Raw genomic sequence first — 56,250 nt, 5'->3', positions numbered from 1 at the left:
GCGCCGGCCCGCTGCCGGTCGCGCTGCCGGAGCAGGGCGCCGGCCTGGACGAAGCGCAGCGGCAGGCCCTCGGACTCGAACCAGAGGTCGCCCGCCCAGTTCGACTCCTCCTCCGTCAGCACCCGGCCGACGGCACGCTCCAGCAGCTCCACACCGTCCGCGCGCTCCAGGCCGCTGAGGAGGACCTCCTCGACGGCGGCGTCGGCGGACGGTGCGGGCACCTCGGGCGTGGCGCCGATCACGAACGCGCACTCGGGGGTGGCGTCGAGGAGTTCGTCGAGCGCGGCCCCGCCGAACTCGATGTCGTCGAGGACGACGACCGCGCCGATCTCGCGGACCAACGAGAGCAGCTCGTCCCGGTCGGGGCGGTGCAGGGGCGAGTCGTAGACGGAGTAGTAGAGGTCGTACAGCAGCTCGGTCGCCGTGCGGTGGAAGCCGGTGAGCCGGATCACGCCGTCGGGGGCGAGGTCCGAGCAGTCCTCGGCGACGACGTCGAGGAGGCTGGTGCGGCCGGAGCCGGCGGGGCCGGTCAGCCGGACCGAGCGGCCGCGGGCGAGCATGCGTACGAGCTGCTCGCGCTCGTCCTGGCGGGCCAGGAGCGGCAGCACGGTGCGGGTGGGTCCCGGCGGGACGGGCGGGCGGGCCGCGCGGTCCACCTCGGCGCGTTCGGCGGCACCGAACTTGGCGGGCCGCCCGGGTCGCTCACCGGGCGGGCAGGCCTCTATCTCGCTGCCGTCAACGGGGTTGACGGTGAGCAGGAAGTCACCGGCGACGAGCTGCACGGTGCGGGCGAGCGCCGGTGAGTGCTGGCCGAAGTCGGATGTCAGGGAGTCCCTGGGAGGCCGCTGACGCGGCGAACCGCCGTCATCGTCATGGCCGTACTCCTCGGGTCCCTGGTTGTTAGGGTCCATAGGTTCAAGCCCCCCAAAAGCGTCTCGTGTGCCGTCAGTGGCCCCTCCCGGCCGGCAGCACACTGCGCTGTCGCTTCTGGTCCGGGCCCGCTGGAAGGGATGCAGGCAGCGGGCGACCGAACCCTAAACCTTCGCACAGTATCTACGACAGCCCGGGGTACCGCGCCGTCCGAGACGTCACAGTCTCGTGAGGATTGGGCGTGACAGGCGTTTCGCGACGCGTGCCAGGTGTTCCGCCCCCGTGGACCGGTCAGACCCGGGGCAGCGACTCCACGCCGATGCCGCCCTCGATGGCCAGGATCCGGTGCAGTCGGGTGGCGACCAGGAGGCGCTGCATCTGCGGCGGTACGTCGCGCAGCACCAGGCGGCGGCCGCAGCGGCCGGCCCTGCGGTGCGCCCCCATGATCACCCCGAGGCCGGTGGCGTCCCAGGAATCCAGCTCGGACAGGTCGAGCACCAGGTCGCCGGCTCCGTCGTCGACGGCCGAGTGCAGGACCGTACGGGCGTCCGCCGCGCTGCGGACGTCGAGGCGGCCCCCGACGACCAGCCCGGCGTGGTCGCCCCTGATGTACATATGCGCTCCCCGTGAGTGCGTGTAGTACTCCACGAATGTGATGTCCAGTGATGACACCTCTGACTGCGTTGAGCGGCCAGAGGTTGCCGTCCGTAAGCGAACCGATACCGAATTCACCCCGAGGTGTGAAACCAGAGGGGCTTGTGCGGTTTCGGAGGATGTTCCGGCAGCTGCCTCAGCAGCTCAGCTGCCTCAGTAGCTGTAGAAGCCCTGCCCGCTCTTGCGTCCGATGTCACCGGCGTCCACCATCCGGCGCATCAGCTCCGGCGGGGCGAACTTCTCGTCCTGGGACTCGGTGTAGATGTTGCTCGTGGCGTGCAGCAGGATGTCGACGCCGGTGAGGTCCGCCGTGGCGAGCGGGCCCATGGCGTGGCCGAAGCCCAGCTTGCAGGCGAGGTCGATGTCCTCGGCGGTCGCGACGCCCGACTCGTAGAGCTTGGTCGCCTCGACGACGAGGGCGGAGATGAGACGGGTGGTCACGAACCCCGCCACGTCCCGGTTGACGACGATGCAGGTCTTGCCGACCGACTCGGCGAACTCCCGCGCGGTGGCGAGGGTTTCGTCGCTGGTCTTGTAGCCGCGGACCAGCTCGACGAGCTGCATCATCGGCACCGGCGAGAAGAAGTGCACGCCGACGACCCGCTCGGGGTGTTCCGTCGCCGCCGCGATCTTGGTGATCGGGATCGCGGAGGTGTTCGAGGCCAGCACGGTGTCCTCGCGCACGATCTTGTCGAGCGCGCGGAAGATCTCGTGCTTGACCTCCAGCTTCTCGAAGACGGCCTCGACGACGACGTCGGCGTCGGCGGCCGCGTCCAGATCGGTGGTCGCGGTGATCCGGGCGAGGGCCGCGTCGGCGTCGTGCGCCTCCAGCTTGCCCTTGCTCACGAACTTGTCGTACGAAGCCTTGATGCCGTCGGTGCCGCGCTTGAGCGCCTCGTCGGTGACGTCCCTCAGGACCACGTCCCAGCCCGCCTGGGCAGAGACCTGGGCGATGCCGGAACCCATCAAGCCGGCGCCGATGACGGCAAGCTTCCGTGCCACTGTTGCGACTCCCCTTTGAAACGCCTTACGCCCTGTTTACGTTGCCTCTGCGGCGGACACTAGCGCTCGTGAAGGGCTGTGTGACCGGTTAGTAATGCGCGTCACGTCTCATCTGACGGACATCACACCGGTAGCTGTCACGAGTGGTCTCGTACGGCGTAGTTGAGCACCTTATCGCTCAACAACTCCTCCCCGTCGCAGAGAAGCACGAGTGTCTCTCGTGACACTTCGTCCGGTTCGCGCCCGGACGCAGTAAGCGGTCGCACAGAGCTCCCGTGACGGTCGGCACACGCGGGTTCCGGACGGCCGGGACGAAACTACGCTGAGGTCATGGTCAATCTGACGCGCATCTACACCAGGACCGGCGACCGGGGCACCACCGCCCTCGGGGACATGAGCCGGGTCGCCAAGACCGATCTGCGGATCTCCGCGTACGCGGACGCCAACGAGGCGAACGCGGTGATCGGCACGGCGATCGCCCTGGGCGGTCTGGAGGAGGAGGTCGTCAAGGTCCTCACCCGCGTCCAGAACGACCTGTTCGACGTCGGTGCCGACCTGTCCACGCCGGTGGTCGAGAACCCCGAGTTCCCGCCGCTGCGCGTGGAGCAGTTCTACGTCGACAAGCTGGAGGCGGACTGCGACCGCTTCAACGAGCGGCTGGAGAAGCTCCGCTCCTTCATCCTCCCAGGCGGCACCCCGGGCGCGGCCCTGCTCCACCAGGCCTGCACGGTCGTACGCCGGGCCGAGCGCTCGACCTGGGCGGCCCTGGAGGTCCACGCCGAGCACATGAACCCGCTCACCGCGACCTACCTCAACCGCCTCTCCGACCTGCTGTTCATCCTGGCGCGCACGGCGAACAAGGACGTCGGGGACGTGCTGTGGGTGCCGGGCGGCGAGCGCTAGCGCTTCTCCTTCGGGAAGAGCGTGTAGCTGCCCGCGATGATCACGTTGATGCCGATCACCCACAGCATGCGCTGCTGCCAGGCGCGCAGGGACTCGATCCGACCGTCGCCGACGTACCAGACCGCGGCCTGGAGCAGGACCATGGCGACCACCGCGGCGAGGATCCAGCGGCCCGCGACCTTCCACTCGTGGACGGCGCGGGCCGTGCCGTACTTCGGCGGCCGCACCGGCGGCGGGCCGCCCGCGAACCGGTGGGCGACCCTGGCGTCGGCCCACTTGATCGTCGAGTGGCCGAGCCCCACGGTGAAGCCGATGTAGACGGCGGCCAGGCCGTGCCGCCAGTCGGGCTCGGCGCCGTTGCGCAGGTCGATCGCGGTGACCGCGAACAGCACCAGCTCAAGCAGCGGCTCGCACAGCAGCAGGGCCAGTCCGGTCCGTGGCATCCGCAGCCCGTAGCGGAAGGCCAGTCCGGCCGCGAGCAGCACCCAGAAGGCCACCTCGCAGGCGATGATCAGTCCGACGACCACGACACGCTCCCTTCGCTCACCCCTCCAGGCTCGCGGCGGCCCCGGCCTCTTTCGTCGTCGGCGGTGACGAGACCGCCGTACATCGAAAGATGCAGTCCAGGACCGTCCCCGGGGATCAGGCGCGGGGCGCGGGCGCCGTGTTGGATGGGGGCATGGCCCTCCCCCGCCCGCACCGCTTCGACGTGTACATCGCGGCCGGCGGGCTGCTCGGCGGGCTGCTGCTGGTGGGCATCGGCCTGAGCACCCGGCCGGCGACGGATCCGATCACCCTCTTCGACGGCCCCTGGCCCGTGCTCGTCCCCCTCGTCGTGCTGGCCGGCTGTGAGCTGCTGCGCCGCGCGGCCCCCCGGACGGCCCTCCTGATCGGCACGGCCGGCATCTGCGCCGACGTCGTGACGCAGGGCAGTCTCGCCACGGTCCTGATGTTCACCGACGTGATCTACGCGGCCGTGCTGTACGGCCCGCTCGCCTCGGCCCGCCGGATCCAGTGGATCACCGGTCTGCTGACGGTGGCCGGGACGCTGGTGCCGTTCGCGGTGTGGCGCGAGCCGGAGGCGCTGCTGATCGGTGTGGTCGTCGGGGTCGTGGCGTACGGGCCCGCCGGCACCGGCTGGATCGTGCGCAACCACCGGGACGCCGCCGAGGCCGCCCGGCTGCGCGCCGAACAGACCGCGCTGCTCGCCGAGATGGACCGCACCCAGGCGGTGGCCGCCGAACGCGCCCGGATGGCACGGGAGTTGCACGACATGGTCGCCAACCACCTCTCGGCGATCGCCATCCACTCCACGGCCGCGCTGTCGATCGACGAACCGGCCACGTCCCGCGAGGCGCTGGCGGTCATCCGGGAGAACAGCGTGGCGGGCCTCGCCGAGATGCGGCGGCTGATCGGCATCCTGCGCGACGGCGACGGCGAGCCCGCCGCGGTCCCGACCCTCGACGGCCTCACCGCCCTCGTCGAAGGGGCCCGGGCCAACGGCCTTGACGTCACCCTGGACGCCTGCCACGACGGCGCCGTGCCTGCTCCGGTCGAGCTCGCCGCCTACCGGATCGTCCAGGAGTCGCTGACCAACGCCCTCAAGCACGCCTGCCCCGGCCGGGTCACGGTGTCCCTCGCCGAGCGGGACGGCGATCTGACGGTCGAGGTGAGCAGCCCGTACGGCGACCGGGACGGGCCCCGCGCCCCTGGCTCAGGTGCCGGTCTGGTCGGGATGCGGGAGCGGGCCGCGCTCCTCGGGGGCACGTTCCGGGCCGGACCGCGGGGCGCGCTGTGGACCGTGCATGCCACGCTCCCCGTGTCGGAAGGAGAATCCGAATGATCCGTGTCCTCGTCGCCGAGGACCAGTCAGCCGTCCGCGCCGGGCTCGTCCTCATCCTGCGCAGCGCCCCCGGCATCGAGGTGGTCGGCGAGGCGGCGGACGGTGAGCAGGCGGTGGCGCTGGCCCGGGAGCTGCGGCCCGACCTGGTGCTGATGGATGTGCAGATGCCGCGTCTGGACGGGGTGTCGGCCACCCGGCAGGTCGTCGCGGAGGGCCTCGCGGACGTCCTCGTGCTGACCACCTTCGACCTCGACGAGTACGTGTTCGGGGCCCTGCGGGCCGGTGCCGCCGGTTTCCTGCTGAAGAACACGGAGGCGAAGGACCTCATCACGGCCGTGCGCACGGTGGCACGGGGCGAGGGGATCGTCGCCCCGGCCGTCACCCGGCGGCTGATCGCCGAGTTCGCCGCCGGGCCGGTGCGCGGGACCGGCGTCGATCCGACCGTCCTCGACACCCTGACCCGCCGGGAACGCGAGGTGCTCTCCTGCCTCGGCGAGGGCCTGTCCAACGCGGACATCGCGATCCGGCTCGACATGGCGGAGGCGACGGTGAAGACACACGTCAGTCGTCTGCTGGGGAAGCTGGAGCTGCGCAGCCGGGTGCAAGCGGCGGTGCTGGCGCAGGAGTTGGGAGTCTGAAAGCGCTTGAGGGAGCCGTATACAAGAGTGGTCCAGACCTATTGACCCGTGGTCCAGACCTTTCTATTCTCACGGCACCGTGGGCGTGAAGGCTCAGTCACGCCCCCAACTCCCCGAGGAGGCGCACGATGCGCTTCAGACACAGAGCCGCGGCCGGTTTCGCGACGCTGTTGCTCCCCTTCGCCGGCCTGGTCGGTCTCGCGAGCCCCGCCCAGGCCGCGACCTCCGCCACCGCGACCTACGCCAAGACCCAGGACTGGGGCACCGGCTTCGAAGGCAAGTGGACGGTGAAGAACACCGGTACCACCAGCCTCAGTTCCTGGACCGTCGAGTGGGACTTCCCCTCCGGCACCTCCGTCACCTCCGCCTGGGACGCCGACGTCACCTCCGCCGGCACCCACTGGACCGCCAAGAACAAGTCCTGGAACGGCACCCTCGCCCCCGGCGCCTCCGTCTCCTTCGGCTTCAACGGCGCGGGCCCCGGCTCTCCGGCCAACTGCAAGCTGAACGGCGGCAGTTGCGACGGCGGCTCCACTCCGGGTGACGCGGCCCCGTCCGCCCCCGGCACCCCCACCGCCTCCGACATCACCGACACCTCGGTGAAGCTGGCCTGGGGCGCCGCCACCGACGACAAGGGCGTCAAGAACTACGACGTGCTGCGCGACGGCGCCAAGGTGGCCACCGTGACGACGACGTCGTACACGGACACCGGGCTGACCGCCGGCACCTCCTACTCGTACACCGTGCAGGCCCGTGACACCGCCGACCAGACCGGCCCGGCCAGCGGCGCGGTCGCGGTCAAGACCACCGGCGGCACCACCGACCCACCGCCCACCGGCGACAAGGTCAAGCTCGGCTACTTCACCGAGTGGGGCGTCTACGGCCGCAACTACCACGTCAAGAACCTGGTGACCTCGGGCTCGGCCGCGAAGATCACCCACATCAACTACGCGTTCGGCAACGTCAAGAACGGTCAGTGCACCGTCGACGACACCTACGCCGCCTACGACAAGGCGTACACCGCCGACCAGTCGGTCTCCGGCACCGCCGACACCTGGGACCAGCCGCTGCGCGGCAACTTCAACCAGCTGCGCCAGCTGAAGGCCAAGTACCCGCACATCAAGGTGCTGTACTCCTTCGGCGGCTGGACCTACTCGGGCGGCTTCGCCCAGGCCGCCGCCAACCCGGCCGCCTTCGCCGCCTCCTGCAAGGCCGTGGTGGAGGACCCGCGCTGGGCGGACGTCTTCGACGGCATCGACATCGACTGGGAGTACCCGAACGCCTGCGGTCTGACCTGCGACACCAGCGGGGCCGCCGCCTTCAAGAACCTGATGGGGGCGCTGCGTTCGGCGTTCGGTTCCAACTACCTGGTCACCGCGGCCATCACCGCCGACGGCTCCTCCGGCGGCAAGATCGACGCGGCGGACTACGGCGGCGCCTCCCAGTACGTCGACTGGTACAACGTGATGACGTACGACTACTTCGGCGCCTTCAACGCGCAGGGCCCGACCGCCCCGCACTCGCCGCTCACCTCGTACGCCGGCATCCCGCAGGCGGGCTTCAACTCCGCCGACGCGATCGCCAAGCTGAAGTCGAAGGGCGTCGCCTCGAAGAAGCTGCTGCTCGGCATCGGCTTCTACGGCCGCGGCTGGACCGGCGTCACCCAGGCCGCCCCCGGCGGCACGGCGACCGGAGCGGCACCCGGCACCTACGAGGCGGGCATCGAGGACTACAAGGTCCTCAAGAACTCCTGCCCCGCCACCGGCACCATCGCGGGCACGGCGTACGCCTACTGCGGCACCAACTGGTGGTCCTACGACACCCCCGCGACGATCGCCGGCAAGATGACCTGGGCCAAGAACCAGGGCCTGGGCGGCGCGTTCTTCTGGGAGTTCAGCGGCGACACCAGCAACGGTGAGCTGGTGACCGCCATCAACAGCGGGCTGTCGTAAGGGAATCAGCCAAGACAGCTAGGCGACATTGACGCGCTGACCGGGCGGGGCTGCCTCCAGCCACGCGAGGAAACCGGTCAGCGCGTCTTCGCTCATGGCGAGTTCGAGACGCGTGCCCCGGTGCACACAGGTCAGGATGACGGCGTCGGAGAGCAGCGCCAGCTCCTCCTCGCCCTCGGGCAGGCGGCGGCCCGCCACCTCGATCGCGGCACGTTCCAGGACGCGGCGCGGGCGGTAGGCGTAGGAGAAGACGCGGTACCACTCGACGCGGTCGCCGTTGTAGCGGGCGACGCCGTAGCTCCAGCCCTTGCCGCTGGTGTCGGTCTTCTCCGGGACGTCCCAGCGCAGCGAACAGTCGAAGGTGCCGCCGGAGCGCTGGATGAGCCTGCGGCGCAGGCCGAAGACGAACAGCCCCAGCACCACCAGGGCCACGACGATTCCGCACACAGTCAGAGCGAGGACCATCGACACCGACCTCCTCGTCTCCTAGGTACCGTCGAAATAGGTAACGGAACGGAAAAAACATCCAGATCTGCCTCAGCCGCGACCGGCTCCGGATCGCTCCGGTGCCGGCCGCGGCTGAGTGACGTCATACGGCTCCGCGCTGGTTCAGCGCGAGGTCGCCGCGCGCAGTCGTACGTCCGCGCGGCGCTCGGCGGCGGCGTCGCCCTCCGCCTTCGCGCGCTCCAGCTCCCGCTCCGCGCGCTGGACGTCGATCTCGTCCGACAGCTCGGCGATCTCGGCCAGCAGCGACAGCTTGTTGTCCGCGAACGAGATGAAACCGCCGTGCACCGCGGCGACGACCGTTCCACCGTCACTCGTACGGATGGTCACCGGGCCCGACTCCAGCACACCGAGCAGCGGCTGGTGACCGGGCATGACGCCGATGTCGCCGGACGTGGTGCGCGCGACGACCAGGGTGGCCTCGCCGGACCAGACCTCTCGGTCGGCCGCGACCAGCGCGACGTGCAGCTCAGCAGCCAAGGTGGCTCCTCGGGTCACCACCCGGCGGTTGTGCCGGGTGTTGGTTACAAGTCTAGTGGGCGTGGAAGAGGGGGCGGGACGTGCCCCGCCCCCTCAAGCGTGAACCACAGGGTTCACAGCGAACTCAGGGAGTTCAGGAGACGCCCAGCTCCTTGGCGTTGGCCTTGAGGTCCTCGATGCCACCGCACAGGAAGAACGCCTGCTCCGGGAAGTGGTCGTAGTCGCCGTCGATGATCGCGTTGAAGGCCGCGATCGACTCGTCCAGCGGCACGTCCGACCCGTCGACGCCGGTGAACTGCTTTGCGACGTGGGTGTTCTGGGACAGGAAGCGCTCCACGCGACGGGCACGCTGGACGACCAGCTTGTCCTCCTCGCCGAGCTCGTCGATGCCGAGGATGGCGATGATGTCCTGGAGGTCCTTGTACTTCTGCAGGACACCCTTGACACGCATCGCGGTGTTGTAGTGGTCCGCCGAGATGTAGCGCGGGTCCAGGATCCGGGACGTGGAGTCCAGCGGGTCCACGGCCGGGTAGATGCCCTTCTCGGAGATCGGACGGGACAGAACCGTCGTCGCGTCGAGGTGGGCGAAGGTGGTGGCCGGGGCCGGGTCGGTCAGGTCGTCCGCGGGGACGTAGATCGCCTGCATCGAGGTGATCGAGTGACCACGGGTCGAGGTGATGCGCTCCTGGAGGAGACCCATCTCGTCGGCCAGGTTCGGCTGGTAGCCCACCGCGGAGGGCATACGGCCGAGCAGGGTCGAGACCTCGGAACCGGCCTGGGTGAAGCGGAAGATGTTGTCGATGAAGAACAGCACGTCCTGCTTCTGCACATCGCGGAAGTACTCCGCCATGGTCAGACCGGCCAGGGCCACGCGCAGACGGGTGCCCGGGGGCTCGTCCATCTGGCCGAAGACCAGGGCGGTCTTGTCGATGACGCCCGAGTCGGCCATCTCCTCGATGAGGTCGTTGCCCTCACGGGTGCGCTCACCGACACCGGCGAACACGGAGACACCGTCGTGGTTGTTGGCGACGCGGTAGATCATCTCCTGGATGAGCACCGTCTTGCCGACGCCGGCACCACCGAACAGACCGATCTTTCCACCCTTGACGTACGGGGTGAGAAGGTCGATGACCTTGACGCCGGTCTCGAACATCTCGGTCTTCGACTCGAGCTCGTCGAAGTTCGGGGCCTTGCGGTGGATGGACCAGCGCTCGCCCTCGTACTTCTCGTCGACGTTCAGCACCTCACCGAGGGTGTTGAACACCTTGCCCTTGGTGAAGTCGCCGACCGGGACGGTGATGCCCGTGCCCGTGTCGGTGACCGGGGCCTGGCGGACCAGACCGTCGGTGGGCTGCATGGAGATCGTGCGGACCAGGCCGTCACCCAGGTGCTGGGCGACCTCCAGGGTCAGCGTCTTCTTCGCGCCGTCCTGGGCCGGGTCGGCCACCTCGACGTGAAGGGCGTTGTAGATGTCGGGCATGGCGTCGACGGGGAATTCCACGTCGACGACCGGGCCGATGACCCGGGCGACGCGGCCCGTGGCAACGGCCGTCTCAACTGTCGTCGTCATTACCTGTCACTCCCCGCGGTCGCGTCGGCCAGGGCTGCGGAGCCACCGACGATCTCGCTGATTTCCTGGGTGATTTCGGCCTGGCGGGCCGCGTTGGCAAGTCGGGAGAGGCTGGTGATCAGGTCTCCCGCGTTGTCGGTGGCCGACTTCATCGCGCGGCGCGTGGCGGCGTGCTTGGAAGCGGCCGACTGAAGCAGCGCGTTGTAGATACGGCTCTCGACGTACCGCGGCAGCAGGGCGTCGAGGACGTCCTCCGCCGAGGGCTCGAAGTCGTAGAGCGGAAGGATCTCGCCCTTGGGGGCGTCCTTGGCCACCTCTTCGAGGCTGAGCGGAAGCAGTCGGTCGTCGAGCGCCGTCTGCGTCATCATCGAGACGAACTCGGTGAAAACGATGTGGAGTTCGTCCACGCCGCCCTCGGCCGTGTCCTTCTCGATGGCCTCGATCAGCGGAGCCGCGACCTTCTTGGCGTCCGCGTAGGTGGGCTCGTCGGTGAAGCCCGACCACGACTCCACGACCTTGCGCTCGCGGAAGTTGTAGTGGGCCAGACCGCGGCGGCCGACGATGTACGTGTCGACCTCCTTGCCCTCGGCCTCAAGACGCTCCGTCAGCCGCTCCGCGACCTTGATGGCGTTGGAGTTGAAGGCACCCGCGAGACCGCGGTCGCTCGACAGGAGCAGCACCGCGGACCGCACGACCGTCTCGGCCTGCGTGGTCAGCGGGTGCTTCGTGTTGGAGCCGGTACCGACCGCCGTGACCGCACGCGTCAGTTCCTGCGCGTACGGCGTGGAGGCCGCCACCTTGCGCTGCGCCTTGACGACGCGCGAGGCGGCGATCATCTCCATCGCCTTGGTGATCTTCTTGGTCGCGGTGACGGATCGGATGCGACGCTTGTAGACCCGGAGCTGGGCTCCCATGAGTCAGGTCCCTTCCGTCGTCACTTGGCCGTGGCGGCCGGCGCGTCTTCGCCGAGAAGCTTGCCGTCCGAGGTCTCGAACTGCTTCTTGAAGTCCGCGATGCCGTCGGCGATGGCGGTGAGCGTGTCGTCCGACATCTTGCCGCCCTCCTTGATGGAGGTCATGAGGCCCTGCTCCTTGCGGTGCAGGTAGTCCAGGAGCTCCGTCTCGAAGCGGCGGATGTCGCCCACCAGGACGTCGTCCATCTTGCCGGTGGTGGCGGCCCACACGGAGACGACCTGGTCCTCGGTGGCCATCGGCTGGTACTGCGGCTGCTTGAGCAGCTCGACCAGACGCTGACCGCGCTCCAGCTGGGCCTTCGACGCGGCGTCCAGGTCGGAACCGAAGGCGGCGAACGCCTCCAGCTCACGGTACTGGGCGAGGTCCAGACGCAGACGGCCCGAGACCTGCTTCATCGCCTTGTGCTGCGCGGAACCACCGACTCGGGAGACGGAGATACCGACGTTCAGCGCGGGGCGCTGACCGGCGTTGAAAAGGTCCGACTCCAGGAAGCACTGGCCGTCGGTGATGGAGATGACGTTGGTCGGGATGAACGCCGAGACGTCGTTGGCCTTCGTCTCGACGATCGGCAGACCGGTCATCGAACCGGCGCCCAGCTCGTCGGAGAGCTTCGCGCAGCGCTCCAGCAGACGGGAGTGCAGGTAGAAGACGTCACCCGGGTAGGCCTCACGCCCCGGCGGACGACGGAGCAGCAGGGACACGGCGCGGTAGGCGTCGGCCTGCTTCGAGAGGTCGTCGAAGATGATGAGGACGTGCTTGCCCTCGTACATCCACTGCTGACCGATGGCCGAACCGGTGTACGGCGCCAGGTACTTGAAGCCGGCCGGGTCGGACGCCGGGGCGGCGACGATGGTCGTGTACTCCAGCGCGCCGGCCTCTTCGAGGGCGCCACGCACGGAGGCGATGGTCGAGCCCTTCTGGCCGATGGCGACGTAGACGCAGCGGACCTGCTTCTTCGGGTCGCCGGAGCGCCAGTTGTCCCGCTGGTTGATGATCGTGTCGACGGCCAGGGCGGTCTTGCCGGTCTGACGGTCACCGATGATCAGCTGACGCTGGCCGCGGCCGATCGGGGTCATCGCGTCGACGGCCTTGTAGCCGGTCTCCATCGGCTCGTGCACCGACTTACGGGCCATGACGCCCGGAGCCTGCAGCTCAAGGGCGCGACGGCTGCTGGTCTCGATCTCGCCGAGGCCGTCGATCGGGTTGCCGAGCGGGTCGACGACGCGGCCGAGGTAGCCCTCGCCGACGGCCACGGAGAGGACCTCACCGGTACGGGAGACCGGCTGACCCTCCTCGATGCCGCTGAACTCACCGAGGACGATGGCGCCGATCTCGCGCTCTTCCAGGTTGAGCGCGAGGCCGAGGGTGCCGTCCTCGAACTTCAGCAGTTCGTTGGCCATGGCCGAGGGAAGGCCCTCGACCTTCGCGATGCCGTCGCCGGCAAGGGTGACCGTACCGACCTCCTCGCGCGAGGCCGCGTCCGGCTTGTACGACTGGACGAAGTTCTCCAGCGCGTCCCGGATCTCCTCCGGCCGGATCGTGAGCTCCGCCATCTGGGTTCCCTGCTCTCCTTGTTGGGCCCGAAGTTTCACTTTGGGGGTCTGGGGGCGACCCCCAGGATTCTTCATGTACGGCCCAACCAGGGCCGTCGTCCGTACGTACTGCTATGAAGTTGCTGCTAGCCCGCCACGCGGCGGCCGGCGTCCTCGATGCGGTCCGCGATCGAGCCGTTGATGACCTCGTCACCGACCTGCACCCGGATCCCGCCGAGGACCTCGGGGTCCACGTCCAGGTTGAGGTGCATCTGGCGGCCGTAGAGCTTGGCCAGGGCACCGCCCAGGCGCTGCTTCTGCCGGTCGCTCAGCGGTACCGCCGAGGTGACGACGGCCACCATGCGGTCCCGGCGCTCGGCGGCGAGCTTGGACAGGGACTCCAGTCCCGACTCCAGGCTACGTCCCCGGGGCGCGGTCACAAGGCGCGTCACCAGACGCACGGTGACGGCGTCGGCGCGGCCGCCGAGCAGGCCGCCGATCAGCTCGCGCTTGGCCGAGGCCGTCGCGGAGCGGTTGGTGAGCGCGGCGCGCAGCTCGGTGTTCGAGGTGACGATCCGGCCGAACCGGAACAGCTCGTCCTCGACGTTGTCGAGCGTGCCCCGCTGCTGCGCGGCGGTGAGGTCGGCGATGTTCGCCAGCTCCTCCAGCGCGTCCACCAGGTCGCGCGACTGCGACCAGCGGGAGCGCACCATGCCGGCCACCAGGTCGGCGGTGGCGCTGCCGACCTGCGTACCGATCAGACGCTGGGCCAGTTCGGCCTTGGCCTCGCCGGGCTGCGCCGGGTCGGTCAGGACCCGACGCAGCGACACCTCGCGGTCGAGCAGCGCGGTGACGGCGGCCAGCTCGTCGGCGAGCGAGCCGGCGTCCACGGACGTCGAGTCCGTCAGCGCGTCGAGACGCTCGCGTGCGGCTGCCAGGGCCTCGCGGCTCGCTCCGTTCATCGCGCGGCCTCGGCCTTCTCCTCAAGGTCCTCAAGGAAACGGTCGATCACGCGGCTCTGCCGGGCGTGGTCCTCGAGGGACTCGCCGACGAGCTTGCCGGCCAGGTCGGTGGCGAGCTTGCCGACGTCCTGGCGCAGCGCGGACGCGGCGGCCTTGCGGTCGGCCTCGATCTGCGCGTGACCGGCGGCGACGATCTCCTCGCGCTGCCGCTGGCCTTCCGCGCGCATCTCGGCGATGAGCGTGGCGCCCTGCTCCTGAGCCTCCTGGCGCAGGCGCGCGGCCTCGTGGCGGGCCTCGGCGAGCTGTGCCTTGTACTGCTCAAGGACGCTCTGGGCCTCGGTCTGAGCGGCCTCGGCCTTCTCGATACCGCCCTCGATGGCCTCGCGACGCTCTTCCAGAACCTTGTTGATGGTCGGGAGGAGCTTCTTGGCGAGGAAGCCGAAGACGATGACGAAGGCGATCAGGCCGATGACGAGCTCCGGCCACGGCGGAATGAGGGGATTCTCCTTCTCCGCCTCGGCCGCCAGCTGAACCAGTGCGTGGTTCACATCAGTGCCTTTCGTCGAATGGGGCTGTCGTCGTGGTTCGTCTTAGTAGACGAACGGCATGACGAGGCCGATGAGGGCCAGCGCCTCACAGAACGCGAAGCCGAGGATCTGGTTGCCGCGGATGAGGCCGGCCGCCTCGGGCTGGCGGGCGAGAGCCTGGGTGCCGTTGCCGAAGATGATGCCGACGCCGACGCCCGGGCCGATCGCGGCGAGGCCGTAACCGATGGAGCCGAGGTTGCCGTCGACCGCAGCGAGGGTCTGGAGAGCGGACATGCCGGTTCTTCCTTCTCTTTCAGTGACCGGTGGGGGTTGGCCACCGGATGTCTCTGGGGGTGTGGCGGGGGGCGGTGCTCAGTGGTGCTCGGCGAGCGCGCCCTGGATGAAGGTGCAGGTCAGGAGGACGAAGACGTACGCCTGAACCGCCTGGATGAAAAGCTCGAAGGCGGTCATCACGATGACCATCACGAACGAGACGGCGGAGTACGCGATGCCGATGCCGTTCAGCATGTACCAGCTGGCGATCGTGAAGAGCAGCAGCAGGGTGTGACCGGCGAACATGTTCGCGAAGAGTCGCACCGCGTGCGTGAAGGGACGCACCAGCAGGTTCGAGGCGAGCTCGATCGTCATCGACAGCGGGAGCACGGCGCCCAGCGACTTGTCGTAGCCCGTGAAGTTCTTGAAGGCGCCGACGAAACCGTGCCGCTTGAAGGTCAGCGAGACCCAGGTGACGTAGACGATCGCGGCGAGGATGGCCGGGTAGGCGATGATCGACGTCACCGGGAAGGAGGCGACGGGGACGATCGACCAGAGGTTGAGCATCCAGATGAAGAAGAACAGCGAGACGGCGAGCGGTACGTACTTCTCGCCCTCCTTCTTGCCGATCGTCTCGTAGACGACACCGCGGCGGACGAAGTCGTAGCCGGCCTCGGCGATCATCTGGAGCTTGCCGGGGACGACCTTCGGGCGGGCGAACGCGGCCCAGAAGAAGCCCACGATGATGATCGAGCCGAGCAGGGCCAGCAGCATCGGCTTGTTGAAGTAGAAGCCGTTGCCGTCGGCGTCGCCCCAGAGGGGCTCGAACATGAACGAGTGCAGGCCGGGAGCCGGGAAGCCACACCCGTCGAACAGGTGGCAGTCGGTCTCGAAGGCGAGCGTCGGGTCAGCACTCACCGCGGGCTCCTTCATCGTGGCGCATGGGTACGGCAACCTCGTTGTGTCGGCGCGGCGGTAGGCCGCGGTTCGGCACGGGACTGGTGGAACGGATGTGGGGGCGGCCGGGGGGCATCGAGCCTCGCGTTCGAGCAGGCGTCAGCTCGGATGCCCGCGCCCGCGATGCCGCAGTTGGCACCGGACGATAGCAGGGTCTCTCAGTCGCATTTATCCCGGCCCTACCTCTCACGACGAGTGCCCCGTTTTTTCGGGCTTGCTGCCCGAATCGGGTTCGACGTAGAGGATCTTGGACTTCATGTGGGCGCGTGTCTGTGCGGCGATCCAGGTCAGGGTGCCGACGACGAGCGTGAGAGCGAAAGCCTTGGGGTGGAACAGCGTGGTGTTCTTGAACGCGGCCAGGAAGACGAACAGCAGCAGGATCTGAGCCGCGTAGAGCATCAGGCCCATCGCCTGGAACAGGTGCGGAAGCGATTTGGCAGTGCGCTGCAGGACGTAGAGGCCGATTCCCATGAAGAGGATGACGACCAGCGTCGCCACACCCGCCCCGATCGCACCCTTGCCACCGGCGACCACACCACTGACGACGGCGGCGACAGCGCCGACGGCAGCCGTGGGCACGGCGGCCTGGGCCAGGATCCGGACGTCGTTGGACGGCATGGCGGCAACTCCGCTTTCAAAGGGGGGCAGGTGTCGTCATGGACGAGCGTAGTACCGGGCTGAGAGTGACCCTCACGCCAAGGGACCGTCGCACTACGGTCCTTCGGCTCTGTCCCGGGTTCTCGTGAACCGTATCACAAACTATTTGATGCGGTCTTTACCTAGAAGGTGTGCCAGCTGTCACACATGAGAGTGAAGGCGCGCGTCCGTGCAGGAACACGGTCGACTTGTCTGATATAGGGGCGGTTTGCCACCCTGCCGAACTCCCACGTGTTGGCAATGCTTTAGTCAGATTCTTACCTTGGGCGTCAGCTCGACGTCTCGGCCTTACGCCTCTCCGGCACCCGTGAACGAGCCCCCAGAGCGGTCGCGCCGTTGACACCCGCCACTCCCACGGCGACCGGGGTGCGCTGCTCCACCTCCACGGGCTCCGCGACCACGGGCCGCCTGCGGCGGCGGTAGCGCGGCGGCACGAAGGCCTGGGCCCACATCGGGGCACGCGGGGTGAAGCGCGGCAGGAGCAGCAGGACGAGCCCGATCGCGCTGAGGAACACCACACCGAGCACGATCCACATGGACGCGGAGTTCACCGAGTAGGCGAGCGAGCCGAACGCGATCAGCGCCGACCAGAAGTACATGATCCACACCGCCCGGCTGTGCGAGTGCCCGATCTCCAGGAGCCGGTGGTGCAGATGGCCGCGGTCGGCGGCGAACGGCGACTGACCGCGCCAGGTGCGGCGCACGATCGCCGAGATCAGGTCGGCGGCCGGCACCGCGATGATGCTCAGCGGCAGCAGCAGCGGGATGTAGACGGGGACCGTCTGGTGCACGGCCGCCTTCTCCGACCCGGCGAACAGCTTCAGCGCGTCCGGGTCGATCTGCCCGGTGATGGAGATCGCGCCCGCGGCCAGCACCAGGCCGATGAGCATCGAGCCGGAGTCGCCCATGAAGATCCGCGCCGGGTGCATGTTGTGCGGCAGGAAGCCCAGGCACATGCCCATCAGGATCGCCGAGAACAGCGTGGCCGGGGCGGCCGCCTCGATGCCGTACGAGTACCAGATGCGGTAGGCGTACAGGAAGAACGCGCCGGCGGCGATGCAGACCATGCCGGAGGCCAGGCCGTCGAGACCGTCCACGAAGTTCACCGCGTTGATGGTGATGACGACCAGGGCGACCGTCAGCAGGGTGCCCTGCCACTGGGTCAGCGCGACCGAGCCGACGCCCGGGACCGGCAGCCACAGGATCGTCAGACCCTGCATGACCATCACGCCGGCGGCGATCATCTGGCCGCCGAGCTTGATGAGGGCGTCGATCTCGAACTTGTCGTCCAGCACACCGATCAGCCAGATCAGCGCGGCTCCGCTGAGCAGCGCCCGGGGCTCGTTCGACTTGGCGAAGACCTCGTTGAGGTTGGTCAGGTGGTCGGCGACCAGCAGCCCCGCGCACAGTCCGAAGAACATGGCGATACCGCCGAGCCGCGGAGTCGGTTCCCGGTGCACGTCACGGGCCCTGATCTCCGGCATCGCCCCGGCCACGATCGCGAACTTCCGTACCGGCCCTGTCAGCAGATACGTCACCGCGGCCGTGATGCAGAGCGTCAGCAGGTATTCACGCACGGGCTTCCCCACAGGTCTCGCTGGCCATCTCAGCACCACACCCTAGCGACGGACGCATATGGTTGTGGACTTCCGGGTAGCGAAGATGGTTGCACGTGTGGCTGTGCACGCAGGTGCGAATACCCCCGCTCAGCCGGGATACGGCGGAAATCCGTCGACCAGGTCCCGGACTTCTTCACGAGCCGTGGCGCTCTCGGTCCTCCCGCGCACCACCCCCGCGAGCAGGGCGGCGATCCTCGCCATCTCCTTCTCGCCCATGCCCTGGGTGGTGACGGCGGCCGTGCCGAGCCGCAGTCCGCGGCTGTCGGCGTGAGGTAGCGCACAGCAGTCGAGCACCATGCCCGCGGCCGCCAGCCGTCCCCGGGCGGTCCGTCCGTCGACGCCGAGGGGCGCCGGATCGGCCGTCACGAGATGGGTGTCGGTCCCGCCCGTGGTGACCACGAACCCCTCACCCGCGAGCCCGGCCGCCAGCACGCGCGCGTTGGCGACCACCTGATGGGTGTACGCGGCGAACGCCGGTGTTGCCGCCTCGCCGAACGCGACCGCCTTCGCGGCGATGGTGTGCATCTGCGCGCCGCCCTGCGTGAACGGGAAGACGGCCCGGTCGACCCGCTCGGCCAGCTCGCTCCCGCACAGGAGCATCCCGCCGCGGGGCCCGCGCAGCACCTTGTGGGTGGTGGCGCAGACGATGTCGGCGTACGGCACCGGACTGGGCGCCGCTCCCCCGGCGACGAGCCCGATGGGGTGGGCGGCGTCGGCGATGAGATACGCGCCCACCTCGTCGGCGACCGCGCGGAAGAAGGCGTAGTCGATGTGCCGGGGGTAGGCGATGGAACCGCAGACGATCGCCTTGGGGCGGTGGCTCAGGGCGAGCGTGCGCACCTGCTCGTGGTCGATGATCCCGGTCTCCGCGTCGACGCCGTAGGGGACGAAGTCGAACCAGCGGCCCGAGAAGTTGGCGGGCGAGCCGTGGGTGAGGTGGCCGCCGTAGGGCAGGCCCAGGGCGAGGACGGTGTCGCCGGGGCGCAGCAGGGCCGCGTAGGCGGCGAGGACCGCCGAAGAGCCGGAATGGGCCTGGACGTTGGCGTGTTCGGCGCCGAACAGGGACTTGGCCCGCTCGACCGCGAGCCGCTCGGCGACGTCGACGATCTCGCAGCCGCCGTGGTGCCGGGCGCCGGGGTAGCCCTCGGCGTACTTGTTGGCCAGCGGCGAGCCGAGCGCGGCCAGCACGGCGGGCGAGCAGAAGTTCTCGGCCGCGATCAACTGGAGCGTCGACGACTGCCGGTCGAGCTCCCCGAGCAGGATCTCGGCCAGCTCGGGGTCCTGCCGCGCGAGGACGTCGGCGGTGCGGGGCGCATGGGTGACCGACATGGTGGACTCCGGGGCGTCGACGATGACGTACACCCCAATGTAGGCCCGGGGGCAGGTGAGACGCGCGGTCGTTGGTACTCACGGGTGCGCACAGCTCCCCGGAGGGCGCGGGACTGTGCCGATGTGCGGCTCCGCCGGGTACGCGTGACCAGCCACGACGCGCCCGCACGCCGCGCGGCGGTGGATCGTGGCACGTCAGTCGGCGCTCAAGCCCTCGCCCGCACCCCCGTCAGCGCGGTCACCACCGGGTCCAGGGCCTCGTTTATCTCGTCGCCGATCGAGCGGAAGAAGGTCAGGGGGGCGCCGTAGGGGTCGAAGACCTCGTCGGCCTCGGCGGTGGGGGCCAGGAGCCACCCGCGTAGAGCCGCCGCCGCGCGGACCAGGGCGCGTGCGCGGATCACCAGGCCCTCCTCCAGGGGCGGCAGGGTCGCCGGGTCGATCGCCTTCACCAGGCGGGTGAACTCCTTCAGCGTGAAGGTGCGCAGGCCCGCCGAGTGGCCCATCGAGATGACCTGCTGGCGGTGGTCGCGGGTGGCGGTCAGGACCAGGTCGGCCATGATGACGTGCTCGTCGAGGAGCTCACGCCCGGTGAAGCCGGAGGCGTCCGCGCCGAACTCGGCCAGCACCGCCTCCGCGTTGGCCTCCATGGGCGCGCCCTCGTGCCCCCAGGTCCCCGCGCTCTCCACGATCAGCCCGCCCCACAGCGGGTCGCCGAGCCGGTCCGCCAGGGCATGCCGGGTCAGCCGCTCGGTGATCGGCGAGCGGCACACGTTGCCGGTGCTGACGTGGAGGATGCGGAAGCTGTCCCGCGGGAGCCCCGTGAAGGTCCGCGTCTCTTCCCCGTCCCATATGCCACGCCCCGCGTCAGGGGCCGTCAATTCGCCACCTCGAGGTCGGGTACGACCTTCCTGAGCTCGTCCGCGGAGATCGCGCCCGCGCGCAGCAGCAGGGGCACCTCACGGGTGACGTCGACGATCGAGGACGGGACGTTGCCCGGGGTCGGGCCGCCGTCGAGGTAGACGGAGACCGAGTCGCCGAGCATCTCCTGCGCGGCGTCGCAGTCCTCGGGCGCCGGGTGACCGGTCAGGTTGGCGGAGGAGACCGCCATGGGGCCGACCTCGGTCAGCAGCTCGATGGCGACCGGGTGCAGGGGCATGCGCACGGCAACCGTGCCCCGGGTGTCGCCCAGGTCCCACTGGAGGGACGGCTGGTGCTTGGCGACGAGCGTGAGCGCGCCCGGCCAGAAGGCGTCGACCAGCTCCCAGGCCAGCTCGGAGAAGTCCGTGACGAGGCCGTGGAGGGTGTTCGGGGAGCCGATCAGCACGGGGGTGGGCATGTTGCGGCCCCGGCCCTTGGCCTCCAGGAGGTCGGAGACGGCCTCGGAGGAGAACGCGTCGGCGCCGATGCCGTACACCGTGTCGGTCGGGAGGACCACGAGCTCGCCACGGCGGACGGCGGACGCGGCTTCGCGCAGACCGGTCGTGCGGTCGGTCGCGTCGTTGGTGTCGTATCGCCGTGCCATATCTAGCGGGCCTCCTCGTACACGTACTGCTTCGAAGTCTTCGGGAAGTGGCTCACGGCATCGCCTTGCGGGCCGTCGCGAACCGGGGGCGGTTGTTGAGGTCCGGGTGGTCGGCCGCGTCGGCCCAGCCCCGCTCCTCGGTGAAGATCCACGGCACCTGGCCGCCCTGGGTGTCGGCGTGCTCGATGACGACGACACCGCCGGGGCGCAGGAGCCGGTGTGCGGTGCGTTCCAGCCCGCGGATGAGGTCGAGGCCGTCCTCGCCGGAGAACAGGGCGAGTTCGGGGTCGTAGTCCCGCGCCTCGGGGGCGACGTACTCCCACTCGGTGAGCGGGATGTAGGGCGGGTTGGAGATGACCAGGTCGACATGGCCGTCGAGGTCCGGGAAGGCGTCCAGGGCGTTGCCCTGGCGCAGGTCGACCCTGGACCCCTCGACGTTCTTACGGGTCCACCGGAGGGCTTCCTCGGACAGCTCCACGGCGTGCACGCGGGAGCGCGGGACCTCCTGGGCGAGGGCGAGCGCGATGGCGCCGGAGCCGGTGCACAGGTCGACGATGCACGGCTCGACGACGTCCATCGCGCGCACGGCGTCTATGGCCCAGCCGACCACGGACTCGGTCTCGGGCCGGGGCACGAACACCCCGGGGCCCACCTGGAGTTCGAGGTAGCGGAAGTAGGCGAGGCCGGTGATGTGCTGGAGCGGCTCGCGCTGTTCCCGGCGCGCGATGGTCTCCCAGTAGCGGGCGTCGAAGTCCGCGTCCTTCACGGAGTGCAGCTCGCCCCGCTTCACGCCGTGCACGAACGCGGCGAGCTCCTCCGCGTCGTTGCGCGGCGAGGGCACGCCGGCGTCGGCCAGCCGCTGGGTGGCCTGAGCCACCTCTGCGAGCAGCAGGTTCACGCAAGTCCTCCGTGTCGTACTCGGTCGTGCGTAGGTACCTTAAGGGGACGCCCGACGGGACGCGCCGCGGTCGCCGGCCCTGGCACGCGGCACCGGAGCGGACGCCCCCCGCCCCGTCGCCGCGGGCCGCCGGCACTTCGCGCCGCGGCTGATTGTCTCAGCCTCCCCGGCCTTGCGGCCGCGCGCACCGGGCCCCGTCGGCTCGGCCGGCCGGGCGCCGGGTCCTCCCTCGGGCCGGACCATCGGGCAACCCCCTTACGCGGCCGCCAGCTTCGCTGCCGAGTCCGCGTCGACGCAGGCCTGGATCACCGCGTCGAGGTCGCCGTCCAGGACCTGGTCCAGGTTGTACGCCTTGAAGCCGACGCGGTGGTCCGAGATGCGGTTCTCCGGGAAGTTGTACGTGCGGATCTTCTCGGAGCGGTCGACGGTGCGGACCTGGCTGCGCCGGGCGTCGGCGGCCTCCCGCTCCGCCTCCTCCTGCGCCGCCGCGAGCAGCCTGGAGCGCAGGATACGCAAGGCCTGCTCCTTGTTCTGCAGCTGGCTCTTCTCGTTCTGGCAGGAGGCGACGACTCCGGTGGGAATGTGCGTGATGCGCACGGCGGAGTCGGTCGTGTTGACGGACTGCCCGCCGGGCCCGGAGGAGCGGTAGACGTCGATGCGGAGGTCGTTGGGGTTGATCTCGACGTCGACCTCCTCGGCCTCGGGGGTCACGAGGACACCGGCCGCGGAGGTGTGGATGCGGCCCTGCGACTCGGTCGCCGGCACCCGCTGCACGCGGTGCACCCCGCCCTCGTACTTCAGACGGGCCCACACACCCTGGCCGGGCTCGGTCGCGCCCTGGCCGCCCTTGGTCTTCACGGCGACCTGGACGTCCTTGTAGCCGCCGAGCTCGGACTCGGTGGCGTCGATGATCTCGGTCTTCCAGCCGACGCGCTCGGCGTAGCGCAGGTACATGCGCAGCAGGTCGCCCGCGAACAGCGCGGACTCGTCACCGCCGGCACCGGCCTTGATCTCGAGGATGACGTCCTTGTCGTCGGACGGGTCCCGGGGCACGAGCAGCAGCCGGAGCTTCTCCGTCAGCTCCTCGCGGGTGCGCTCCAGCTCCTTGACCTCGGCCGCGAAGTCGGGGTCGTCGGCGGCGAGTTCCTTAGCCGTGTCGATGTCGTCGCCGGTCTGCTTCCAGGAGCGGTACGTGGCGACGATCGGGGTGAGCTCGGCGTAGCGCTTGTTCAGCTTGCGCGCGTTGGCCTGGTCGGCGAAGACCGACGGGTCGGCGAGCTTCTTCTCCAGGTCGGCGTGCTCACCGAGGAGTTCCTCGACGGCCTCGAACATCTCTGGCTCCTGTACTGCGGATGAAAAGGGGAAGGCGTGCGACCAAAAACGCCGGTCCCGGCGCACTCCGAGGAGTGCGGCGTGGACCGGCGCTGGTGGCTCGCTACTTCTTGGCAGCAGCCTTGCCGAAGCGGGCCTCGAAGCGGGCCACACGGCCACCGGTGTCGAGGATCTTCTGCTTGCCCGTGTAGAACGGGTGGCACTCGGAGCAGACCTCGGCACGGATGGTGCCGCTGGAGATCGTGCTGCGGGTGGTGAACGACGCGCCACAGGTGCAGCTGACCTGCGTCTCGACGTACTCGGGGTGGATGTCGCGCTTCAAGGTGTCTCCTAGTTTCGGGAGGGCACCGGGTCGCCACCGCGGGCTGCGGGAGCGTGAACCGGGGCCGACGTACCAGTCTGCCAGGACTGGCCGCATCCCCCAAAACGAGGGGTCACGGCGATCTATTCCCAGCACCCGGCGAGTGGGCTCCTACGACGTGACGACACCCTTGGCCTGGCCCGTCGCGTTGCCTTCCGTGGCCGACCTCGGGATCGCCCGGTCGTTCTCCAGGGCCGTCCAGATCTGCTTGGCCTTGGTCTCCTGGACGAGGACGCGGTTCGGGTTGGCCGGGTCGTACTGGACCGGCATGGTGACCATGGTCATGTTCCCCGGGCCGATGCCCTTGAGGCCGCTCGCGAAGGAGACCAGGGAGTTGACCGAGCCGAGGTCGGAGTCGGTGGTGACGGCCTTGGTGGCGGTGTTCGCGAGGTCGTACAGCCTCTTGGGGTTGCTCAGGAGGCCGACGCCCTTGATCTGCTTGACCAGGGCCTTGATGAAGGCCTGCTGGAGCTGGATGCGGCCGAGGTCGGAGCCGTCGCCCACGCCGTGCCGGGTGCGGACGAGGCCGAGGGCCTGGGCGCCGGTGAGCTCGTGGGTGCCGGCCTTGAGGTTCAGATGGCTGTCGGGGTCCTTAATGGGCTTGGTCGTGGTGACCGTGACCCCGCCGAGTTCGTCGACCAGCTTCTCGAAGCCGCTGAAGTCGACCTCCAGGTAGTGGTCCATGCGGATGCCGGTCATGGACTCGACCGTCTTGACCGCGCAGGCCGCGCCACCGGTGGTATAGGCCGAGTTGAACATGACGCCCTTGGCCGGTTCGTGCGTCCCGCCCTCGGTGTCGGTGCACTCGGGGCGGTCGATCAGGGTGTCGCGCGGTATCGAGACCACGCTGGCCTTCTTGTGGCCCTTGTAGACGTGCACGACCATCGCGGTGTCGGAGCGGGCGCTGCCGTCGTCGGTGCCGCCGCCGAGCTTCTTGTTGGAGCCGGAGCGGGTGTCCGAACCGAGGACGAGGATGTTCTCGGAGCCGTTGTCGACCTTCGTGGGCCGGGCGCTGCCGAGGACCTGGTCGATGTCGACGCTCTTGATGTTGCCGTTGAGCTTGAAGTACAGGTAGCCGGCGCCGGTGCCGCCCAGCACGACGATCCCCGCGGCGACCCAGGCCGTGATCAGCAGCCCTTTGTGCTTCTTGCTGCGGGGTTTGCGGCGACGTCCCTTGCCGCCCGGCGTCCCGGGTGTCGGCGTGCTCTCGGCTGACATGTGCTCCTCGCATCTCGTCCGGTCGGTTACCCCCTGCTTTCAGGGTCAGACGTGGTCACCAGAAGACCCGTACCGCACCATCGTCGCTCCGCCTGGTCAGACGGCGAAACTCGAGAAAGGGTTGCACAACGCCCTGTGACCACCACGCGCAGCGGCGGTCACAGGGCGTCACCAGAACCTCAGAGTGAGCCTTGCTCACCAGCGGTTTCAGCCAAAGATGTCGTACTGCTGGAAACCGGTACCAACGGTGACCCTTGTGGCAAAGATCTCGCTGGTGGCCTTGCCGGTGCCCTTGTAGAGGTAGAGCGTGCCGCCGGCGGTGCGGGCGACGAGGTCGGCCCTGCCGTCGCCGGTGATGTCACCGACGGCGTCGAAGGCGTTGTAGCCGCTCCAGTTGCTGCGCACCTTGACCCGGGCCGCGAAGACGCCGGTGCCGGACTTGCCGGTGCCCTTGTACAGGTAGAGGTCGCCGGTGCTCTTGTTGCGGGCCAGCAGGTCCGCCTTGCCGTCGCCGGTGAAGTCGCCGTGGCCCAGCAGCTGGTTGTACTGGCTCCAGCCGCCGCCGACCCTGACCCGGGCGGCGAAGCTGCCGTCGCCCTTGCCGGGGTAGATCCACAGGACGCCCGCGGAGTCGACGGAGAGCAGGTCGGGCTTGTAGTCGCCGGTGACATCGCCGGGGGTGACGATCCGGGTGCGGGTCCGCCAGTCGGTGAAGACCTTCTTCGGGTCGGCCCAGGCGCCGCCGGTGTCCGACGGGACGAACCGCAGCCAGTACACGTCACCGGTGGCCGAGACGCGGTACAGGAGGTCCTGGTAGCCGTCCCGGTTCAGGTCGGTCTGCCGGACCAGGTTCACGCCGTTCCAGTCGCCCCAGGACTGCGGGGCGGCGAGGGTGGTGCCCTTGGAGTCCAGCTCGTAGCCGACCTTGGTGGAGGACTTGCGCACCCACAGGTCGGCCTTGTGGTCGAAGCTCAGGTTGGTGTCGTCGATGCGCGGGTAGGCCGCGCCGACGTACTTGCTGACCTTGGTGAAGACGCTGTAGGCACCCTTGGCCACGCAGTCGGTCACGTTCCAGGAGACCACGCCGACGATCCGGCCGTTCACGACGAGCGGGCCGCCGGAGTCGCCGCTGCAGATGGCGGTCGTACCGGAGTCGCTGCCGCTGGCGGGCGGGCCCGCGCAGGTCATGTGCCCCTTGATGAACCAGGAGCCGTAGGCCGCGGCGCAGGTCGCGTCCGACTTGATGGGCAGCGTGGCCGTCTTCAGCGTCTGGGAGACGTTGTCGTTGGTGGAGCTGGTACGGCCCCAGCCGTAGACCTTGGCGGTCTTGGCGCCGGTGGTGGCGGGGTCGTAGGAGCCGGTGTCGGTCGACGTCGTCATGCGGATCGGGGTGGCCTTGACGGGGGCCGCCAGGGTCAGGACCGCGATGTCGTTGTCGATGGTGTCCTCGTTGTACGACGGGTGGTACCACTGGCGCAGCACGCCCGTGGCCGTACCGCCGTGCACGTCCCCGTCCTCGGAGAGCAGCTGGGTGGCCCCGGTGATCACGACACCGCCCTTGGCCCAGTTCGCGCCCTTGACGCAGTGCGCGGCGGTGAGGATCTTCGTCGGCGCGATGACGGTACCGCCGCAGAAGAAGCCGGTGTCGTCGCTGGTGTCCGTGGTGCCCTGGTCGTCGACGTACCAGAGCTGGGCCATCCAGGGCGCCGAGGAGATCGTGGTCGTGGAGCCGCCGATGATCATCGGCGAGACGGTGCCGTCGACGGCCGGGCTGCTCGCCGTCGACCTCGACGGGCGGACGACCGCGCCGGAGCCGTCGTCGGCGGCCACGGCGGCCACCAGCCGCTTCTTCAGCTCGGCCTGCGAGGGCGCGGCGGAGACGGCCTTGACCGGCGGCTTCGGGGCGGGTGCCACGGTGGCGGCGTTCGCCGAGCCGGCCAGCAGCGCGGTGGCCACGGCGACGGGCAGCGCGATCCACAGCCGCCGTCTGTGCCGACCGGCACCTCCGGACATGGATATGCCCATGCAAGTCCCCCCTAGGGATCAGAAGTTCGGAAACCGCGAACGCGACCGAAGAGCGTGATCGTATCCCGCCAGGACAGACCAAAAAGGGCCGCCCCCCGAAACGGGGGACGGCCCTTTCAGAGACTTCGCTCAGTCACCGTTGCCGGGGGTGGGCGTCGTCTTCTGGATCTGCATGAGGAACTCGGCGTTCGACTTCGTCTGCTTCATCTTGTCGAGAAGCAGCTCGACCGCCTGCTGCTGGTCGAGGGCGTGCAGCACCCGGCGCAGCTTCCATACGATCGCGAGCTCGTCGGGGGCGAGCAGGATCTCTTCCTTACGGGTGCCGGACGCGTCGACGTCCACCGCGGGGAAGATCCGCTTGTCGGCGAGCTTGCGGTCGAGCTTGAGCTCGGCGTTGCCGGTGCCCTTGAACTCCTCGAAGATCACCTCGTCCATGCGGGACCCGGTGTCCACCAGCGCGGTGGCGAGGATGGTCAGCGAGCCGCCGTCCTCGATGTTGCGGGCCGCACCGAAGAAGCGCTTCGGCGGGTACAGGGCGGTCGAGTCGACACCACCGGACAGGATGCGGCCGGAGGCGGGCGCGGCGAGGTTGTACGCACGGCCCAGACGCGTGATCGAGTCGAGCAGCACGACGACGTCGTGGCCCAGCTCCACCAGACGCTTGGCGCGCTCGATGGCGAGCTCGGCGACCGTGGTGTGGTCCTCGGCCGGGCGGTCGAAGGTCGAGGAGATGACCTCGCCCTTGACCGACCGCTGCATGTCGGTGACCTCTTCCGGACGCTCGTCGACCAGGACGACCATCAGGTGGCACTCGGGGTTGTTGTGCGTGATCGCGTTGGCGATCGCCTGCATGATCATGGTCTTGCCGGTCTTCGGCGGGGCCACGATCAGACCGCGCTGGCCCTTACCGATCGGCGACACGAGGTCGATGATGCGGGTGGTGAGCACGCCCGGGTCCGTCTCCAGACGGAGGCGGTCCTGCGGGTACAGCGGGGTGAGCTTGTTGAACTCCGGGCGGCCGCGGCCGTGTTCGGGCGCCATGCCGTTGACGGAGTCCAGCCGCACCAGCGCGTTGAACTTCTCGCGCCGCTCGCCTTCCTTGGGCTGACGGACCGCGCCGGTGATGTGGTCGCCCTTGCGCAGGCCGTTCTTGCGGACCTGGGCGAGGGAGACGTACACGTCGTTCGGCCCGGGCAGGTAGCCCGACGTACGGATGAAGGCGTAGTTGTCGAGGATGTCCAGGATGCCCGCGACCGGGATCAGGACGTCGTCCTCGTTGATCTGCGGCTCGCCCGCGCCACCGATCTCGTCACGGCCGCGACGGCCACGACGGTCCCGGTAACGGCCCCGACGGCCGCGGCGGCCGCCCTCGAAGTCGTCGTCGTCCTGCGGGCCGTTGTCACGCTGCTGGCGGTCCGGACGGCCGCCCTGCTGCTGGTTCTGCTGCTGGCGCTGACCGCCCTGGCCCTGCTGGTCGTCGCTCTTGCGACGGTCACCGCGGTCCTGACGGTCCTGGCGGTCGCCGCGCTCCCCGCGGTCCCGGCCGCGGTCACGGCGGTCGCGGCGGCCACGGCCCTCGCCGTCACCCGCGTCGGCCTGCTGCTGCGCCGGTGCGGGCGTCTCGGCCTTGGGCTCGGTCTTCGCCTCGGCCACGATCGTGTCGGTGCTGCCCGCGGGGGCGCCGGCCTCGGCGGTCGCGCGGCGGCGACGGCGCTCGGCGGGAGCGTCGTCCGCCCCGCGCTCGGCGGCCGGCTGGCCGGGAATCTCGATCTGCTGCTGGGCCACGGCCTGCTCGGCGGGGGCCTCGGCCTTCGCCTCCGCCTTCTTCTCGGCGGCCTCGCCGGTACGAGCCTTGGAGGTGGCGCGGCGCTTCGGCTTGGTCTCGGCGGCGGTCTCGGCCTTGGCCGGGGCACCACCTCCCGCCTGCGCCTCCTTGATGACCTCGATCAGCTGGCTCTTGCGCATACGCGCGGTGCCCCTGATGCCGAGGCCGGATGCGACCTGCTGCAGCTCGGCCAGCACCATGCCGTCGAGGCCGGTACCGCGGCGCCGCCGGGAGCCGGCACCGGTGGCAGGCGCGGAGGCGTCCGTGGCGGGCGCGGCAGCGGTCTCCTCGACACGTGCGCCCATCAGATCGGTGGTGTCGCTCACGAAGGGTCCTTCCCTGGAGCGGACGTCGGCCTGTCTGGCTCGGCGACCGTTTGTGCTGTCCGACGTCGGTCCCATCCTTGTGGACCGAGCCGGGGCGGTGGTCCGCCTGAACGGCGGAGGAATGTGGTGACGGCGCTTCCGAGAGCCGTGGCACTGAGTGTCCGTGTCACGTGGCTTGGACGCACCGGTTCCGGAGCGTGCCCGGCAAGTCGCTCAGTGCTCGCGTACGAGGTACTGCCCATGTACGTCGTACGAAACACAGTGCGGCTTGGGAGGCTCCCGGAAGAATGTCTGTCCCGGACGGGGACGTGAAGCACCTCGCCATGGTGGGGTCGGGTGCAGACTTGAGGTTAACACTACCGGATCCAACAAACATTCCCCCTCTCGAAATCCGGCACACGCCGGATCTCACATGTCACTGGCGGCCGCGAGCGGGAGCACGCTCGCCCCCTGGTCGTCCAGTTCGAGCCGGTTGGCGGCCCAGCCCTCACCGGCCAGATGGGCCACCTTGTCGGCGCTGTCCGCGTCGACCAGCGCCAGCACGGTCGGGCCCGCTCCTGAGATGACTGCCGGGACTCCGTCGGCCCGCAGCCGCTCCACCAGTGCGGCGCTCTCCGGCATGGCGGGAGCGCGGTACTCCTGGTGGAGACGGTCCTCGGTGGCCGGCAGCAGCAGCTCGGGGCGCCGGGTGAGGGCCTCGACGAGCAGCGCGGCACGGCCCGCGTTGGCGGCGGCGTCGACGTGCGGCACGGTGCGTGGGAGCAGTCCGCGCGCGGTCTCGGTCAGGACCGGCTTCCCGGGCACGAAAACCACCGGAACGATGGAATCGTGGGGCTCCAGCCTGATCGCCCGGGCGGCGCCGCCCTCCATCCAGGCGAGCGTGAAGCCGCCCAGCAGACACGGGGCCACATTGTCCGGGTGGCCCTCGATCTCGGTGGCGAGCTCCAGCAGCGCGGTGTCGTCGAGGCGGGCCTCGCCGCCTATGGTCACGGCACGCGCGGCGACGATTCCGGCGCAGATGGCGGCCGAGGAGGAGCCGAGGCCCCGTCCGTGCGGGATGCGGTTGGCGCAGACGATCTCCAGGCCGCGCGGCTGGCCGCCCAGCAGATCGAAGGCGGTGCGCAGGGAGCGTACGAGAAGGTGGTTTTCGTCACGCGGGAGCGTCTCGCTCCCCTCCCCCGCGATGTCGATGTGCAGCCCGGAGTCGGCCACCCGGACGACGACGTCGTCGTAGAGCCCCAGCGAGAGGCCCAGGGTGTCGAAGCCCGGGCCGAGGTTGGCGCTGGTGGCGGGGACGCGCACCCGGACGGCGGCGGCGCGGAAGGCGGGACCGGCCATCTCTCGATGACTCTCCTTGAGCTGCGTGATTGTCGAAGACGTTCGATAGGTACGTGGAGACCCTCAGGCCGCGGAGACTACGCGGCTCCCTGCCATGCGTTCAGGCATATGCAGCGGGCGGGTTCGGTACAGCCTATCGAAGGAAGGTTCTGTGGCGACATAGGGCGCACAGGAGGCGCACGATGCGTGTCGTAAGCCCCCTGTGCACCCCTTACGGGGATTCCCCGGTCGAACCCGGGATTCCGCCTCAGGCCAGCCCGAGACGCTCGGCCGCCGTCGCCGCGTCGACCGGGACGGTGACCGGCTGCGGAGCGCCGGCGACGGCCCAGTCGGGGTCCTTGAGGCCGTTGCCGGTGACCGTGCACACGATCTTCTGGCCCGGGTCGACCTTGCCCTGCTCGGCGGCCTTCAGCAGACCGGCCACCGACGCGGCCGAGGCGGGCTCCACGAAGACACCCTCCTGAGCGGCCAACAGCCGGTAGGCGCGCAGGATCTCACGGTCCGTCACCTCGTCGATGAACCCGCCGGACTCCTCCTGCGCGGCCAGCGCGAACTTCCAGGAGGCCGGGTTGCCGATGCGGATGGCGGTGGCGATGGTCGAGGGGTCCTTGACGACCTCGCCGCGCACGATCGGGGCGCTGCCGGAGGCCTGGAAGCCCCACATCCGGGGCTTCTTGGCGGCCACGCCGTCGGCGGCGTACTCCGTGTAGCCCTTCCAGTACGCCGTGATGTTGCCGGCGTTGCCGACCGGGAGGACGTGGATGTCGGGCGCGTCGCCGAGCATGTCGACGATCTCGAAGGCGGCCGTCTTCTGACCCTCGATGCGCACCGGGTTGACCGAATTGACCAGCGCCACCGGGTAGTTGTCGCTCAGCGAGCGGGCGAGGGTGAGGCAGTCGTCGAAGTTCCCGTCGACCTGGAGGATCTTCGCGCCGTGCACGAGGGCCTGGCCCATCTTGCCGAGCGCGATCTTGCCCCGCGGGACGAGCACGGCACAGACCATGCCGGCGCGGACGGCGTAGGCGGCGGCGCTCGCCGAGGTGTTGCCGGTGGAGGCGCAGATGACCGCCTTCGCGCCCTCCTCCTTGGCCCGCGTGATGGCCATGGTCATGCCGCGGTCCTTGAAGGACCCCGTGGGGTTCGCGCCCTCCACCTTGAGGTGGACCTCGCACCCGGTGCGCTCGGAGAGCACCTGCGCGGGCACGAGGGGCGTGCCGCCCTCGCGGAGCGACACGACCGGCGTGGTGTCGGAGACGGGCAGCCGGTCCCGGTACTCCTCGATGATTCCGCGCCACTGGTGGGTCATTGCTGGTTACTCTCCTTCAACCCGCATGATGCTGGCGACACCCCGCACGGTGTCGAGCTTGCGCAGCGCCTCGACGGTGCCGCCGAGGGCGGCGTCCGACGCGCGGTGCGTGACGACGACGAGGGACGCCTCGCCGTCCTTCCCCTGCTGCCGAACGGTATCGATGGACACCCCGTGCTCGGCGAACACGGTGGCCACCTGGGCGAGAACACCCGGTTTGTCCGCCACGTCCAGGCTGATGTGGTAGCGCGTGACGACCTCGCCCATGCCCTCGACGGGCAGGGCGGCATACGCGGACTCGCCAGGGCCCGTGGTCCCGCTGAGGCGGTTGCGGCAGACGGCGACGAGGTCGCCGAGGACGGCGGAGGCGGTGGGGGCGCCGCCCGCGCCCGGGCCGTAGAACATGAGCTGGCCGGAGGCGTCGGACTCGACGAACACGGCGTTGTACGCGCCGCGGACGGACGCGAGCGGGTGGGTGAGCGGGATCATCGCGGGATGCACGCGCGCGGTGACGGACCGGCCGTCCTCGGCGCGCTCGCAGATGGCGAGCAGCTTGATGGTGCAGCCCATCTCCTTCGCGGAGGCGAAGTCGGCGGCGGTCACCTCGGTCATGCCCTCGCGGTAGACGTCGTCGAGACGCACCCGCGTGTGGAAGGCGATCCCGGCGAGGATGGCGGCCTTGGCGGCGGCGTCGAACCCCTCGACGTCGGCGGTCGGGTCGGCTTCCGCGTACCCGAGGGCGGTGGCCTCGTCGAGGGCCTCCTGGTAACCGGCGCCCGTGGAGTCCATCTTGTCGAGGATGAAGTTGGTCGTGCCGTTGACGATCCCCAGCACGCGGTTGACCTTGTCGCCGGCGAGGGACTCGCGCAGCGGGCGGATCAGCGGGATGGCACCGGCGACGGCGGCCTCGTAGTAGAGGTCCTTGCCGTGCTGGTCGGCGGCGGCGTGGAGAGCGGCCCCGTCCTGGGCGAGGAGGGCCTTGTTGGCGGAGACGACGGAGGCCCCGTGCTCGAAGGCGGTGGTGATGAGGGAGCGGGCGGGCTCGATGCCTCCGATGACCTCCACCACGACGTCGATGTCCCCGCGTTTGACGAGGGCGGTGGCGTCGCTGGTGACGAGTTCCTGCGGGATGCCCTCACGGACCTTGGAGGGCCGCCGTACCGCGACCCCCGCGAGCTCCACCGGGGCCCCGATCCGCGCGGCGAGGTCGTCAGCGTGCGTCGTCATGATGCGCGCCACCTCTGAGCCGACCACTCCACAGCCCAGCAGCGCCACTTTCAGCGGACGCGTACGCATCATCCGACCTCGTTTCCTCATACCGTCACGGTGGGACCAGTCTCACTCACCGGACGGGAGTTTCTGCCCCTCGTCCGGAATATGAGACATCTATTTCATTTGTACGGGGGTGGAAGACCGTAGATCTTCCTTTGCGGGTTCCCGCGCTCAGCCGACGTCGAGCCGCAGCAGGTCCTCCTCCGTCTCGCGGCGGACGATGACCCGGGACTCACCGTCGCTGACGGCGACGACCGGCGGGCGCAGGACGTGGTTGTAATTGCTGGCCATGGACCGGCAGTAGGCACCCGTCGCCGGTACGGCGACGAGGTCACCCGGTGCCAGGTCGGCCGGCAGGAACGCGTCCTTGACCACGATGTCCCCGCTCTCGCAGTGCTTGCCGACGACCCGGGAGAGCATGGGCGCGGCGTCGGAGGTCCTGGAGACCAGGGCGACGGTGTACTCGGCGTCGTAGAGCGCGGTGCGGATGTTGTCCGACATCCCGCCGTCGACGGAGACATAGGTGCGCAGCCCGTCGAGGGGCTTGATGGTGCCGACCTGGTAGAGCGTGAAGGCGGTGGGCCCGACGATGGCGCGCCCGGGCTCGACGGAGATGCGCGGGGTCCGCAGCTTGGCGGCCTCGCACTCCCTCGTCACGATCTCGGTGAGGGCCTTGGCGATCTCGTGCGGTTCGCGCGGGTCGTCGTCGGAGGTGTAGGCGATGCCGAGGCCGCCGCCGAGGTCGATCTCGGGCAGCTCGACACCGTGCTCGTCACGGACGTCCTTGAGCAGCCCGACCACGCGGTGCGCGGCGACCTCGAAGCCGGACATGTCGAAGATCTGCGACCCGATGTGGGAGTGGATCCCGATGAGTTCGAGCGAGTCGAGCTGGAGCGCCCGCCGCACCGCCTCGGCGGCCTGTCCGCCGGCCAGCGGGATGCCGAACTTCTGGTCCTCGTGGGCGGTGGCGATGAACTCGTGGGTGTGCGCCTCGACGCCGACGGTGATCCGGATCTGGACGTGCTGCCGCTTACCGAGCTCGCGCGCGATGTGGGCGACCCGGACGATCTCCTGGAAGGAGTCGAGCACGATCCGTCCGACCCCTTCGCGGATGGCCCTCTCGATCTCCTCGGTCGACTTGTTGTTGCCGTGGAAGGCAATGCGGTCGGCGGGCATGCCGGCGGACAGGGCGGTGGCGAGCTCGCCGCCGGAGCACACGTCCAGGTTGAGCCCCTCTTCGTGCAGCCAGCGCACGACGGCCCGGGAGAGGAACGCCTTGCCGGCGTAGAAAACGTCGGCGTCGGTCCCGAAAGCGCTGCGCCACGCACGCGCGCGTGCCCGGAAGTCGGCCTCGTCGACGACGTACGCGGGCGTGCCGTGCTCCTCTGCGAGGGCCTTGACGTCGATACCGCCGACGGTGACGACCCCGTGCTCGTCCCGGGTGACGGTCTGGGCCCAGACCTTGGGGTCGAGGGTGTTGAGGTCGGCGGGCGGTGCGGAGTAGTGGCCCTCGGGCAGGACGTCGGCGTGGCGGGGCCCGGCGGGGTGTGCGGAACGGCTCATCTTTGTCGTCTTTCAGAGGTGTTCGGGTGCGTCGATGCCGAGCAGGGTGAGGCCACCGGCCAGCACCGCCCCGACGGCTTCGGCAAGCGCGAGCCGGGCACGGTGGGCGGCCGAGGGTTTCTCCGCGCCGCGCGGAAGGACGGTGACGAGGAAGGGGAGCGCGGCATCGGCGACGGTGACGAGATGCCGGGCGAGCCGGTCGGGGGTGTGGTGGGCGGCGACGGTTTGGAGGATGCGGGGGTGGTCGGCGAGGGCGGCCTGGAGGGGCCGGGTGTCCGACCCATCCACCATGGGCTTTACGGCGGCCCCGGCGCCCCGCGCGCCACCGAACTCGGCACCCACCTGCCCCGGCACCCCCGTGTCCCCGGGCTCGGCGTGGAAGCCCTGGTCGGCGGCGTTGCGGCGCAGGGCCCGGGTGCGGGCGTGGGCGTAGCGAACGCGGAAGAGAGGGTTGCTCTCGCGCTGGACCAGGTGGTCGGCGGTGATGCGGGGGCGGTCGTGGGGGGCGGGGTGGAGCAGGGCCCAGCGCCCGGCGTCCGTGCCGAGGGGGACGGGGTCGGCGGGGGCCGCGGGCACGGGACGTACGTTGACGCGGAGGGGGGCGGGGGCGTCGGGAGTGCCGTACGCGTCGACGTCTGCACCGAGGACTTGGACCCACTCGGGCTCGGGCCTGCCCGCACAGCTGGTGCGGACGAGGGCGCCCTGGGAGCGCAGGACGCGGGCGAGGGCGTCCATGACGACGACGGCGCGGACCTCGTGGGGGGCGTGCAGCTGGGTGACCTGTCCGGTGGGCCGGAAGGCGTGCCCGTACCGCGGTCCGGCGTCGAGGATCTCCCGGACTAGGGCGGTGTGGCTCTCGCTCCCCTGAAGGCTGATGTTGAGGAAGCCGGGCCCGGAGACGACGACGTCGCGGATGCCGTCGCTGTGGACGAGACGCCTGCGCAGAATCTCGGCGACCCGCAGCGGGGGCTGCCCGGCGGGGCCGGCGAGCTGAAGGGCCAGGTTGGTGGCGTAGTCACCACACCCGCCGGCCCCGGGGGGCGTCACCTTTGCACTCCCCGGCACGACCACGTCCAGCTCCCCGTCGTCGACAGCACGACGGACCGCGCGCAGCACGGTACGGGAGAGCTCGACGGGGGTCACGGGACCAGCGTATGGGAGGAGGGGGGTGGGTAGGCGAGCGGAATTGGGCGGGGGTCCGGGATGTGGACGGTGGGGTGGGTGCGTGAGATCAGGGGGTGAGCAGGTGGCCCGGCACTGAGCACCCAGCAGTGTCCGCACACTGGCCGGCTGGCCGGCTGGCCTGCGCTCAGCCGCCGGCGTGACTGGCGCGCTCGGCGCGCTCGGCCTCTCCGCCCCCGAGGACGGGCCCGGCCTGACCGGCTCGCTCCATCAACTGCCGTACCAGCCGGACGAGTTCGGCGGGCTCGAAGGGCTTGGCGAGGAAGGCGTCGACGCCGACGTCGAGGCCGCTGTCGACCTCGTACTGGGTACAGGCGCTGACGATGGCGAGGGGAAGGTGGGCGGTCCGGGGGTCGGAACGCAGCTGGGCGGCGGTCCGCAGCCCGTCGAGACGGGGCATGACCACATCGAGGGTCACGACATCGGGCTGCACCTGATGAACGACATCCAGACACTCGACGCCATCGGCCGCGGTCACGACCTCGAGACCCTCCAGCTCGAGATTGACCCTGATCAACTGCCGGATGACCTTGTTGTCGTCCACAACAAGCACCCGACCCGACGCGCCTGGCACAACTCGAGAGTAGGTGCGGACCGGCCACCGCGTCCGGCTTTTCCCCACTTCCACCCCGCGCGAGGGACACGGCCCCGCGTCACCCCGCCAAACCCGTTCCTGATCACCCCGACGAAGCTGGTAGTGTTCTACCCGTCGCCGCGAGCCACCACCTCGCACCAGACACGCCCCCGTAGCTCAGGGGATAGAGCAACGGCCTCCGGAGCCGTGTGCGCAGGTTCGAATCCTGCCGGGGGCACCCTTCATACGGTGCCCAAAGACCCCGTCACCAGCGGAAACGCTGAGGCCGGGGTCTTCGCGTATGTGCAGGCGGACGCCGCCGAAAGCAGCTTCATGACAGTGATCACGTAATGGCCACGTAATGATCTTGACGGGACTTCTGGCAGGTCAGCAGACTCCCCAGACCGTAGATGAGCGACCGAGGGCGGTAGGTACACCTGAGCTGTTCGGGGTAGGGCTCCCGGCGAGGACAACGCTGAGCGTTGCCCAGACGAGCATTTGTGTCACGACGTGGCAAAGCGGCACGATGACACCGTGAGTTTCGTAGGGCAGTCAGCCCTTTTCAAGGTCACAGTGCGGCCCGCCCGAGCCGCTTACCTGATCGCTGAGGGCAGCCAGGACGGCTTCCGGCGAGCGGTGCAAGAAGCGACCTCGCGGTGGGGTGGTCAGACCGAGCCGATCATCCCCGTCCGAGAGGACGGCACCATCGCGTCGAATCATCGGCGGATCGTCGAGATCGCCCACGTTGACGGGTTGGTGAACGTCGATGTGTCAGCCAGTCATGCGAAGTCATTGGCTGCCTCGTTCACCATGCATCTCACGCCGATCGAACACATCGATGTGGGGGGCGTGACCAGGTGCACGACCCATCCCGCCGATCTGGGACTACCGGCGGCTGTCGATGGGAGCAACGGCTATGTCATTGCCCCCGAGGGCGCTCCGCTGTGGCAGGTAGCCGCCGCAGGCGACCTGACAGCCGAGGCGGAGAGAGGATTTCGCGACGCCGGGATGGCCGTCCGACGGACCCACTACGAAAACGAGATCGGTGAGTCACAGGTCTGGCGGCACACGCTACTCGGGGCCACCACGGCTTGGATGAACGAGGATTTCGCTCGGCCGGCCCCCATGGACTCGCCGACCGCCATCCTCCTCGTGTCGGAAGCGAACGATCTAGACGGCTGCGTGAGTTTCTGGAACCTGCGTGCTCTGCGCGCAGTGGGCCTCCACGGGGAATTCCCCATGTACCTGCTGCCTGTGGATATCACCAACTGGACGACTTGGCCGGGAGTTCTCAGAGGCGCCTTGCAGCGCCCTGACCAGTTTTCACCCGACGTGCTGCTTGCTTCCTCCTCCGTGGAAGTGGAGGCGATGCACGCGTTCGCTCAGCACATGGGCTTGAAGCCGTCTGCGGAGGACCAGGTCCGCCGCTCTATGACCTTCGGCAAGGAGGTGCCGAAGCGGTCAGCCCCGTTCACCTACCTAATCGGCTTCCCGATCGATTTCGTTGCGTTCGAACGCCGATATGGCATGCCAGGGTTCGTCGATGTGCCGATGATCGGGGAGAAGACCGCGCTTCGCTTCACCAGCCCAGTGCCCACCAAATTGGCCTATGGCGGACTATCCCTTGTCAGCATCTCTGATGGGCCGATAGACGCCCTGCCGAAACGCGAGCCGGTCGCGAGGCTCGTGGCGGACAGCGCTGAGTGGCACGACGGAGCCATCCAGATCCCCGACCGCATCCAGCAGAACTGGCGGATCGAGCTTCGGATTCCAACGCTCGCCGCCGCCTACGAGGCGGTATTGGGCGAGCTGACAACCTCCCACCCGCTGTCCGACAAGGGCGCGATCGGCGCGGGACTGCTGGGTGAGGCCGCGACGGGTGCCTTGGGCGAGCCAAACGTCTTCGAGGCGATTCGGCAGTTGACAACGCCTCGCGGCGAGGACATCGCGAAGAAGCTGCAGAGGCTGTTCAGCAAGGCCCAGCCGCTGACCGAGGAGCAGAGGGAGTTCGCCGAAGAGTTCGGTGGCCGAAGCGAACGAGTCTTCAAAAGCGCCGAGCGCCTTGGCTACGGGTCCTTCGAGTCTGCTCACACTGCGTTGGAGCGCCTGGCCGGGATTGGTTGGGCTGAGCGCGGTTTCCAGACCGCATGCAGCGAGTGCAAGATCAAGAGCTTCGTGCCGTTCTCCCAGGAGACCGCTCGCGGGGTTGCCCGCTGCCCTGTGTGCGGCACTTCGACGAACTACACCCGCGAGCCAGATCCTCGCGGCCTGGTCGTGCACTACCGACTCGACGGGCGCGTGGACTTCGCCAACGACAGCGGTGTGATCGCCCACCTAATGGTGATCGGAGCGCTTTCCCGTCGCTACAACCACGCTTTCCTCAAGCCAGGGGTCGATCTCTTCTTCGCCGACGGGACGCAGGGCGAAGCCGACGTACTCGGCGTCTGTGACGGCAAGCTGGTCAGCGGCGAAGTGAAAATGTCCGGCACAAGGTTCACGGAGAACCAGATCAACAAGGACATGGACATCGCCAGACGGCTGCGCTCAGACGTTTACGTGATGGCCGCCACCAGCCCTATCGATTCCGAGGCCAAACAGCGCGCCAAGGACAGCTGCGACCAACTCGGTGTTGAGCTGGTGATCCTCGAACGCGACGATCTGCTGCACTGACGTGCTCGCCTCACGCACAGAGAATGCCCCGGAGCGATCGCCGGGGCATTCGTGTGAGGGGTGCGTGGACCGCCTCACGGCCCTGTGTCGTCGTCCTCGCCCTCCTCCCCCAGACTCTTAAGGATCCGGTCGTTCATCTCTTTCTCCTGGCCGTCGATGCACTTGGCGTAGATCTTGAGAAGGACGTCCACCGAGTGGCCAGCACGAGCCGCCACCTCCGGGGCGGGAACTCCCGAGTTGAGCCACTGGGAGACGCCCGCATGCCGGAGGTCATAAGGGCGAACCGCCATGACGGAGGCGACCTGTTCGGGCGGGAAGGCCAGCATCCGGGCCTGCTTCCAAGCGCGCGAATACGACGACGCCGCCACGACGTTGCCCCGCTCGCTCGCGAACAGCCTGCCGTCCTCCGCCGTGCCGAACTCCTTGACGTGGTCCTGCAGCATCCGGACGAGCGGAGGCGGGATCGGCACGATGCGTACCTCGCCGTCCGCACGCTGCTTCAGACCCCGCCGGTCGTGCGCCTCACCTGAGTCGGTCCACGCCTTGCCGGCGGTAGGCCGGGTCTCCGCCAGGTCGATCCGGCCCCAACCCTTCTCCGGGAGTGTGCAGTCCGAGAGCCGCAGGCCCAGCGCCTCACCGGGCCGCATGGCCGCGTAGTACAGACAGCCGAAGAACGCCCGCAGGCGCCGACCACTCGCCCGCTCGTAGCCGCCCACGTACGTGAGCGCGGTCAGCAGCTCCCTTGCCTGCCGAGGGTTGACCACGACCCGACGGTCGACTTCCTGAATGGCCCGCTTCCCCTGCTTGCGTCGCACTCTGCTCATCGGGTTCGACTGCAACGCCTCCAACTCCACCGCGTACTCAAGGGCGTTGAAGACCACGGCACGGCGCCGCCGATAGGTCTGCGTAGCCGCAGGCTTACCGTCGAGCTTCCGTGTGAGCGCGTCGATCAGATCGTGCACACGGGTGATCTCCTGGAGTTCCGCAACCGGCAGCGAAGTCTTCTCGATCCACTTCACCGCCGATCCGATCTCCTCGGGCCGCTCGCGCTCCCGACGAGGCGGAGGCAACACGTAAGACCGCAGCGCCTGCCTGAGGTCAGCCGGAGCAGGTCGCCCGCGCATCTGTTTGACCAGCGCGGGAATGACCGTCGCCAAGGCGTCGGTCATGCTGTCCCGCTGCTTCGCCGAGGCCTCCGCCCACCGGGCATCGATGTACTTGAGCGCCAGCTCCAGGAACGACAAGGCCGCTTTGCCGCCCCGCAACGAGTCCGGCAGACCGGTCACGGTGTCGAACGGCTCGCCCTTGTCCGCCGCCCGAAGGAGCTTCGCGCGGAAGCGATCGGCCAGCGCCCTCGTCTTGTGTGACTCGTGGAACGGCTCGCCGTCCACGGACCAGCGGACGAGGTACGTCGGTTTCTTCGCAGAGCGGTTGATACTGAGCTTCCAGATGACGACCTTGTACGACTTCACGATGCAGCCCCCTCCGCCCGCTCCTCCAACCAGTCGTTGAGCACGTCCCGCCGAACCCGGAGCTCCCCGTTCGGGAGCCGTATGCAGGGCGGAGCGAGGCGCAGTTCCCGCCAGCGGTAGAAGGTGCGCCGCGAGATGCCGCCCAATTCGTCGAGCACCTGGCGGACGGTGAGCAGTTCGGCCGACTTCCCGCGGCTGTCACGCGCCATGGAGACCACCGCCCTCCCGCACGGAAGCGGCCAGGAGCGCCGCCGCCGGGGAGTATCCGCGACCCGCGTAACTCCAGTGGCCGACCGTGACAGTCGGACCGTCGACCAGGCCGAGGGAAGCCCGTTGCTGCTCCGCACGGTGATCGGCACGAGCCTGTCGGAGCACGGTCAGGGTCGTCGAGTAGCGGCGTGATTTGGTGGAGAAGTGCCCGCCGTACCCGAGCATGTGAGCCCAACGACGCAGCCCGAGCGGCTCGAACTCCGGCAGACCGCCGAGCCACCAGCACGTACCGATCATGCGCAGCACATGCGCACGCACCGGCAACATGACCATGTCCCGCGCGTGGTAGATCCGGCCGTCCACCGCGCCGGCGGACTCGGCTCCCTTCGTGGCGTACTTGGCGATGTAGCCCGCCACGGCCGCCGCGGAGGCAGGCCGCTCCCCCGTATTCCACCTGTATGAGGTGACCGGCCGTACGTCGACCTGCGTACCGAAGCGGAGCTCCCGCGTGCCCACGACATCCGCCCCCGGAGCGGCCAGCCGCACCCGACCAGCCACCTCCCGAACAGCGTCGATCAGCAGCGGCACGGTCGCCCATCTCGGCGGGGACGAGTCGGGCCCCTCCGGTCCGTCGAGGCGGATCACGCCATGAAAGTGGACCAACCCACGCCGCTGGTACTCGGCGACCTTCGCGTACGAGAGCCGGGCGACTTCCCCGAACTCCGTCCGCGACAACCCGGCACGCCGTGCAACCTCCCGCCGCAGCTCCAGCCCGAACCGATGCCAGAGCCGACCAGCGAACGCGTGCCAGAGGACAGCGCCCGCGTAGTCGTAGCAGCGCGGGCAGAGCGGCTCGCCGAGACGGAGATCGTCCGTCGAGTGACGCTCCAGGCATCCGGTCGGCCGACCATGGGGACACGACTCCCCCGCCCGACGGGGACGACAGGCCCGTACTCGCCCGTCGCGTTCCCGCCGCGTGTGAACCGGGCCAAAGCCAGGAGCGGTGAGCGTCACGAACACGCGCGGGTAGCCGCTCACCGCCTCCGTGACGTTCTTGCCGCCGACGAGCCCGGCGCGGATGAGTTGGTACGTGTCCGCTCTGTACAGGGCCGAGCAGGCCGGGCAGACCGTCGCGCGCCGGTTGCCACACGCGATGAGCAGGCGACCGCCGTAGACGTCCGACCCGTACGAGAGCACGGCCGCGCCCGTGGTCGTGTCGTAGACAGTCGCCGCGCCGACCAGGTGAATCGGGTTGGTGCAACCGCCGAGGCGGACGATGTTCCGCCTCCAGGCCGCGAAGTCCGCCTCAGCTGCCCTGGCGACCAGGGCAGCAGCGTTCGTCGTGAGGGTCTTGGTCATCGGCGACCAGCCCCACCGCCGAACGCATGCGCCATCACGGCCGAGATCCCCTCGGGCCGAGTCTTGGCGCTGAAGCGGAACGTCGGATCCGTGAGCCAGAGTGCCGCCGCGTGCGCGGGACACAGGCGTTGCTCGGTGTCGTCGAGCCCGATGAGGACGACCTGTTCCCGTCCGGCGCAGGTCGAGACCTCCGAGTCTCGCTGCCTGAGTTCGCAGTCGGGCAGCAGGGATTTGCGCGAATGATGCGCGCTGGTCAAAGTGTGAGTGCTCCTTTCACTGCTCATGTGGCGGATGGAGTGGGTTCCTGACGGGGTCGGGTTTGGCGACTTCGCGCCCCGTCGGGAGCCCGTCGTACGGGCGATCACTGCCGCTCCCCAGGCGGGATCTCGACCACGACGTACGCGATCGGTCCGAACTCGCGGCGAGCGTCGAAGTAGCCGCGGCCGAAATCCTCCGTCGGCACGCCGAGCGGAGTAGCGACGGACGCCACTTGCTTTCGCCGACCGGCGGAGTCGGACGCGTCGACCAGGACGGCGACGGATGCATGACGCGGCACGACGACCGCGGGGTTGACTGTCAGGAAGTCGATCAGCTCCCGCAGATCGGCCAGGAACGCGGCACGGTCACCGGAGCGGATGACGTAGTCGGACACGGGATGTACCTCTCTCGGGGCAATGGGCCATCTCAGAAGCGGAGTTGGCCGAGGAAGCCGTTCAGGCCGTCGAGGAAGGCCTGAGCGAACGGCGCGGCCACCGTCTTGGAGAGCAGGAAGCCGAAGGCCCCGCAGAGCAGCGCGTCGACCCACCGCAGGTAGCGGATGCGCAGGAGGAACCAGATCAACAGGCCCAGCAGCAGGACGGCGGACATGGACACGAGCACGGCAGGCCCCTTTCACGGCGCTTCGACGTGCAGTTCGGACAGGACGGGAGTCAGGTGCGCGTACTCGGCGGCCACGGCTTCCGCATCTGCCTCCGTGATCAGGTGCGAACGGGCCCGCTCCCAGCCGTCACCAGAGGCGAGGACGGCCGTACCCGCCTGTTCCGGGGTGATGGCCTGAGCCGCCTTGAGCGCGTCGGGATTGAGATCACCGAGCGCCATTTCTGCCGTGCCGGGGTCGGCCACGCGATGGCACACCCGGCCGCCGAGCTGTGCCCGTAGTGCGGTGACGCCGGGCCCCAGGTCCGAGCCGACGCGTTGGCCGGCGACGACGAGGAACACCCCGAGGGCCGCGCCGAGTTGAGCCAGTCGGATCAGCGCCGTGCCGGCCGCCTGAGCTTCGTCCTTCTCGTTCCGGCTCGCGACGAGGAACAGTTCCGCGAGCTCATCGACGATCACGACGACGGGAACCGGACGTTCTTTGTCCGGCAGACCCCAGATGTTGCGGACCCGAGCCGCCCGGCAGACGGTCATGCGGTCGAGGGTCAGGTCTACTAGCGCGGCCAGCAGTCGGACGGCCTGTTCACGGTTGGTCGCGAGAGCGGACAATCGCGGTTCGTAGAGGGACAGTTCCATGCCGCCCTTGCAGTCGATCCCGACGAGGGCGACGGGCTGCGGAGCCAGCCCCGCGACGAGGGCGTTGATCAGCGTCGACTTCCCGGACCGGGTGGCCCCCACGATCAGCCAGTGCGGCACCCGCCGCAGGTCGAGCACCCACGCGGCCCCGGTCTCAAGCGCGCCCACGGTCACCCGAAGCAGATGGCCAGGGCCCCGCTGCTTCGGTATCCGAGGAGCGGCCAACGGGTCAGCAGCCGACGCGACGATCCGTACGACTCCCGGCTTCCAGGAGGTCACCCGTACCGCGTGAACCTGCCAGTCCTCCGCCATGGCGGGCGCAGCCTTGACGAAGTCCTCGGGCACCTGGCCGGGTAGCAGCCGGACCAGCAGCACGAACCCGCCGGAGGTCGGGCGTATGAGCCCGCGACGCGGTACGCGCGGCTGGGGCGGAGGCGCCCCGTTGCCGACGAGCCCGGCCACGACAGTCAGTGCTGGCCGCCGACTCACGGCGAGCCCGCATCCGGCCATCAGGGGCCGCCAGGTCTGCATGACCCGGAAGGCGGCGACCGGGAAGCCGACTAACAGCCACCAGGCGACGGGGTAACGGCGGCGCAGGGCCGGGCCCGCGAGAAGCAGGCCCAACACCAGCACTGCGGCCACCACCAGAACCCAACTCGGCCCGGGCGAACCGGCCGACGCGGTGGAGGAGGCCAGGTTCATCACTGTGCAGCCCCCTTACCCGCCGGCGCGGGAGCGTTGAGGGGCCGGATCTCCGCGGCACGGAACGCGATCCCGTGCCGCCCCTCGTTCTCCCACGGCGTGGCGACCAGGTCCCGCACGGCCACCGGCATGCCGAGCTGCACACCGCTCGGTTCACCAGCCACGCTCACGTTCACGACGTCCGCCGACGACCCGGCCATCAGGCAGAGCCCGACTTGATACATGGTCTTGCCGGTCTCGCGGTCAACACGGAGCTGACCAGTCTCACGGTTGGCGACCCGCGGAGCCGGGGGAACGGCGCAGATGATCCCCGTGTACTTCGCGGTGTCGATCGGAAGGCTTGCCACTTCTTGGATCTCCTCTTCTCTGGCACCCGAAGGCCGATCCTGCGGGTTGCTAGACCACCCGTAGTACGGGTGACGCAGACAAGAGTGCAACCCGTAGTACGGGTTGTCAACCGACCTAACGATGCGAGAAGCTGTGCACGCCTGTAGACAAGCCGTCTACAGGCGTGCACAGCCGTAGAAGCCACGGCCACGGAGGGCCTGCATGCCGCCGAAGAACACGCAGCCGAAGTACCGGCAGATCGCCGACTACCTGCGCGATGGCATCCTGGACGGCACCTTCCCGGCTGGCCAACCGCTCCCGTCGGAGGAGGCGTTGGCGAAGCAGTTCGGCGTGACGCGTCCCACAGTCCGTCAGGGCCTGTCCGAGCTACGGGCATCCGGTCTCGTCGAGGCCATCATGGGCCGCGGCACCTTCGCTCGCTCCCCCCACAGCCGCCCCAGCCACACGCGCGCACGCGGCGTACGCCGCGCCCCAGACGGCCACTACATCGAGGCGGACGGCATCCGCTGGACCGACGCCGAGCCACCCGTAGCTACCCGCACCGACGCCCCGTTGGCCCTGGCGGACCTACTCCGCATCCCTCCGGGCGAGCCAATGTTCACGTATGACGCCCTACAGACGGCAGACCATGGCCGCCTCCGCCAACTCCACAGGACGTACGTGCCGTTCTCGGTACTGATCGACACCAAGTACGAGGAGGAGGCACCGCCGCCAGCACCGGAGCTCTACAGCGCACTCACCGACCTGGGCCACGAACTCCACTTCACGGAGTACATCCGCACCCGCATGCCCCTACCGGACCAGGCCCAGGCCCTCCGACTCGCAGACGGAGTGCCCCTCCTGCACGTCATCCGCGTGACGCTCGCGGAGGCGGACAAGCCGTTGGCTCTAGAGGAGTTCCACCTACCAGGCGACGAGTTGGAACTGTCGTTCAGGCTGTAGCAGAGGCCGATTTGGCTCAGACTTTCCTCACATGATCAAGGCTCGCTGCGCTCGCGGCCGCCCGTCCCACCGCGGATGCCAACCGCCCCGTACCCGGGGCCAGGCTTCTGGTGACGCGGGTACGCCCGCGGGGAACCGCCGCCGCGATCCGGCCTTGGAGGTAGAACCCTTCAGCGTCGCTAGGACCGCACAGCGCACGGACACGAAACACCCCATCAAGACCACCAGACCCGTAGCAGCCCAACACAGTCGGGATCGATCCCAGGGACCGAGGGCCGCACACACGGGGCGGCGCCGGCCGGCCGCCGCCCCGCTGCCTCCATGCCTCCGTCACCGGCTGCGGACCGCCGTCCGTCCGTCGCCACCCATAGCGGCCAAGAACCAAGCACCGCGCCATGGGGAACAGGGGATTGCCGCACAACAGGCCACAGACGCTTTGTCTTACCGAAGAGGCCGGATCGCGGCGGCGGTTCCCCGCGGGCTACCTCACTACCGTGGCCGAGGCCCCGTGGCTGGGGCGGTCGGCTCCGCGACTTTAGCCAGCCACTTTGGCGCGAGCCTCGAAGATCATGGCCCCCACGTCGTGCTTTAACGGGCAGGTCCACAGACTGCCCGACGCGCCGGAAGCTTACGGGGCCATGATCACTCGCGCCAAAGCAGCTCCCGGCCAAAGTCGCTCCGCCGACCTCGTTGCTATCCTCCAGAGTCACAGCATTACATGATCGGGGATCAGGTGGACAAGTTTTACGCCGCAGTCGCGGGTGGAATCGTCATGCTCCTTCTAACGCCAGCGATTCATCCGCTATCAAAACGGCTTGAGGCACTGTCGCGTCGAATCTACAAAATCAAGCCGGTGAGTATCCACGTTGAACGAGATCCATCCGTCATCTATGCCGGATTCCCTAGATGGGTCGGATCTTCAGTTTGGTTGCCAGAACTTCCGGACAGCGCCCCTGACGATCCTACCGATTGGCATTCATGGGCTCAAGGCTTGGGCGGAGCTGATGCATACCTGACAGTCCTTAAGATCACAATCACTTCACGCCAGATCGCAACAGTCGTGGTAAACCCTCCAAAAGTGCGGCGAGACTCGCTTCCAATCGGCACCCCACCGAAAGGTCTTGTCGCCACCAGTCCAGTCGGTGGGGCAGAGATGGACCCCCGGCGAATCCAGATCAACCTAGAAATGGGCACTGCAATCTGGGTCAATCCCGAGGGGGGACCGATCGAGGCACGAAGCGTAACCTTGTCGTCAGGAGATGTCGAGCAGTTCTATGTTTACGTGATGGCGGAGATCGGACGCTACAGTTGGCATCTCGAATTGCCCGTACTAATCGACGGACACCGCGAAATAATCCGAATCACTGACGGTGAGCGGCCTTTCATAACCTACGGCATGGACGGGTTTACTGAATATCTTTGGCATGATGATTCATGGAAGGCTCGCGACTCCCTGTAGAGCTGCCGTCGCGGGCCAGTGTGGCAGCAACCAACAGTGGACTACTTGTGGACTAGCGACCGTCCATAGGTCACCTTCGGAACTCTGGCCAGTACACACGCCTGGGAGCCAAGCGCCCTCCGGAGCCCGTGTGCCCGGGCTGCGGCAGGGTTACGGAGCTCCCATAGGATCCTCGTCGGAAGTCGCTGCGGGCGATGGCCAAGCTCGAACTACACGCCCCCACGTGTCATTGGGCATGTAATCCGTGATCTTCAGGGCCGACATCCAAGCCGTCACGAAGTGCATATTCAGGTGAGCAACAAGGGGCATCAGCATCTCCTGAGGTGTCGCTTCAAAAGCAACAACACCCGCCTTCGGTTCGGGAGAAACATCGACGTTGCCGTTATTCGGGCTGGACCAGTTAATGAAGCCCTTGTTCAGCACCCAGATACTGTCGACGCGCAAATGGGGAGGCTGAGTCTCGCAAACATCTCTCAGCACTTCAGCCAAGCTATCAATATTCGCTCCATCATAGGCGAATATAATGCCGACTGTTGGCACGTAATGCCACGACTTACCATAGACCCATCGCGTCTGGCCGATCTTGTCCCAGTGATAAGCAGTCTTCGGGAATGCCTTTAGTCGCGCTATTTTCTCGCAAGCCGAGCGCAGCTCTTCACGGTCCAAGAACGACTTGACTTCAATCACCCCGTAGAGGCATTCGACTGGGACGATTCGATAATCTTCCTCATCCCAAAACGGCGGCGTGCTGGGATCCATTATGAGAATGTCACACTGTCCGGACACTTCTCCGTTCGTAGCGATCACCTCGCCGCTGTGTTCTGCAATAACTGTGCGAGGTAGGTACTTCCGCAGAAAGGTACTCAAAAGTTGGGCTTCCCGGACGGTGCCCTTTGAACCTCGATGCTTAGCAATGCCACTCGCTTTGAAGTCGGCCAACATCCTGTCGGCAACTGACGCCAGGATTTTTGCGAGCGCGGAAGGCGAAGGATCTGACACGGCAACAGTGTGCCACCCAGACGGCGTCAGCTTCCCCGTACATGCGAAAAGCGCCCTCCCGGGCCGTCCTCGGGCCATGGAAGGGCGCTCAACGATGACCAACGCCGACAAGTGCCTACAGCTCAGCAGCAGGTCAGGATGCTGATCGTTTAGGCGGCTACAGGTCACGGCCGCCGGTGATCAGTTGTGGCTGTGCAGATCACGCGGCGTCGAGCTGAGCCGCCAGGAACACCGCTGCCACCGAGGGGCGAACTGCGTACGTTGCACCCGCGCTCCCCTCAGGAGCCTCCCACCAGTAGAATGGAAGCCGCCGCTCACTGTTGCTGTGTCCCTTGCTCATCCCGGACAACACTCCTGCCACGCGCCGCGCCGGATCACTCTCGCTCGGCCCGCCCAGGGCCTTATCCACCAACTCCGTGCAGTGGATTCTCCGGCCAGGATTGCGCAGCAGGTGCTGGAACACCCGCCGGGCCTGCGGCGCGAGTTCGGCCAAGAACGTCGCAGCGCGCTCCAAGTCCTCCGGACCCCACTCCGAGGATCCATAGTGCCCCGCTTCACCAGAGTGCTTAGCCCATCGTGGATCAGCCTCAGTTAGATACGCCGTCATGCCCGCCCCCAACAGTTCGTCTCTAGCGTGTGTGTCGATCGCACCGTACAGATCCGCCAGGACACGACGTGTCGAATCCGTGTCAAAGGTTCTACCGTCAAGCGGCTAAGTCGGGGAAAAGTCACAGGTCAAGAGGAGGTCGGGACGCAGCCACAAGGCGCCTTCTAAGCGTCTCCTCCGTCACTCAGGCCACTAGGCAGATCGCCGTGCCTCGGGCAGGTCGAGCGGTTCATGGTGATGCCACAGTAGGTGTCGGTCACCGCGGCGCAGCTCTGCGTCTCCCCATTCGAGGCGCATGACCCCGGCGCCCATGGCGCACGCGTAAGCCAGGAGGACCAGGCCGGCATCAGGGTCAAGCTGGCTCAAGTCCTTGTGGAACTCCTGTTCTTGCAGCTCCTCAAGCCCTAGATCCAACTCCCCTTGAAGGGGCTCCGGACCGTGGCGGCGAATCAAATCGGCTCGGAGACCGACCGCACGGCGAAGACGGGTCACCGTGACCGGCACGTCTCGCTTGGCGTAGCGGATGGGGTACAGCACCTGGCCAGCAACAACCATCACCGTGCGCGCCTGCAGACGTACTGCAGTAGCGCCTGGAAGGTCAGCGAGCCCGGCCGCCAACTCCTCGTACTGGGAAGCGTGAAGACCGTGACCGTACGCTTCCAGAGTCTGTGTTCCCACTCCCCGGTGGCCGTCCCGCGCCCGTTCGTGGGCCCTGACGATGCACTCTGGGATCAGTTTCGACAACGGCGCAGCCAATTCACCAAAGACGCCCTGCGACCATGACTCGCTTGTGCTGCGCTCCGCCATCCCCGTTCCCCCTCGCACTCGTGGCACTGTCAGAGGCAACTACGAATACTGACGGTGACCTGCAGTGGGGCTTGCCGCAAGGGCGCACAACGGGCGCTCAACAAGGTTGAGCCAGCAACATCAGGTCACGCACGCTTCCGTCGGCGATGCATCGACCCTGGTGAGGGCTACGACGGGAGGCTCCGAACTCTGGACTATTCGTGGACAGATTCCTGGCAACTTGACGCGATAGAGCCTCTGACCAGCGCGTTGCCCATGAGCTGAAGCGCCCTCAGGAGCCGTTGCGGTTTGGTGCTGCAGAGTTCAGCGCAGAGACCGCCGCTCGTCTACGTGGCGTGTCGGCACACCTAGGAACACGTCGGGCATCGCAGAGCCGTAGAGGACGTTGAACGTCTCCAGTCGATAGGACCAGGCCCCATCACAACGGCCGACGAACCGGTAGTTGATCTGCCATTGCAGCCATTGGTCACGAGCCAGACGAACGGCCGGCGGGCGCCGATTGCGTCGTGGCATGGCAAACATGCTCACCTCTGGTGGATCCACGCGCAGCAGTCCATCGACCTCGCGGAGGATCGTCCCGGGAGCCGACAGATCCTGCACCTCTGTGCTCGGCTCGAAGAAATCGGATTCCCGCATGGCGACCTCGTGAAGGCCAGCAGTCATGCCCGGAGGCAGCAAGAAGGCCGTTGGGGCGGCGTTTCTGCGAGCAGCCTCAGAGCCGCCGCGCGACTTCTTCGTCCACGACGTGCACACCCGCTGAACGACAACATCCATGACGCCATCATCGGGCGTGACGCCGCACTGCGGCCACAGAGTTACGTGTCGTGCCAGAACCGTGCCAGATTCTGCAGGGCATCACGGGGAACAGCGGCCACCCACCCAGAGTCAGCCTCAGGCCATGACGCCGCTCAACAGGAGGTCAGCGGGGACTGTCGACCCCGTAGAACCCAAGCTTCCCAAGCTGAGAGTCCGGCACCTACCCTTCGCTCATGGTCGACATCGAGCTTCCGCGGGGCTTGGTCGCATTGCAACTCAGCGTGTACGCAGCTCGGCTGAGGCTGGTTGAGCACGTTCGTACGAACGGGCCGGTACGTGACTGGAGCCCTGGCACCCATGCTGAGGGAGCTAATCTGCAAGACGCCTGTGAGGTGAGTCAGGCCGTGCTACAGAGGGCGGTCGACGAGAGCGGTCTGGAGCAGAAGCATGGCCGGCGCGCTCTTCGCCGAGCCCTCATGGCGGCAGCCGGACAGCAGATGCCGAGCCAGCCCGGTACGCCGAACCCCACGTGAGTGTCTAACTGCGTGACAACGCCCACGCACAACGGCGGACGAGCGCGAACGTCTGCGGACCATCAGCCCAGCTGAGGGGCCCACCAGCCCAAGGCCGCGCCCCCACCCAAGTTGCTTCGGGACGAAGAGGTCCTCACCCAAGATCTCACCGCCACGCTTCCGCCGGTGCGGCTTGCTCTGGTCGATGGCGTGGCAGCGTGGCTGAGGCCAGTGGGGGTGCAGCGAGGCAAGCGCGTGCGTGGTCGGTCGACACACCCGCCGTCGTGGCTGACTGTCGTCGGCTGAGGCTCAGACACTCCGGGGCCCAGCCCCGCTAAAGGACGTTCGGGGTAACGCAGGCTCAACGGCCGGAGCACTCACGAGGCTGGCCAATCAGCGAGCGCAGCACCGGCACCGAAGAGCCGGCCGCGGTCATCCCAGCAAGCACAGCGGCTGCGAGGGGGACATCCGTCAGTGCGGCGAGACCGCCGACAACCAGCCCGAGCACGAGCGCGGTGAGCAGAACGACGGTGGTGTGCAGGGACAGAAACGGTGGCTCCGCTTCAGAGCCACTCCGACCGGGTTGCGCCGGCGGCGGTGTCATCTGGGTCATGCCAGCAGCATCACCCCAAACATGCCGCTGACCTGCATTAATCGAACAAGCTGAGGTCTAGGCCGATCAGGACCGCCCACTACCGAACACATCGCCGTCGTGTTCCGGGTCGTTTCACTGTGTTCAGTGCCGTTCCGGTCAGGTGGGTCTACTCTGCTGCCCACGAGCACGCTCCGGGGGACGGCATGGCAGCCAATGGCGGGAACGATAGGGGCAGTTACGCGGCAACGCTGCAGGAGCTGGCTGCGGCGTTCACCGAGCTGAAGCGGGATCGTGGAGCCCCCTCGTACGACCGGATCCTCTTGCGCGGAAAGAAGGTGTGCGGCGAGCGGCATGCGATGTCGAAGGGCTCGGTGAGCGAGGTGTTCGCCGGACGGCGGGGCCCGGCCTCCCTGGACCGACTGCTGTGGCTGGTGCGCGTCCTGCTCTCCTATGACGACGGCGAAGAGGTGAAACCGCCCGACCGTCGTGACCCCGAACTCCAGGTTTGGAGGGACCGTTGGCACACCCTGGAACGTGCCAGAACCGCTGCCCGCCGGGCACCTTCGACGGATGACGCCGAAAGAGTGCTCGCGTCCGACCGGGACTCGGTTACGGCCACCTCCCTGGTGGAGAGCATTGAGCCCGACGACACATTCTTGCCTTCCGGAAGCCACCAACGCCGCAGCACCTTTGAGCTCCTGAACGATCTCCCCGCATCCGCCACGCTACCAGCGGAAGATGACAGCGCAGCCGCAGCCAGACGGGGGGCGCCGCCGCCACCAGTTACCTCACTCGCCACACCGTCGTCCCTGCGCCTTGCGGACGAGCCACTGCCGACGATGGTCGGGCTGCCACCGAGGCTCGCGCAGGCGTTCTCGGCGCCGGAAGTCCGCGTGGACGCGGCCTGCCTGACCGCGGAGACGCTGATGCTGGCGCTGGCTGAACCGCTGCGGCTGATCCACGAGGGCCGCATCCACCCCCGGTCGATCGACGTGCGGATCCTGCTGCCCTCCCGAGATATCAACCTGGCGTTCCCGATCTCTGTGACGAGCCCCAGGGACACATCTGTGAGGATCCTCGACGGCGATCCGGTCCACCAGCGCTGGCTCGAGCTGCGCAACGTCCAAGGGCAAGTCCTGCGTCACAATCTGCTGGCGCTTCGCTCGACGCACGGCATCGACGTCCGTGTGACCTTCCGCGCTCTGCCCTTCACCCCGTCCATGAAGCTGTACCTCCTCAACGGGACGGAGGCCCTGATGGCGTATTACATGATCACCAGGCGGGCGGAGGAGGTGGAGGGCCAAACCCTGGAGACATACGACACCCTCGGCGCCGCGTCCCTCCTCTTCTCCTACGAGCGTGGGGGAGGCATGCGGGACGCGGCTTTCGTCGATCAATCGCAGATGTGGTTCGACGCCCTCTGGGCAACCATCACGACGGACCTGACACTCTCCTAGCGACTTCTGATACGACGCAGATCCCCGATCCACCTAGTACGGACCTGGCCCGGAATCCCGGGTACTGAACCGCTGATATTGAAGCAGTTCCGCACAGTCGGCAGCTGATCAGGCGCCCAGCAAGCACAAAACCCCTCAGCTTTCCAAGTTGAGAGCTTCCGGAATGCGCCCGGCCGGCGGACTCTTGCCAGCATGATTCTGGGACGTGTTGACGACTATCTCGTTTTGAATTCGACCCTTCCCGTGCTCATGCGAAAGTTCCCGTTTGAGTAGAGGGTGGGGCGAGCCTCAACGTGGTTGCCGCTGTACTTCTCGACGTGTCGGATCTGGGCACCACCGGGAACAGTGAAGTCGATCAAGGCGATGGCGACCCAGTAGGACAAGTTGCGGTTGTTGAACAGCGGTACGGTCACCGTAGACCCCCGCCCGTCGGTGATCACGGCCCGAGCACCGTAGGACTTGAACGAACCTGTTCCGTTTTCCACCGCGCTATAGGCACAAAGAAGGACGTAGCCCTGCAGGTCGGGGCGACGGATGGTAATCGTCTCGCGACCCGGCACCCGGGAGTCGCCGTCCAGGGCGATGTACGGGGGCGCGACGGGCGATCCCAACTGTCGGTAGTAGATGACCTGCTCTGACTTGTTCGGACGCTTCCCTTGCAGGGTGACGAGACCCCCCGGAACATAGAGCGCGTACAGGTCGAGGTCAGCACCGGCCCGTCTTCGGGCTGCGCTTCCACCGTTCCATTCGAGCGTGGCCGTGACGACAAGGCTGGGGTCATCCTTGCGCATGTCGATGGTCGCCTGACCAGCCTTGGTGAGCGCAACTTTGCCCAGCGGGACAAGAGGGCGACTTGGCGGCCTCAGCGGAGCTGGTGCGGCGGGCACTGAAGTGTTCGGTGCTTTGGCGGGGTGTGGCGGCGCAGCGTAAGTGGGCCGATTTTGCGTAGCCGTCGCAGTAGTTGGAGACTGCGCCGCGGACGGCCCAGGGTCGTCTACCACGATACCGAAGTCCGATGCCAGCCCCGCCAGTCCAGTGTCCCATCCTTGGCCTACTGCCCTTACCTTCCAAGCGCCTGCTCGCCTGTAGAGCTCAACGAGTACGGCTACTGTCTCTCCGTGCGTAAGCGGCGGCGGCGCGAACGCGATCGGCGCGCTTCCACACTCGATTGCGGCATGGGGGGTATTGCTCGCGTCAAAGTGAGCGACCGGCAGTTCAGGGTCGATGCTGGCGACGATCGCAATACGGTCGACTGTCGCAGGAACTGCGGTCAGATCCGCAACGATCGTCTGGCCGTTCAGCACGACCCCATCCTGCGACGAGTGGTTGTAGAAGACCAGATCGTCATCACTCCGCACCTTTCCATCCTGCGCAAGCAAGACAGCAGATACGTCGATGCCCGTAGTTCGAGAAGTTAGGGTGACGCGGCAGACCGCTCCGGACACGACAGCGTTGCCGCCTTTGGCAAGGGTGGTGGTCATAGTTGTCCTCTCACGGTGGTGCGTACATCGTGGTACCCGCAAGCAGCCCATGTAGGACAAACAGTGATTTCCTCCGGTGAGGCACCTCCAAGACGATCACGATGCTGAGGTTGCAAGGTGCGCCAGCCGATCGGCCTTGACCGCAGGTGAACGTCCCCACCACAACAGTTGGAAAGCGTGCACGTCCGAAGACTGGAGGGACCCCGGGTAGGGTGCCGCCAACTGGCACCGCACGAAGCGGAGTCTGTCATAAGGGGGAGCGTGCGTTGCTGGTGGAGACCGAGAGGCAGCCGTGGCCGTTCGTGCCTCTTGTCGGCGTGGGGCCGCTGCGGTTCGGAATGACTCGCGACCAAGTCGTTGATCAAGTTGCGGTCACACTAGGCGCCAGCCCGAAGTTCGAAACGCCAGGCGACTGGATCACGTTCAGTGACCCGAACTCCTTCGCGCGGCCATTGACGACGTACTTTTCAGCAGCCGGAGGCCTTGCCTGTGTCGCTGTCGACGCACGCCATGGTCCGCAGATCACGTTGGGTCATCTGAGCTTGGTGGGGCAAGTCCCTTCCAAGCTGGAAGAGGAGTTCAGCGACCACATGAGTGCCCAAGGGCTGGACGAAGCCATCAGGTACTCGCAGTTCGGCGACCTCGGTACCGATGCTCTCGGAGTCGTTCCCCGCGCCCAGCGCGTTGGTGATGTCGTTCTGAGCCGACCTGTGTTCGTGGCTCGGGAGTGGGCGGACATGATTTGGGACGCTTGGGAGGGGACGATCCCGAGGGAGGAATGGCACGTTTACTGCTGAGCAGCCTCGGGTCTGGTGGCCGCGTGGAGCAGCTCCGCACAACAAGCGCACCAGATCGAGCGGGGAACAGCAGGGAATCGCGGTGAAGGCGGCCAGGCTCGCTGGGACCGCTCGGCAAGCGTTCGCCCAGGTCAGTCCACGAGCCACCCCCAAGTGATCGCAGCTTCCCAAGCTGATAGCCCTGCCGTTCGTCCGGGCTGCGGCGCTGGAGCGCCGGTCCCGGCCGAGCGGCAGGGCAACCGACCGCCGAGGAGCGGTTCAAGCCGCAGGCTCTTCCCGGGGAGGGAGCAGGGGCACGTTCGTCGTCGTGTCCGCCGATTCCGCGGCTAGTCCGGCCGCAACCAGACTCGCCAGCAGCTCGGCCGCCCCGGGACGAACCGCCCCGAGTTGCACCAAGCCGTCACCGAAGACGTTGACGTCGGCGATCAGACCCGGGAAGTCCGAGTCCAGTCCGAGCAACACAAGCTGATCGGCCAGAGCGCTGGCGCTTCGTCGCGCGCGGTTCCAGCCGCGTACGTAGGGCACGCCGGGCGACAGGTTCTCCGCTCGCTTGGCTACCACTCCGCGCCGGTCGGTCATGGCGTCAGGCCCTTCCCTTGTGTTCTTCGGTGGTGGTTGGCTCGTGATCGTCGTCGTTACGGTCTCGGCCGAAGCCGTTTGCAAGGGCCAGGCGCAAGAGCTCTGCGAGACGCTCGGCTGTGTCAGGGGACACTCGGCCCAGTTCGACGAGGCCGTGCCCGAAGGCATTCAAGTCCGCGCGCAGGTAGGGGAAGTCCTTCTCCAGGCCGGCGCGCACGAGGACATCCCGCAGTGCGGTAGTCGCGTTGCGGGCCGCGTACCAGCCGTCGCTGTCGAGAGGCGACCACGCGGCAGCGTCTCGACCGCCGGTCGGCTCATCCGGCATCCGTGTTCGTCTCCTCGGGCAGGGCAGCGACCGCCGCGTAGGGCGTCGGGTACTGCTCGTCGAAGCGGTCGATGCGCGCCAGGAGTTCCACGGAGGCGACCAACGCGGTTGCGAGAGCGACGGGGCGCAGCGGATTGGCCTCCGGCCGACGTGTGGGGGCGCGGAGCCACTGATAGCGGTCATCGGACAGTGGGATGGGGCCGGGGACGACAACGGCGCAGCCGCGGCCGAGGTACCGGTACGGAGGTGTCGATGACGTTTCGCGTTCCAGGTAGTGCGTGAAGGTCTCGCGGCTCGCCGAGCCGAGGAAGAACCCGACGCGCTGCGCCTTGCGGTCGACGACCGTCGGTCCGAACGGCATCCCACTTCGTAGGAGGCGGTCGAACATCTCCGTCCCGACGCGCTGTTCGACGCTCACCACGTCGAAGAAGCGCCCGGTCGACAGCAGGCACGGCATCCGAGGGTCGTCCGCCCAGACTTGCCGGCACTCCGCAGGGTTGTCCGCTGCTGCGGAGAGCCACTCCATGCCCCTCCTGGTCATCCTCTGCACTTCATCTCACCTCGGTCGGGTTCAGTTGCGGCCGCAATGCCGCGTTGCATCCAGACTCAGGGGCCAGGCCCTGGCCGGGGCAGATGACGAGAGGTGACGGGGGATGACGCGTCGCGTGTGGAC

At 68.2% G+C, this 56,250-nt stretch carries 56 protein-coding genes, 1 tRNA gene and 1 pseudogene (1 of these 58 only partly in view); 10 read left to right on the top strand and 48 right to left on the bottom strand.

Features of this window, described 5'->3' with window-relative positions; genetic code table 11:
* The 4 genes and pseudogenes from ACFULQ_RS21520 to ACFULQ_RS21505 all read right to left on the bottom strand — a co-directional run.
* Positions 1–911 carry the 5' end (the start) of an ATP-binding protein gene (locus ACFULQ_RS21520; protein WP_383546267.1) on the bottom strand. Its footprint begins 1,615 nt before the window's first position, so the window shows 911 of its 2,526 coding nt (coding positions 1–911); it begins with the start codon at positions 909–911; its stop codon lies off the left edge, out of view.
* Positions 912–1,161: 250 nt separating this feature from the next.
* Positions 1,162–1,485, bottom strand: a complete 324-nt coding sequence (locus tag ACFULQ_RS21515; protein ID WP_383546265.1) for an STAS domain-containing protein — start codon at positions 1,483–1,485, stop codon at positions 1,162–1,164.
* 192 nt (positions 1,486–1,677) lie between these two features.
* Positions 1,678–2,526 carry a 3-hydroxyacyl-CoA dehydrogenase family protein gene (locus tag ACFULQ_RS21510; protein ID WP_383546263.1) on the bottom strand — a complete coding sequence of 283 codons (849 nt, stop codon included), beginning with the start codon at positions 2,524–2,526 and terminating at the stop codon, positions 1,678–1,680.
* 137 nt (positions 2,527–2,663) lie between these two features.
* Positions 2,664–2,771: pseudogene (locus ACFULQ_RS21505) on the bottom strand (TetR/AcrR family transcriptional regulator); the annotation flags it as partial.
* A gap of 85 nt (positions 2,772–2,856) precedes the next feature.
* Between ACFULQ_RS21505 and ACFULQ_RS21500 the strand changes: the two are divergent.
* On the top strand, positions 2,857–3,429 hold the full coding sequence (locus tag ACFULQ_RS21500) for a cob(I)yrinic acid a,c-diamide adenosyltransferase (RefSeq protein WP_383546261.1): 573 nt from the start codon (positions 2,857–2,859) through the stop codon (positions 3,427–3,429).
* On the opposite strand, the gene ACFULQ_RS21495 is transcribed toward ACFULQ_RS21500, so the two are convergent.
* Entirely contained in the window at positions 3,426–3,956 is a 531-nt protein-coding gene (locus tag ACFULQ_RS21495) for a hypothetical protein (RefSeq protein ID WP_383546259.1), read from the bottom strand. The two genes, ACFULQ_RS21500 and ACFULQ_RS21495, sit on opposite strands and share 4 nt — an antisense overlap.
* Before the next feature lie 152 nt (positions 3,957–4,108).
* Between ACFULQ_RS21495 and ACFULQ_RS21490 the strand changes: the two genes are divergently transcribed.
* The 3 genes from ACFULQ_RS21490 (at position 4,109) to ACFULQ_RS21480 (ending at position 7,862) form a co-directional block, all read left to right on the top strand.
* Entirely contained in the window at positions 4,109–5,272 is a 1,164-nt protein-coding gene (locus ACFULQ_RS21490; RefSeq protein ID WP_383546257.1) for a sensor histidine kinase, read from the top strand.
* Positions 5,269–5,910 carry a response regulator gene (locus ACFULQ_RS21485; protein WP_383546255.1) on the top strand — a complete coding sequence of 214 codons (642 nt, stop codon included), beginning with the start codon at positions 5,269–5,271 and terminating at the stop codon, positions 5,908–5,910. Before ACFULQ_RS21490 ends, ACFULQ_RS21485 begins: the two co-directional genes overlap by 4 nt.
* A 128-nt stretch (positions 5,911–6,038) precedes the next feature.
* Positions 6,039–7,862: a glycosyl hydrolase family 18 protein gene (locus ACFULQ_RS21480; RefSeq protein ID WP_383546254.1), complete on the top strand. Its 1,824-nt coding sequence runs from the start codon at positions 6,039–6,041 to the stop codon at positions 7,860–7,862.
* A gap of 18 nt (positions 7,863–7,880) precedes the next feature.
* On the opposite strand, the gene ACFULQ_RS21475 is transcribed toward ACFULQ_RS21480, so the two are convergent.
* The 26 genes from ACFULQ_RS21475 to ACFULQ_RS21350 all read right to left on the bottom strand — a co-directional run bounded on the left by ACFULQ_RS21475 (position 7,881) and on the right by ACFULQ_RS21350 (position 36,036).
* Positions 7,881–8,327 (bottom strand): DUF2550 domain-containing protein, encoded by a 447-nt coding sequence (locus ACFULQ_RS21475; protein WP_028809448.1) that lies wholly within the window; start codon positions 8,325–8,327, stop codon positions 7,881–7,883.
* A gap of 144 nt (positions 8,328–8,471) precedes the next feature.
* The gene (locus ACFULQ_RS21470; RefSeq protein WP_037721615.1) at positions 8,472–8,846 is read right to left on the bottom strand and encodes a F0F1 ATP synthase subunit epsilon; all 375 of its coding nucleotides are present in this window, start codon (positions 8,844–8,846) and stop codon (positions 8,472–8,474) included.
* A gap of 133 nt (positions 8,847–8,979) precedes the next feature.
* On the bottom strand, positions 8,980–10,416 hold the full coding sequence (gene atpD / locus ACFULQ_RS21465) for a F0F1 ATP synthase subunit beta (RefSeq protein ID WP_383546251.1): 1,437 nt from the start codon (positions 10,414–10,416) through the stop codon (positions 8,980–8,982).
* Positions 10,416–11,330, bottom strand: a complete 915-nt coding sequence (locus tag ACFULQ_RS21460; RefSeq protein ID WP_383546250.1) for a F0F1 ATP synthase subunit gamma — start codon at positions 11,328–11,330, stop codon at positions 10,416–10,418. The genes atpD and ACFULQ_RS21460 overlap by 1 nt, the downstream gene beginning before the upstream one ends.
* Before the next feature lie 20 nt (positions 11,331–11,350).
* Positions 11,351–12,943 (bottom strand): F0F1 ATP synthase subunit alpha, encoded by a 1,593-nt coding sequence (gene atpA, locus ACFULQ_RS21455; protein WP_383546249.1) that lies wholly within the window; start codon positions 12,941–12,943, stop codon positions 11,351–11,353.
* Between the two features lie 125 nt (positions 12,944–13,068).
* Positions 13,069–13,884: a F0F1 ATP synthase subunit delta gene (locus ACFULQ_RS21450; RefSeq protein WP_383546248.1), complete on the bottom strand. Its 816-nt coding sequence runs from the start codon at positions 13,882–13,884 to the stop codon at positions 13,069–13,071.
* A complete protein-coding gene (locus tag ACFULQ_RS21445; RefSeq protein ID WP_174269236.1) occupies positions 13,881–14,432 on the bottom strand; it encodes a F0F1 ATP synthase subunit B in 552 nt (183 codons plus the stop codon). Before ACFULQ_RS21445 ends, ACFULQ_RS21450 begins: the two co-directional genes overlap by 4 nt.
* A gap of 42 nt (positions 14,433–14,474) precedes the next feature.
* Positions 14,475–14,705, bottom strand: a complete 231-nt coding sequence (locus tag ACFULQ_RS21440) for an ATP synthase subunit C (RefSeq protein WP_020136565.1) — start codon at positions 14,703–14,705, stop codon at positions 14,475–14,477.
* 78 nt (positions 14,706–14,783) lie between these two features.
* Positions 14,784–15,617, bottom strand: a complete 834-nt coding sequence (gene atpB, locus ACFULQ_RS21435) for a F0F1 ATP synthase subunit A (protein ID WP_383546246.1) — start codon at positions 15,615–15,617, stop codon at positions 14,784–14,786.
* 210 nt (positions 15,618–15,827) lie between these two features.
* Positions 15,828–16,259 carry a hypothetical protein gene (locus tag ACFULQ_RS21430; RefSeq protein WP_383546244.1) on the bottom strand — a complete coding sequence of 144 codons (432 nt, stop codon included), beginning with the start codon at positions 16,257–16,259 and terminating at the stop codon, positions 15,828–15,830.
* 308 nt (positions 16,260–16,567) lie between these two features.
* Complete coding sequence (locus tag ACFULQ_RS21425) at positions 16,568–17,875, bottom strand: MraY family glycosyltransferase (RefSeq protein WP_383546243.1); 1,308 nt, start codon at positions 17,873–17,875, stop codon at positions 16,568–16,570.
* A gap of 129 nt (positions 17,876–18,004) precedes the next feature.
* Entirely contained in the window at positions 18,005–19,246 is a 1,242-nt protein-coding gene (glyA, locus tag ACFULQ_RS21420) for a serine hydroxymethyltransferase (RefSeq protein WP_383546241.1), read from the bottom strand.
* Positions 19,247–19,452: 206 nt separating this feature from the next.
* Complete coding sequence (locus tag ACFULQ_RS21415) at positions 19,453–20,124, bottom strand: protein-tyrosine-phosphatase (RefSeq protein WP_383546240.1); 672 nt, start codon at positions 20,122–20,124, stop codon at positions 19,453–19,455.
* Entirely contained in the window at positions 20,121–20,768 is a 648-nt protein-coding gene (locus ACFULQ_RS21410; protein ID WP_069765550.1) for an L-threonylcarbamoyladenylate synthase, read from the bottom strand. The genes ACFULQ_RS21415 and ACFULQ_RS21410 overlap by 4 nt, the downstream gene beginning before the upstream one ends.
* Before the next feature lie 52 nt (positions 20,769–20,820).
* Positions 20,821–21,666 (bottom strand): peptide chain release factor N(5)-glutamine methyltransferase, encoded by an 846-nt coding sequence (prmC, locus tag ACFULQ_RS21405; RefSeq protein WP_356589158.1) that lies wholly within the window; start codon positions 21,664–21,666, stop codon positions 20,821–20,823.
* A 255-nt stretch (positions 21,667–21,921) separates the two neighbouring features.
* A complete protein-coding gene (gene prfA, locus ACFULQ_RS21400; protein ID WP_383546237.1) occupies positions 21,922–22,998 on the bottom strand; it encodes a peptide chain release factor 1 in 1,077 nt (358 codons plus the stop codon).
* 103 nt (positions 22,999–23,101) lie between these two features.
* Entirely contained in the window at positions 23,102–23,320 is a 219-nt protein-coding gene (gene rpmE / locus ACFULQ_RS21395; protein WP_007384712.1) for a 50S ribosomal protein L31, read from the bottom strand.
* A gap of 150 nt (positions 23,321–23,470) precedes the next feature.
* A complete protein-coding gene (locus tag ACFULQ_RS21390; RefSeq protein WP_383546234.1) occupies positions 23,471–24,577 on the bottom strand; it encodes an LCP family protein in 1,107 nt (368 codons plus the stop codon).
* Positions 24,578–24,784: 207 nt separating this feature from the next.
* Positions 24,785–26,590, bottom strand: coding sequence for a trypsin-like serine protease (locus ACFULQ_RS21385; protein ID WP_383546297.1), 1,806 nt, complete (start codon positions 26,588–26,590; stop codon positions 24,785–24,787).
* 141 nt (positions 26,591–26,731) lie between these two features.
* Positions 26,732–28,753, bottom strand: coding sequence for a transcription termination factor Rho (rho, locus tag ACFULQ_RS21380; protein ID WP_383546233.1), 2,022 nt, complete (start codon positions 28,751–28,753; stop codon positions 26,732–26,734).
* Between the two features lie 408 nt (positions 28,754–29,161).
* Positions 29,162–30,091 carry a homoserine kinase gene (gene thrB / locus ACFULQ_RS21375; RefSeq protein ID WP_383546231.1) on the bottom strand — a complete coding sequence of 310 codons (930 nt, stop codon included), beginning with the start codon at positions 30,089–30,091 and terminating at the stop codon, positions 29,162–29,164.
* A gap of 247 nt (positions 30,092–30,338) precedes the next feature.
* The gene (thrC, locus tag ACFULQ_RS21370) at positions 30,339–31,397 is read right to left on the bottom strand and encodes a threonine synthase (RefSeq protein ID WP_383546229.1); all 1,059 of its coding nucleotides are present in this window, start codon (positions 31,395–31,397) and stop codon (positions 30,339–30,341) included.
* Positions 31,398–31,403: 6 nt separating this feature from the next.
* Positions 31,404–32,696, bottom strand: coding sequence for a homoserine dehydrogenase (locus ACFULQ_RS21365; RefSeq protein ID WP_383546227.1), 1,293 nt, complete (start codon positions 32,694–32,696; stop codon positions 31,404–31,406).
* A 144-nt stretch (positions 32,697–32,840) separates the two neighbouring features.
* Positions 32,841–34,232: a diaminopimelate decarboxylase gene (gene lysA, locus ACFULQ_RS21360; RefSeq protein WP_383546225.1), complete on the bottom strand. Its 1,392-nt coding sequence runs from the start codon at positions 34,230–34,232 to the stop codon at positions 32,841–32,843.
* A 12-nt stretch (positions 34,233–34,244) separates the two neighbouring features.
* Positions 34,245–35,375, bottom strand: coding sequence for an ArgS-related anticodon-binding protein NrtL (gene nrtL, locus ACFULQ_RS21355; protein WP_383546223.1), 1,131 nt, complete (start codon positions 35,373–35,375; stop codon positions 34,245–34,247).
* 166 nt (positions 35,376–35,541) lie between these two features.
* The gene (locus ACFULQ_RS21350; protein ID WP_383546222.1) at positions 35,542–36,036 is read right to left on the bottom strand and encodes a response regulator; all 495 of its coding nucleotides are present in this window, start codon (positions 36,034–36,036) and stop codon (positions 35,542–35,544) included.
* Positions 36,037–36,154: 118 nt separating this feature from the next.
* On the opposite strand from ACFULQ_RS21350, the gene ACFULQ_RS21345 reads away from it, so the two are divergent.
* Both ACFULQ_RS21345 and ACFULQ_RS21340 read left to right on the top strand, forming a co-directional pair.
* Positions 36,155–36,226: transfer RNA gene (locus ACFULQ_RS21345), tRNA-Arg, on the top strand.
* A 296-nt stretch (positions 36,227–36,522) separates the two neighbouring features.
* Positions 36,523–38,658, top strand: a complete 2,136-nt coding sequence (locus ACFULQ_RS21340) for a hypothetical protein (RefSeq protein WP_383546220.1) — start codon at positions 36,523–36,525, stop codon at positions 38,656–38,658.
* Positions 38,659–38,732: 74 nt separating this feature from the next.
* On the opposite strand, the gene ACFULQ_RS21335 is transcribed toward ACFULQ_RS21340, so the two are convergent.
* The 8 genes from ACFULQ_RS21335 to ACFULQ_RS21300 all read right to left on the bottom strand — a co-directional run bounded on the left by ACFULQ_RS21335 (position 38,733) and on the right by ACFULQ_RS21300 (position 44,260).
* Positions 38,733–40,130 (bottom strand): tyrosine-type recombinase/integrase, encoded by a 1,398-nt coding sequence (locus tag ACFULQ_RS21335; RefSeq protein ID WP_383546219.1) that lies wholly within the window; start codon positions 40,128–40,130, stop codon positions 38,733–38,735.
* Entirely contained in the window at positions 40,127–40,339 is a 213-nt protein-coding gene (locus ACFULQ_RS21330; protein WP_329267328.1) for a helix-turn-helix domain-containing protein, read from the bottom strand. The genes ACFULQ_RS21335 and ACFULQ_RS21330 overlap by 4 nt, the downstream gene beginning before the upstream one ends.
* Positions 40,329–41,699 carry a replication initiator gene (locus tag ACFULQ_RS21325; protein ID WP_383546217.1) on the bottom strand — a complete coding sequence of 457 codons (1,371 nt, stop codon included), beginning with the start codon at positions 41,697–41,699 and terminating at the stop codon, positions 40,329–40,331. The genes ACFULQ_RS21330 and ACFULQ_RS21325 overlap by 11 nt, the downstream gene beginning before the upstream one ends.
* The gene (locus ACFULQ_RS21320) at positions 41,696–41,956 is read right to left on the bottom strand and encodes a hypothetical protein (protein ID WP_383546216.1); all 261 of its coding nucleotides are present in this window, start codon (positions 41,954–41,956) and stop codon (positions 41,696–41,698) included. The genes ACFULQ_RS21325 and ACFULQ_RS21320 overlap by 4 nt, the downstream gene beginning before the upstream one ends.
* A 104-nt stretch (positions 41,957–42,060) precedes the next feature.
* Positions 42,061–42,351, bottom strand: coding sequence for a hypothetical protein (locus tag ACFULQ_RS21315; RefSeq protein ID WP_383546215.1), 291 nt, complete (start codon positions 42,349–42,351; stop codon positions 42,061–42,063).
* A 32-nt stretch (positions 42,352–42,383) separates the two neighbouring features.
* Positions 42,384–42,578: a hypothetical protein gene (locus ACFULQ_RS21310; RefSeq protein WP_351561360.1), complete on the bottom strand. Its 195-nt coding sequence runs from the start codon at positions 42,576–42,578 to the stop codon at positions 42,384–42,386.
* Positions 42,579–42,590: 12 nt separating this feature from the next.
* Complete coding sequence (locus tag ACFULQ_RS21305; protein ID WP_383546213.1) at positions 42,591–43,913, bottom strand: FtsK/SpoIIIE domain-containing protein; 1,323 nt, start codon at positions 43,911–43,913, stop codon at positions 42,591–42,593.
* On the bottom strand, positions 43,913–44,260 hold the full coding sequence (locus ACFULQ_RS21300; RefSeq protein WP_383546211.1) for a hypothetical protein: 348 nt from the start codon (positions 44,258–44,260) through the stop codon (positions 43,913–43,915). Before ACFULQ_RS21300 ends, ACFULQ_RS21305 begins: the two co-directional genes overlap by 1 nt.
* Positions 44,261–44,462: 202 nt before the next feature.
* Here ACFULQ_RS21300 and ACFULQ_RS21295 point away from each other — a divergent pair, with 202 nt between their 5' ends.
* Both ACFULQ_RS21295 and ACFULQ_RS21290 read left to right on the top strand, forming a co-directional pair.
* A complete protein-coding gene (locus tag ACFULQ_RS21295) occupies positions 44,463–45,203 on the top strand; it encodes a GntR family transcriptional regulator (RefSeq protein ID WP_383546210.1) in 741 nt (246 codons plus the stop codon).
* A gap of 733 nt (positions 45,204–45,936) precedes the next feature.
* The gene (locus ACFULQ_RS21290) at positions 45,937–46,662 is read left to right on the top strand and encodes a hypothetical protein (RefSeq protein ID WP_383546208.1); all 726 of its coding nucleotides are present in this window, start codon (positions 45,937–45,939) and stop codon (positions 46,660–46,662) included.
* Between the two features lie 150 nt (positions 46,663–46,812).
* On the opposite strand, the gene ACFULQ_RS21285 is transcribed toward ACFULQ_RS21290, so the two are convergent.
* The 5 genes from ACFULQ_RS21285 to ACFULQ_RS21265 form a co-directional block, all read right to left on the bottom strand.
* Positions 46,813–47,661 carry a DUF6602 domain-containing protein gene (locus tag ACFULQ_RS21285; protein WP_383546207.1) on the bottom strand — a complete coding sequence of 283 codons (849 nt, stop codon included), beginning with the start codon at positions 47,659–47,661 and terminating at the stop codon, positions 46,813–46,815.
* A gap of 199 nt (positions 47,662–47,860) precedes the next feature.
* Positions 47,861–48,268: a DUF6416 domain-containing protein gene (locus ACFULQ_RS21280; protein ID WP_383546205.1), complete on the bottom strand. Its 408-nt coding sequence runs from the start codon at positions 48,266–48,268 to the stop codon at positions 47,861–47,863.
* A 192-nt stretch (positions 48,269–48,460) separates the two neighbouring features.
* Positions 48,461–49,075, bottom strand: coding sequence for a hypothetical protein (locus ACFULQ_RS21275; protein WP_383546203.1), 615 nt, complete (start codon positions 49,073–49,075; stop codon positions 48,461–48,463).
* A gap of 303 nt (positions 49,076–49,378) precedes the next feature.
* Positions 49,379–49,849 (bottom strand): hypothetical protein, encoded by a 471-nt coding sequence (locus ACFULQ_RS21270; protein WP_383546202.1) that lies wholly within the window; start codon positions 49,847–49,849, stop codon positions 49,379–49,381.
* Positions 49,850–50,704: 855 nt separating this feature from the next.
* Positions 50,705–50,956: a hypothetical protein gene (locus ACFULQ_RS21265; protein WP_383546200.1), complete on the bottom strand. Its 252-nt coding sequence runs from the start codon at positions 50,954–50,956 to the stop codon at positions 50,705–50,707.
* A 509-nt stretch (positions 50,957–51,465) separates the two neighbouring features.
* On the opposite strand from ACFULQ_RS21265, the gene ACFULQ_RS21260 reads away from it, so the two are divergent.
* The gene (locus ACFULQ_RS21260; protein WP_383546296.1) at positions 51,466–52,395 is read left to right on the top strand and encodes a GntR family transcriptional regulator; all 930 of its coding nucleotides are present in this window, start codon (positions 51,466–51,468) and stop codon (positions 52,393–52,395) included.
* Positions 52,396–52,610: 215 nt separating this feature from the next.
* Here ACFULQ_RS21260 and ACFULQ_RS21255 read toward each other — a convergent pair whose 3' ends face one another.
* The gene (locus ACFULQ_RS21255) at positions 52,611–53,876 is read right to left on the bottom strand and encodes a TerD family protein (protein ID WP_383546199.1); all 1,266 of its coding nucleotides are present in this window, start codon (positions 53,874–53,876) and stop codon (positions 52,611–52,613) included.
* A gap of 266 nt (positions 53,877–54,142) precedes the next feature.
* Between ACFULQ_RS21255 and ACFULQ_RS21250 the strand changes: the two genes are divergently transcribed.
* Positions 54,143–54,673 (top strand): hypothetical protein, encoded by a 531-nt coding sequence (locus tag ACFULQ_RS21250; RefSeq protein WP_383546197.1) that lies wholly within the window; start codon positions 54,143–54,145, stop codon positions 54,671–54,673.
* 258 nt (positions 54,674–54,931) lie between these two features.
* Here ACFULQ_RS21250 and ACFULQ_RS21245 read toward each other — a convergent pair whose 3' ends face one another.
* From ACFULQ_RS21245 to ACFULQ_RS21235, 3 genes are read right to left on the bottom strand one after another with little or no spacing between them, the layout of a single operon-like run.
* Complete coding sequence (locus ACFULQ_RS21245) at positions 54,932–55,252, bottom strand: hypothetical protein (RefSeq protein WP_383546195.1); 321 nt, start codon at positions 55,250–55,252, stop codon at positions 54,932–54,934.
* A 4-nt stretch (positions 55,253–55,256) separates the two neighbouring features.
* Positions 55,257–55,577 carry a hypothetical protein gene (locus ACFULQ_RS21240; protein WP_383546193.1) on the bottom strand — a complete coding sequence of 107 codons (321 nt, stop codon included), beginning with the start codon at positions 55,575–55,577 and terminating at the stop codon, positions 55,257–55,259.
* Positions 55,567–56,127 carry a bifunctional DNA primase/polymerase gene (locus ACFULQ_RS21235; protein WP_383546192.1) on the bottom strand — a complete coding sequence of 187 codons (561 nt, stop codon included), beginning with the start codon at positions 56,125–56,127 and terminating at the stop codon, positions 55,567–55,569. Before ACFULQ_RS21235 ends, ACFULQ_RS21240 begins: the two co-directional genes overlap by 11 nt.
* Positions 56,128–56,250 lie beyond the last annotated feature (123 nt).

The sequence above is a fragment of the Streptomyces sp. NPDC057253 genome, from assembly GCF_042669125.1.
GTDB lineage: Bacteria > Actinomycetota > Actinomycetes > Streptomycetales > Streptomycetaceae > Streptomyces.
This window is presented reverse-complemented; position numbering and strand designations above follow the sequence as displayed.

Bases quoted from the DNA above. Each gene is read 5' to 3' on its own strand.
- ACFULQ_RS21330 (WP_329267328.1), bottom strand. From the start codon at position 40,339: ATGGCGCGTGACAGCCGCGGGAAGTCGGCCGAACTGCTCACCGTCCGC.
- ACFULQ_RS21325 (WP_383546217.1), bottom strand. From the start codon at position 41,699: ATGACCAAGACCCTCACGACGAACGCTGCTGCCCTGGTCGCCAGGGCA.
- ACFULQ_RS21295 (WP_383546210.1), top strand. From the start codon at position 44,463: ATGCCGCCGAAGAACACGCAGCCGAAGTACCGGCAGATCGCCGACTAC.
- lysA (WP_383546225.1), bottom strand. From the start codon at position 34,232: ATGAGCCGTTCCGCACACCCCGCCGGGCCCCGCCACGCCGACGTCCTG.
- glyA (WP_383546241.1), bottom strand. From the start codon at position 19,246: ATGTCGGTCACCCATGCGCCCCGCACCGCCGACGTCCTCGCGCGGCAG.
- atpD (WP_383546251.1), bottom strand. From the start codon at position 10,416: ATGACGACGACAGTTGAGACGGCCGTTGCCACGGGCCGCGTCGCCCGG.
- ACFULQ_RS21500 (WP_383546261.1), top strand. From the start codon at position 2,857: ATGGTCAATCTGACGCGCATCTACACCAGGACCGGCGACCGGGGCACC.
- ACFULQ_RS21385 (WP_383546297.1), bottom strand. From the start codon at position 26,590: ATGTCCGGAGGTGCCGGTCGGCACAGACGGCGGCTGTGGATCGCGCTG.
- ACFULQ_RS21515 (WP_383546265.1), bottom strand. From the start codon at position 1,485: ATGTACATCAGGGGCGACCACGCCGGGCTGGTCGTCGGGGGCCGCCTC.
- ACFULQ_RS21390 (WP_383546234.1), bottom strand. From the start codon at position 24,577: ATGTCAGCCGAGAGCACGCCGACACCCGGGACGCCGGGCGGCAAGGGA.
- ACFULQ_RS21240 (WP_383546193.1), bottom strand. From the start codon at position 55,577: ATGCCGGATGAGCCGACCGGCGGTCGAGACGCTGCCGCGTGGTCGCCT.
- ACFULQ_RS21485 (WP_383546255.1), top strand. From the start codon at position 5,269: ATGATCCGTGTCCTCGTCGCCGAGGACCAGTCAGCCGTCCGCGCCGGG.
- thrC (WP_383546229.1), bottom strand. From the start codon at position 31,397: ATGACCCACCAGTGGCGCGGAATCATCGAGGAGTACCGGGACCGGCTG.
- thrB (WP_383546231.1), bottom strand. From the start codon at position 30,091: ATGGCCGGTCCCGCCTTCCGCGCCGCCGCCGTCCGGGTGCGCGTCCCC.
- ACFULQ_RS21265 (WP_383546200.1), bottom strand. From the start codon at position 50,956: ATGACCCAGATGACACCGCCGCCGGCGCAACCCGGTCGGAGTGGCTCT.
- ACFULQ_RS21490 (WP_383546257.1), top strand. From the start codon at position 4,109: ATGGCCCTCCCCCGCCCGCACCGCTTCGACGTGTACATCGCGGCCGGC.
- ACFULQ_RS21255 (WP_383546199.1), bottom strand. From the start codon at position 53,876: ATGACCACCACCCTTGCCAAAGGCGGCAACGCTGTCGTGTCCGGAGCG.
- ACFULQ_RS21475 (WP_028809448.1), bottom strand. From the start codon at position 8,327: ATGGTCCTCGCTCTGACTGTGTGCGGAATCGTCGTGGCCCTGGTGGTG.
- ACFULQ_RS21245 (WP_383546195.1), bottom strand. From the start codon at position 55,252: ATGACCGACCGGCGCGGAGTGGTAGCCAAGCGAGCGGAGAACCTGTCG.
- ACFULQ_RS21480 (WP_383546254.1), top strand. From the start codon at position 6,039: ATGCGCTTCAGACACAGAGCCGCGGCCGGTTTCGCGACGCTGTTGCTC.
- ACFULQ_RS21275 (WP_383546203.1), bottom strand. From the start codon at position 49,075: ATGGCGGAGCGCAGCACAAGCGAGTCATGGTCGCAGGGCGTCTTTGGT.
- atpB (WP_383546246.1), bottom strand. From the start codon at position 15,617: ATGAAGGAGCCCGCGGTGAGTGCTGACCCGACGCTCGCCTTCGAGACC.
- ACFULQ_RS21280 (WP_383546205.1), bottom strand. From the start codon at position 48,268: ATGACGGCGTATCTAACTGAGGCTGATCCACGATGGGCTAAGCACTCT.
- ACFULQ_RS21440 (WP_020136565.1), bottom strand. From the start codon at position 14,705: ATGTCCGCTCTCCAGACCCTCGCTGCGGTCGACGGCAACCTCGGCTCC.
- ACFULQ_RS21450 (WP_383546248.1), bottom strand. From the start codon at position 13,884: ATGAACGGAGCGAGCCGCGAGGCCCTGGCAGCCGCACGCGAGCGTCTC.
- ACFULQ_RS21460 (WP_383546250.1), bottom strand. From the start codon at position 11,330: ATGGGAGCCCAGCTCCGGGTCTACAAGCGTCGCATCCGATCCGTCACC.
- prfA (WP_383546237.1), bottom strand. From the start codon at position 22,998: ATGTTCGAGGCCGTCGAGGAACTCCTCGGTGAGCACGCCGACCTGGAG.
- atpA (WP_383546249.1), bottom strand. From the start codon at position 12,943: ATGGCGGAGCTCACGATCCGGCCGGAGGAGATCCGGGACGCGCTGGAG.
- ACFULQ_RS21305 (WP_383546213.1), bottom strand. From the start codon at position 43,913: ATGAACCTGGCCTCCTCCACCGCGTCGGCCGGTTCGCCCGGGCCGAGT.
- ACFULQ_RS21430 (WP_383546244.1), bottom strand. From the start codon at position 16,259: ATGCCGTCCAACGACGTCCGGATCCTGGCCCAGGCCGCCGTGCCCACG.
- ACFULQ_RS21270 (WP_383546202.1), bottom strand. From the start codon at position 49,849: ATGGATGTTGTCGTTCAGCGGGTGTGCACGTCGTGGACGAAGAAGTCG.
- ACFULQ_RS21410 (WP_069765550.1), bottom strand. From the start codon at position 20,768: ATGGCACGGCGATACGACACCAACGACGCGACCGACCGCACGACCGGT.
- ACFULQ_RS21365 (WP_383546227.1), bottom strand. From the start codon at position 32,696: ATGATGCGTACGCGTCCGCTGAAAGTGGCGCTGCTGGGCTGTGGAGTG.